51 protein-coding genes and 1 pseudogene are annotated in these 55,351 nt (G+C 75.3%); 34 read left to right on the forward strand and 18 right to left on the reverse strand.

The features are described 5' to 3' along the window. Positions 1–257 precede the first annotated feature (257 nt). The 3 genes from ACIF6F_RS07145 to ACIF6F_RS07155 are packed head-to-tail and all read left to right on the forward strand — an operon-like array spanning position 258 to position 3,390. Positions 258–1,415, forward strand: a complete 1,158-nt coding sequence (locus ACIF6F_RS07145; protein WP_399942460.1) for a PLP-dependent cysteine synthase family protein — start codon at positions 258–260, stop codon at positions 1,413–1,415. Continuing rightward, entirely contained in the window at positions 1,412–2,737 is a 1,326-nt protein-coding gene (locus tag ACIF6F_RS07150) for an MFS transporter (RefSeq protein WP_399942463.1), read from the forward strand. The genes ACIF6F_RS07145 and ACIF6F_RS07150 overlap by 4 nt, the downstream gene beginning before the upstream one ends. Next, positions 2,734–3,390 carry an RBBP9/YdeN family alpha/beta hydrolase gene (locus ACIF6F_RS07155; RefSeq protein WP_399942466.1) on the forward strand — a complete coding sequence of 219 codons (657 nt, stop codon included), beginning with the start codon at positions 2,734–2,736 and terminating at the stop codon, positions 3,388–3,390. Before ACIF6F_RS07150 ends, ACIF6F_RS07155 begins: the two co-directional genes overlap by 4 nt. A gap of 48 nt (positions 3,391–3,438) precedes the next feature. Here the strand turns inward: ACIF6F_RS07155 and ACIF6F_RS07160 are convergent, their stop codons facing one another. Beyond that, complete coding sequence (locus tag ACIF6F_RS07160) at positions 3,439–4,659, reverse strand: PucR family transcriptional regulator (protein WP_399942468.1); 1,221 nt, start codon at positions 4,657–4,659, stop codon at positions 3,439–3,441. Positions 4,660–4,815: 156 nt separating this feature from the next. Between ACIF6F_RS07160 and ACIF6F_RS07165 the strand changes: the two genes are divergently transcribed. Together ACIF6F_RS07165 and ACIF6F_RS07170 are read left to right on the forward strand one after the other, a co-directional pair. Then, positions 4,816–5,370, forward strand: a complete 555-nt coding sequence (locus ACIF6F_RS07165) for a TetR/AcrR family transcriptional regulator (protein ID WP_399942471.1) — start codon at positions 4,816–4,818, stop codon at positions 5,368–5,370. A gap of 405 nt (positions 5,371–5,775) precedes the next feature. Then, positions 5,776–6,027, forward strand: a complete 252-nt coding sequence (locus ACIF6F_RS07170) for a helix-turn-helix domain-containing protein (RefSeq protein ID WP_399942474.1) — start codon at positions 5,776–5,778, stop codon at positions 6,025–6,027. A 140-nt stretch (positions 6,028–6,167) separates the two neighbouring features. On the opposite strand, the gene ACIF6F_RS07175 is transcribed toward ACIF6F_RS07170, so the two are convergent. Beyond that, positions 6,168–8,915: a Helicase associated domain protein gene (locus ACIF6F_RS07175; RefSeq protein ID WP_399942476.1), complete on the reverse strand. Its 2,748-nt coding sequence runs from the start codon at positions 8,913–8,915 to the stop codon at positions 6,168–6,170. A gap of 101 nt (positions 8,916–9,016) precedes the next feature. Between ACIF6F_RS07175 and ACIF6F_RS07180 the strand changes: the two genes are divergently transcribed. The 15 genes from ACIF6F_RS07180 (at position 9,017) to ACIF6F_RS07250 (ending at position 21,038) form a co-directional block, all read left to right on the forward strand. Next, the gene (locus ACIF6F_RS07180) at positions 9,017–9,577 is read left to right on the forward strand and encodes a dihydrofolate reductase family protein (RefSeq protein ID WP_399942479.1); all 561 of its coding nucleotides are present in this window, start codon (positions 9,017–9,019) and stop codon (positions 9,575–9,577) included. 118 nt (positions 9,578–9,695) lie between these two features. Next, a complete protein-coding gene (locus ACIF6F_RS07185) occupies positions 9,696–10,190 on the forward strand; it encodes a DUF1772 domain-containing protein (RefSeq protein WP_399942481.1) in 495 nt (164 codons plus the stop codon). Positions 10,191–10,274: 84 nt separating this feature from the next. Continuing rightward, positions 10,275–11,171 (forward strand): DMT family transporter, encoded by an 897-nt coding sequence (locus tag ACIF6F_RS07190; protein ID WP_399942484.1) that lies wholly within the window; start codon positions 10,275–10,277, stop codon positions 11,169–11,171. Positions 11,172–11,215: 44 nt separating this feature from the next. Then, positions 11,216–11,563 carry a hypothetical protein gene (locus ACIF6F_RS07195; protein ID WP_399942487.1) on the forward strand — a complete coding sequence of 116 codons (348 nt, stop codon included), beginning with the start codon at positions 11,216–11,218 and terminating at the stop codon, positions 11,561–11,563. Positions 11,564–11,666: 103 nt separating this feature from the next. Beyond that, a complete protein-coding gene (locus tag ACIF6F_RS07200; RefSeq protein WP_399942490.1) occupies positions 11,667–12,167 on the forward strand; it encodes a GNAT family N-acetyltransferase in 501 nt (166 codons plus the stop codon). 681 nt (positions 12,168–12,848) lie between these two features. Next, positions 12,849–13,694, forward strand: a complete 846-nt coding sequence (locus ACIF6F_RS07205) for a DUF6153 family protein (protein ID WP_399942493.1) — start codon at positions 12,849–12,851, stop codon at positions 13,692–13,694. 127 nt (positions 13,695–13,821) lie between these two features. Next, positions 13,822–14,463 carry a DUF305 domain-containing protein gene (locus ACIF6F_RS07210; protein WP_399942494.1) on the forward strand — a complete coding sequence of 214 codons (642 nt, stop codon included), beginning with the start codon at positions 13,822–13,824 and terminating at the stop codon, positions 14,461–14,463. Between the two features lie 327 nt (positions 14,464–14,790). Beyond that, complete coding sequence (locus ACIF6F_RS07215) at positions 14,791–15,357, forward strand: DJ-1/PfpI family protein (RefSeq protein ID WP_399942497.1); 567 nt, start codon at positions 14,791–14,793, stop codon at positions 15,355–15,357. A 69-nt stretch (positions 15,358–15,426) separates the two neighbouring features. Beyond that, a complete protein-coding gene (locus ACIF6F_RS07220; protein ID WP_399942500.1) occupies positions 15,427–15,933 on the forward strand; it encodes a GNAT family N-acetyltransferase in 507 nt (168 codons plus the stop codon). A 163-nt stretch (positions 15,934–16,096) separates the two neighbouring features. Next, a complete protein-coding gene (locus ACIF6F_RS07225; RefSeq protein ID WP_399942503.1) occupies positions 16,097–16,483 on the forward strand; it encodes a VOC family protein in 387 nt (128 codons plus the stop codon). A 67-nt stretch (positions 16,484–16,550) separates the two neighbouring features. Further along, on the forward strand, positions 16,551–16,955 hold the full coding sequence (locus ACIF6F_RS07230) for a hypothetical protein (protein WP_399942505.1): 405 nt from the start codon (positions 16,551–16,553) through the stop codon (positions 16,953–16,955). A 187-nt stretch (positions 16,956–17,142) separates the two neighbouring features. Next, complete coding sequence (locus tag ACIF6F_RS07235; RefSeq protein WP_399942507.1) at positions 17,143–18,576, forward strand: serine hydrolase domain-containing protein; 1,434 nt, start codon at positions 17,143–17,145, stop codon at positions 18,574–18,576. Positions 18,577–18,682: 106 nt separating this feature from the next. After that, positions 18,683–19,627 carry an RNA polymerase sigma-70 factor gene (locus ACIF6F_RS07240; protein WP_399942509.1) on the forward strand — a complete coding sequence of 315 codons (945 nt, stop codon included), beginning with the start codon at positions 18,683–18,685 and terminating at the stop codon, positions 19,625–19,627. Between the two features lie 76 nt (positions 19,628–19,703). Beyond that, positions 19,704–20,366, forward strand: a complete 663-nt coding sequence (locus ACIF6F_RS07245; protein WP_399942512.1) for a dienelactone hydrolase family protein — start codon at positions 19,704–19,706, stop codon at positions 20,364–20,366. Between the two features lie 12 nt (positions 20,367–20,378). Then, complete coding sequence (locus ACIF6F_RS07250) at positions 20,379–21,038, forward strand: phosphoribosyltransferase (protein WP_399942514.1); 660 nt, start codon at positions 20,379–20,381, stop codon at positions 21,036–21,038. Positions 21,039–21,057: 19 nt separating this feature from the next. Here the strand turns inward: ACIF6F_RS07250 and ACIF6F_RS07255 are convergent, their stop codons facing one another. Beyond that, the gene (locus ACIF6F_RS07255; protein ID WP_399942517.1) at positions 21,058–22,635 is read right to left on the reverse strand and encodes an MFS transporter; all 1,578 of its coding nucleotides are present in this window, start codon (positions 22,633–22,635) and stop codon (positions 21,058–21,060) included. Positions 22,636–22,789: 154 nt separating this feature from the next. On the opposite strand from ACIF6F_RS07255, the gene ACIF6F_RS07260 reads away from it, so the two are divergent. Continuing rightward, the gene (locus ACIF6F_RS07260; protein ID WP_399942519.1) at positions 22,790–23,593 is read left to right on the forward strand and encodes a beta-glucanase; all 804 of its coding nucleotides are present in this window, start codon (positions 22,790–22,792) and stop codon (positions 23,591–23,593) included. Between the two features lie 94 nt (positions 23,594–23,687). Further along, positions 23,688–24,626 (forward strand): aldo/keto reductase, encoded by a 939-nt coding sequence (locus ACIF6F_RS07265; RefSeq protein WP_399942522.1) that lies wholly within the window; start codon positions 23,688–23,690, stop codon positions 24,624–24,626. A 117-nt stretch (positions 24,627–24,743) separates the two neighbouring features. Here ACIF6F_RS07265 and ACIF6F_RS07270 read toward each other — a convergent pair whose 3' ends face one another. Together ACIF6F_RS07270 and ACIF6F_RS07275 are read right to left on the reverse strand one after the other, a co-directional pair. Next, complete coding sequence (locus ACIF6F_RS07270; RefSeq protein ID WP_399942524.1) at positions 24,744–27,482, reverse strand: DNRLRE domain-containing protein; 2,739 nt, start codon at positions 27,480–27,482, stop codon at positions 24,744–24,746. Between the two features lie 63 nt (positions 27,483–27,545). Continuing rightward, positions 27,546–28,376, reverse strand: a complete 831-nt coding sequence (locus tag ACIF6F_RS07275) for an ABC transporter permease (RefSeq protein WP_399942527.1) — start codon at positions 28,374–28,376, stop codon at positions 27,546–27,548. 231 nt (positions 28,377–28,607) lie between these two features. Here ACIF6F_RS07275 and ACIF6F_RS07280 point away from each other — a divergent pair. Then, positions 28,608–29,135, forward strand: a pseudogene (locus ACIF6F_RS07280) (cache domain-containing protein); the annotation flags it as partial. A 500-nt stretch (positions 29,136–29,635) separates the two neighbouring features. After that, entirely contained in the window at positions 29,636–30,442 is an 807-nt protein-coding gene (locus tag ACIF6F_RS07285) for a glutamate ABC transporter substrate-binding protein (RefSeq protein WP_399942530.1), read from the forward strand. Between the two features lie 71 nt (positions 30,443–30,513). Here ACIF6F_RS07285 and ACIF6F_RS07290 read toward each other — a convergent pair whose 3' ends face one another. Beyond that, the gene (locus ACIF6F_RS07290; RefSeq protein ID WP_399942532.1) at positions 30,514–31,485 is read right to left on the reverse strand and encodes an SMP-30/gluconolactonase/LRE family protein; all 972 of its coding nucleotides are present in this window, start codon (positions 31,483–31,485) and stop codon (positions 30,514–30,516) included. 202 nt (positions 31,486–31,687) lie between these two features. Between ACIF6F_RS07290 and ACIF6F_RS07295 the strand changes: the two genes are divergently transcribed. After that, the gene (locus ACIF6F_RS07295; RefSeq protein WP_399942535.1) at positions 31,688–32,467 is read left to right on the forward strand and encodes an SDR family NAD(P)-dependent oxidoreductase; all 780 of its coding nucleotides are present in this window, start codon (positions 31,688–31,690) and stop codon (positions 32,465–32,467) included. A 102-nt stretch (positions 32,468–32,569) separates the two neighbouring features. Next, entirely contained in the window at positions 32,570–34,567 is a 1,998-nt protein-coding gene (locus tag ACIF6F_RS07300; protein WP_399942537.1) for an AMP-binding protein, read from the forward strand. Positions 34,568–34,711: 144 nt separating this feature from the next. On the opposite strand, the gene ACIF6F_RS07305 is transcribed toward ACIF6F_RS07300, so the two are convergent. The 5 genes from ACIF6F_RS07305 to ACIF6F_RS07325 all read right to left on the reverse strand — a co-directional run bounded on the left by ACIF6F_RS07305 (position 34,712) and on the right by ACIF6F_RS07325 (position 40,254). After that, positions 34,712–35,542 (reverse strand): class I SAM-dependent methyltransferase, encoded by an 831-nt coding sequence (locus ACIF6F_RS07305; RefSeq protein ID WP_399942540.1) that lies wholly within the window; start codon positions 35,540–35,542, stop codon positions 34,712–34,714. Between the two features lie 142 nt (positions 35,543–35,684). Beyond that, entirely contained in the window at positions 35,685–37,391 is a 1,707-nt protein-coding gene (locus ACIF6F_RS07310) for a GNAT family N-acetyltransferase (protein ID WP_399942542.1), read from the reverse strand. Then, the gene (locus ACIF6F_RS07315) at positions 37,391–38,443 is read right to left on the reverse strand and encodes an SPFH domain-containing protein (RefSeq protein WP_399943439.1); all 1,053 of its coding nucleotides are present in this window, start codon (positions 38,441–38,443) and stop codon (positions 37,391–37,393) included. The genes ACIF6F_RS07310 and ACIF6F_RS07315 overlap by 1 nt, the downstream gene beginning before the upstream one ends. A gap of 108 nt (positions 38,444–38,551) precedes the next feature. Then, positions 38,552–39,166, reverse strand: coding sequence for a dihydrofolate reductase family protein (locus ACIF6F_RS07320; RefSeq protein ID WP_399942545.1), 615 nt, complete (start codon positions 39,164–39,166; stop codon positions 38,552–38,554). Between the two features lie 224 nt (positions 39,167–39,390). Continuing rightward, positions 39,391–40,254, reverse strand: coding sequence for an alpha/beta fold hydrolase (locus ACIF6F_RS07325; RefSeq protein WP_399942548.1), 864 nt, complete (start codon positions 40,252–40,254; stop codon positions 39,391–39,393). A 105-nt stretch (positions 40,255–40,359) separates the two neighbouring features. Between ACIF6F_RS07325 and ACIF6F_RS07330 the strand changes: the two genes are divergently transcribed. Beyond that, positions 40,360–40,959 carry a putative glycolipid-binding domain-containing protein gene (locus ACIF6F_RS07330; protein WP_399942550.1) on the forward strand — a complete coding sequence of 200 codons (600 nt, stop codon included), beginning with the start codon at positions 40,360–40,362 and terminating at the stop codon, positions 40,957–40,959. Positions 40,960–40,988: 29 nt separating this feature from the next. Here ACIF6F_RS07330 and ACIF6F_RS07335 read toward each other — a convergent pair whose 3' ends face one another. Continuing rightward, entirely contained in the window at positions 40,989–41,711 is a 723-nt protein-coding gene (locus ACIF6F_RS07335; RefSeq protein ID WP_399942552.1) for an NUDIX domain-containing protein, read from the reverse strand. A gap of 151 nt (positions 41,712–41,862) precedes the next feature. Next, the gene (locus ACIF6F_RS07340) at positions 41,863–43,203 is read right to left on the reverse strand and encodes a tetratricopeptide repeat protein (RefSeq protein ID WP_399942555.1); all 1,341 of its coding nucleotides are present in this window, start codon (positions 43,201–43,203) and stop codon (positions 41,863–41,865) included. Positions 43,204–43,354: 151 nt separating this feature from the next. Here ACIF6F_RS07340 and ACIF6F_RS07345 point away from each other — a divergent pair, with 151 nt between their 5' ends. Next, complete coding sequence (locus ACIF6F_RS07345; protein ID WP_399942558.1) at positions 43,355–44,725, forward strand: M64 family metallopeptidase; 1,371 nt, start codon at positions 43,355–43,357, stop codon at positions 44,723–44,725. Between the two features lie 143 nt (positions 44,726–44,868). Here ACIF6F_RS07345 and ACIF6F_RS07350 read toward each other — a convergent pair whose 3' ends face one another. The 3 genes from ACIF6F_RS07350 to ACIF6F_RS07360 form a co-directional block, all read right to left on the reverse strand. Further along, positions 44,869–45,987: a hypothetical protein gene (locus ACIF6F_RS07350; protein WP_399942559.1), complete on the reverse strand. Its 1,119-nt coding sequence runs from the start codon at positions 45,985–45,987 to the stop codon at positions 44,869–44,871. A 388-nt stretch (positions 45,988–46,375) separates the two neighbouring features. Next, the gene (locus tag ACIF6F_RS07355; RefSeq protein ID WP_399943441.1) at positions 46,376–47,860 is read right to left on the reverse strand and encodes an SPFH domain-containing protein; all 1,485 of its coding nucleotides are present in this window, start codon (positions 47,858–47,860) and stop codon (positions 46,376–46,378) included. Between the two features lie 172 nt (positions 47,861–48,032). Beyond that, positions 48,033–48,248 carry a hypothetical protein gene (locus tag ACIF6F_RS07360; RefSeq protein ID WP_399942561.1) on the reverse strand — a complete coding sequence of 72 codons (216 nt, stop codon included), beginning with the start codon at positions 48,246–48,248 and terminating at the stop codon, positions 48,033–48,035. 220 nt (positions 48,249–48,468) lie between these two features. Here ACIF6F_RS07360 and ACIF6F_RS07365 point away from each other — a divergent pair, with 220 nt between their 5' ends. Continuing rightward, entirely contained in the window at positions 48,469–48,885 is a 417-nt protein-coding gene (locus ACIF6F_RS07365; RefSeq protein ID WP_399943444.1) for a hypothetical protein, read from the forward strand. Beyond that, on the forward strand, positions 48,783–49,154 hold the full coding sequence (locus tag ACIF6F_RS07370) for a PP2C family protein-serine/threonine phosphatase (protein WP_399943447.1): 372 nt from the start codon (positions 48,783–48,785) through the stop codon (positions 49,152–49,154). The genes ACIF6F_RS07365 and ACIF6F_RS07370 overlap by 103 nt, the downstream gene beginning before the upstream one ends. Positions 49,155–49,607: 453 nt before the next feature. Here ACIF6F_RS07370 and ACIF6F_RS07375 read toward each other — a convergent pair whose 3' ends face one another. Then, positions 49,608–50,564 (reverse strand): GlxA family transcriptional regulator, encoded by a 957-nt coding sequence (locus ACIF6F_RS07375; RefSeq protein WP_399942564.1) that lies wholly within the window; start codon positions 50,562–50,564, stop codon positions 49,608–49,610. 100 nt (positions 50,565–50,664) lie between these two features. Between ACIF6F_RS07375 and ACIF6F_RS07380 the strand changes: the two genes are divergently transcribed. Continuing rightward, complete coding sequence (locus ACIF6F_RS07380) at positions 50,665–51,258, forward strand: MBL fold metallo-hydrolase (protein WP_399942567.1); 594 nt, start codon at positions 50,665–50,667, stop codon at positions 51,256–51,258. Between the two features lie 137 nt (positions 51,259–51,395). Further along, a complete protein-coding gene (locus ACIF6F_RS07385; protein ID WP_399942568.1) occupies positions 51,396–52,049 on the forward strand; it encodes a hypothetical protein in 654 nt (217 codons plus the stop codon). Between the two features lie 117 nt (positions 52,050–52,166). Here the strand turns inward: ACIF6F_RS07385 and ACIF6F_RS07390 are convergent, their stop codons facing one another. Next, positions 52,167–54,569: a serine hydrolase gene (locus tag ACIF6F_RS07390; RefSeq protein ID WP_399942570.1), complete on the reverse strand. Its 2,403-nt coding sequence runs from the start codon at positions 54,567–54,569 to the stop codon at positions 52,167–52,169. 191 nt (positions 54,570–54,760) lie between these two features. Here ACIF6F_RS07390 and ACIF6F_RS07395 point away from each other — a divergent pair, with 191 nt between their 5' ends. Together ACIF6F_RS07395 and ACIF6F_RS07400 are read left to right on the forward strand one after the other, a co-directional pair. Beyond that, positions 54,761–54,919, forward strand: a complete 159-nt coding sequence (locus ACIF6F_RS07395) for a DUF6126 family protein (protein WP_399942572.1) — start codon at positions 54,761–54,763, stop codon at positions 54,917–54,919. 103 nt (positions 54,920–55,022) lie between these two features. Beyond that, entirely contained in the window at positions 55,023–55,229 is a 207-nt protein-coding gene (locus ACIF6F_RS07400) for a DUF4287 domain-containing protein (RefSeq protein ID WP_399942575.1), read from the forward strand. The last annotated feature ends 122 nt before the right edge of the window (positions 55,230–55,351 follow it).

Consider the following 55,351-nt stretch of genomic DNA (forward strand, 5'->3'; position numbering starts at 1 on the left):
CCCGGCAGGCCCGGCAGGCCCGGCAGGCCCGGCAGGCCCGGCAGGCCCGGCAGGCCCGGCAGGCCCGGCAGGCCCGGCAGGCCCGGCAGGCCCGGTTTGGCCGGCGACGGGACCGGCCGCGGGCGCGGCAGCACGCCGCACCCGTCCGGCCCCGCGCAGCCCGGCCCCCGGCCCCCGCCCCCGGCCCGCACCTGGGCCCGGCCCCTCCCTCAGAGCACAGCGCACGCGTATCCGCATACGAACCGAGAGCGAACACGATGCACTCTCTGACCCCGACCCACCTCAACGGCCACGGCCACACCCCCGTCACCGGCCTCGCGGGTCTCGTCGGCAACACGCCCGTCCTCCGCGTCTCCCGGCCCTTCAGCCCCGCCGACCGCGGCTTCTGGGCCAAACTCGAAGGCTTCAACCCCGGCGGCATCAAGGACCGCCCCGCCCTCCACATGGTCGAACGCGCCCGCGCCCGCGGCGACCTGCGCCCCGGTCGCACCGTCGTCGAGTCCACCAGCGGAACCCTCGGCCTCGGCCTGGCGCTCGCCGGACTCGTCCACGGCCACCCCGTCACCCTCGTCACCGACCCCGGCCTCGAACCCGCCATGGTCCGCCTGCTCACCGCACACGGCGCCACCATCGACACCGTCGCCGAACCCCACCCCGCCGGCGGCTGGCAGCAGGCCCGCCGCGACCGGGTCGCCGAACTCCTCGCGGCCACCCCCGGCTCCTGGTGCCCCGACCAGTACGGCAACCCCGACAACGCCGCCGCCTACGCCCCGCTCGCCCTCGAACTTGCCGCCCAGCTCGGCCACGTCGACGTCCTCGTGTGCAGCGTCGGCACCGGCGGCCACTCGGCCGGCATCTCCCGCGTACTCCGCCAGCTCCACCCGGGCCTCCGGCTGGTCGGCGTCGACACCATCGGCTCGACCATCTTCGGCCAGCCCGCCCGCCCCCGCCTGATGCGCGGCCTCGGCTCCAGCATCCACCCGCGCAACGTCGAGTACGGGCACTTCGACGAGGTCCACTGGGTCGCCCCGCCCGAAGCCGTCTGGGCCTGCCGGCGGCTGGCCTCCTCCCACTACGCCACCGGCGGCTGGAGCGTCGGCGCCGTCGCGCTGGTCGCCGGCTGGCTCGCCCGCACCCTGCCCCGTACCACCCGCATCGCGGCCGTCTTCCCCGACGGCCCGCAGCGCTACCTGGACACCGTGTACGACGACACGTACTGCGCCGCCCACGGGCTGCTCGGCACCACCCCCGCCGACGACCCCGACGAACTCGCCCGGCCCGACGAACGCGAGGCCACCCGCTGGACCCGGTGCGCCCGCGTCGTCGACCCCCTCACCCCCGGCACGGCCACCCCCGCCATGGCCACCCCGGCCCCGGCCACCGCCCCCGGCACGGCCACGGGAGCGGCCCGGTGAACAAGACACTCGCCCAGGTCCGCGCCTACCCGCCCAGTGTCCGCCTGCTCCTCGTCAACCAGCTCAGCATCAACCTCGGCTTCTACATGCTGATGCCGTACCTGGCCCAGCACCTCTCCACCGGCCTCGGCCTGGCCGGCTGGGTCGTCGGACTGGTCCTCGGCTTCCGCAACTTCACCCAGCAGGGCATGTACGTCGTCGGCGGCGCCCTCGCCGACCGCTTCGGCTACAAGCCCCTCATCGTCGCCGGCTGCCTGCTGCGCACCGCCGGCTTCGGGATGCTCGGCCTGGTCGACTCGGTGCCGGCGCTCATCGTCGCCACCGCCCTCACCGGCTTCGCCGGCGCGCTCTTCGCCCCCGCCGTGCGCGCCTACCTCGCCCTGGAGGCGGGGGAGGAGCGCCGGGTGGAGGCGTTCGCCCTGTTCAGCGTCTTCTACCAGGCGGGGATCCTGCTCGGCCCGCTCCTCGGCCTCGCCCTCACCGCCGTCAGCTTCCGCCTCACCTGCCTGACCGCGGCCGCCGTCTTCGCCCTGCTCAGCCTGGTGCAACTGCGGGCCCTGCCGCCCCGGTACGGCGACCGGCCCGGGCAGGAGCCGCGCCGCGGGACGCCGGCGGAGTGGCGGGCCATCCTGGCCAACTGGAAGTTCCTGCTCTTCGCCGCCGTGATGACCGGCTCGTACGTCATGACCTTCCAGGTCTACCTGGCCCTGCCGCTGGAGGCCCGCCGGGTGGGCGGCGACGGGCCCGCCGGCACGGTCGCCGTCAGCCTGCTGTTCGCCGTGTCCGGCCTCGCGACCGTCCTGTGCCAGCGCAAGGTCACCGCCTGGTGCAAGGCGCACCTCGACCCGGCCCGGGCCGTGGTGCGGGGCGTGCTGGTGATGAGCGGGGCGTTCCTGCCGATGCTCGCGGCCTCCGCGGTGCCCGTGCCGGAACCCGGTCCCTGGCGGTGGGTGCTGGCCGCGGTGCCCCCGACGCTCTCCGCGCTCCTGCTGGCGGCCGGTCAGATGATCGCGTTCCCCTTCGAGATGGACGCCGTCGTCCGGCTCTCCCGCGAACGGCTGGTGGCCACGCACTACGGCCTGTACAACACCATCTGCGGCATCGGGATCACGGCCGGCAACCTGCTCACGGGCGTCGCGCTGGACGCGGCCCGCGCGGCCGGCCTGGCCGCCCTGCCGTGGCTGGTGCTGGTCCTGACGGGGGTGTCCTGCGCACTGGCCCTGCGGCTGAAGGCCACTGGCGTGCTGGGGGGTGCGGAGGCGACAATCACCGGCGACGGCAGATCCCCGACGGCGCGGATCCTCCAGCGACGACGAGGATGAGGACGACGGACGTGGCCCACACCGCACACGGCACCCCCGAGGGCGGCCGTTCCCTCCTGCTGCTGCACGGCTGGCAGAACCGCCGGCCCGAAGGGCACTGGCAGCGCGTGCTGGCCGACGGGCTGACCGCCCGCGGCCACCAGGTCCGCCACCCCCAGCTGCCCGACCCCGACGAGCCGCGGCTGGACGCCTGGCTCGCCACCCTGGAAGGCGAACTTGCCGCCCTCGACGGCGCCGAGCGGACCGTGGTCTGCCACAGCCTGGGCGTGCTGCTGTGGCTGCACGCGGCGGCCCGGGGCGTGGTGTCCCGGCCGGTCGACCGGGTGCTGCTGGTGGCCCCGCCGTCCGCCTCGGTGCTGGCGGAGCACCCCGAGATCGCGGGCTTCGCCCCGCCGGAGCCGGTTCCGGGGCTGGCGGCCGCGGCGGCCCGGTCCACCCTGCTGGTCTGCGGAGACGTGGACCCGTACTGCCCGGAGGGCGCGGTGGCAGAGTACGCGGAGCCGCTCGGCATCCCGGCCGTCGTGCTGCCCGGAGCGGGGCACATCAGCATGACGGAGGGGTACGGGTCCTGGCCGGCGGTGCTGGCCTGGTGCCTGGACCCGTCCGCACCCCTCAGGGCCCGCCCGGGGGAGGCCGACGCGGGCGCGATGTGACAGGTGACGTGGGTGGGTGACGTGTGACATGTGACAGGGGGCCGGGCGTCAGGCCCGGTCCCCTCCCGTACCGCCCCCGCCTTCTGCCGCGCCCGGGCCGCCGCCCGCCCCGCGCAGGGTCACCGCCGCGTGGGCCAGGGCCAGTTCGACCACCTGCGCGGGGTCCGCCAGGGAACGGCCCGTCAGCGTCTCAAGCCTGCGCAGCCGGTTGGAGACCGTGTTGCGGTGGCAGAACAGCCGCCGCGCCGCCTCCGCGGCCGAGCCCCCGGCGGCCAGCCACGCGCCCAGCGTCGACAGCAGCACCCGCCCGTCCTCCGGCGCCAGTGCCAGCACCGGCCCCAGCACCACGGTCCGCAGCCGGTCGGCGAGTTCTCCCTGCGCGGCCACCAGCGCGGCGGGCAGCCGCTCGTCCAGCACCGCGGTCTCCGGCGCGCCCGTCCCCGCGGTGGTACGCAGTGCCAGCTCGGCCGGCCAGTGCGCCCGCGCGAGTTCCCCGGCCGAGCCGACCACGGGGCTCACCCCGGCCCGCACCCCGAGCGGCGCCAGCAACTCCTGCACGGCTGCCGGCCCGTACGCGCCCAGCACGACCAGTCCGACCTCCCGGTCGGCCCGCAGCCGCCACAGCACCCGCGGCCCGGCCGCCCCCGCCTCCGGCACCGGCCGCCCCGGGCCCGTGCCCTCCGTGGCCAGCACCACCACCGCGAACCGCCCGCGCTCCGGCAGCCCCAGTCCCGCCGCGGCCTCGGAGACAAGACCGGTGGCGGTGCCCGTGCCGTCGAGCAGGGCGTCCAGCAGCGCGTGGCGCCGCTCCTGGTCCCGCGCCGCCCGGTCGGCCTCGATCAGCCGGTACGAGGCGGTGACCGCGTCCGTCATCCGCTCCAGCACGTCCCACAGGATCGCCGCGGCCGGCAGCAGCCGCGGCAGCGCCGCCGGGTCGTGCGCGGCCACCGTCTCGGTGAGGGCACCCCACAGCATCCGGCCGCCCCGCCGGTAACTGTTCAGCAACGAGGCCAGCGGCAACCCCTGCCGGGCCCGGAGGGTGCCGGTGGCCGCCGCGTCGGACACCACCGGCGGCAGCCCGCGCGCCACCAGCTCCATGCCCTCCAGGGCCTGGCGGAGGTTGCGGTGGATCCGCTCGCACAGCTCCTCGTGGCCCAGCAGCGCGGCGTACGCGGGGTCCTCGGCGAGCAGCCGCGCGGCGAGCTCGTCGGCCGTCCTGGCCACCCGGCCCGCCAGTTCGCCGCGTATCTCCTCGATGATCCTTTCCATCCGCGCAGCGTGTCACGGCCGGCGGGGGAGCGGGAGGGGCGGGGCGGCGCCTCGGGACCGCATGGGCTACCGTGTCGGCTGATCACTGCACATGCAGTGCTACGGGCCGCCCGGCCCGGTACCGCCCCCGCTCTCCCGACCCCGCCGTGAGGAACCATGCGCCAGAACCCGGCCCGCCGCGCCGCGCTGCTCGACGGAGCGATCGAGGTCCTCGCCCGTGAGGGCTCCCGCGGCCTGACCCTGCGCGCCGTGGACGCCGAGGCGGGCGTACCGGTCGGCACCGCGTCGAACTACTTCGCCAACCGCGCCCAGCTGCTGGGCCAGGTGCTGGTCCGTACCCACGAACGGCTCCTTCCCGAGGAGGCCGACCTCCAGGGCCCGCTGGACACCGGGGTGCTGCTCCGTCAGCTCCTCGCCCGCATGCGGCGCGAGCGGAGCGTGCACATCGCGATGCTCGAACTGCGCCTGGAGGCCACCCGCCGCCCCGAACTCCGGACCGAGCTCACCCGGTTCCTCGGCGGCCAGCTCCAGGGCAACATCGGCTTCCACCTGGACGCCGGACTGCCCGGCGACCGGATCGGCGTCGTCCTGCTCTACCTGGCCATGCTCGGCCTGATCGTGGACGACCTCACCGCCCCGGACATCCTCGCCGAGTTCCCCTCGGAGCAGCTGATCGACACGATGGTGGCGCGGCTGCTCGCGGAGGACTGAGCCGGCGCCGCCCACGGCGCCCCGACCGCGCCGGCGGCCGGTCCCGCAGGCCGGGACCCGCCACGGGCACGGGGAGAGCGTGCCGAAAACATGTCCGATTCCGTGCAGGGCTTACGCGCCGGTCATGGTCAACACATCGTGAAGTTCTGGCCATGAATGGACACGGTGTGTATCGGTCGTGTATCAGACCGTCACTTTGGGCGACGGGGTTGGGGTTTCGGACGGTTCTGACGCGGCATGATCCCCGCCAAGACGGCTGGGCTTCCGGGGAATCGGGCGCCCGATGATCGTAGGGTCCTATCGACGGCGAGTCGGCCGCCATATGACCCGCCTCGACCGCACACAGACGCATGTGGCGCCCGGAGCACCCCGGGTCCGCTTCGCACACGAGCTGGGGGAGCACACATGGACACCGCCCACACGCCGAAGGAAGGCACCACCCTCATCGGTTCCGTCCAGCGCGCCCTGCGCCTCGTCGAGGCCATGCACGCGGAGGGGTCGGCCACCGCCAAACGCCTGTCCCGGATGACCGGCATCCCGCTCCCGACCACCTACCACCTGCTGCGCACCCTCACTCACGAGGGCTACGTGCACCGCGAGGACGGCGCCTTCCGCCTGGCGGACGACGTCCCCCTGCGGATGCGCATGGCTTCCTGATCCCCGCACGCATGGCCTCCCGACCGCCCACACGCACGGCCTCCTGACCTCCGGCACCCACGGGCTCCCGAGCCCTGGCGCGCACGGCCTCCAGGCCAACGGCGCGCACGGCATCCAGGGCCCCGGCCCCGCGGCCGGTGTCAGCCGCGGCGCACCGGCGTCCCGGCCGGCTCGCCGGCCCACCGCATGCCGAGCGCCTCCAGCTGGGCCACCCGCTCCGGCGTCAGCCGGGCCGCACGGCTCCGGGCGTTCGCCACCCACGCCCCCAGCCGGTACGGGACCCCCGCGACGGTCTCCACATGGCCCCGCGGGACGTTCAGGTGCCGCTCACGGTGGTGGAACTGCCGGGCGGCGGCGAGGTTCGCGGCCCACTTCAGGGCCTGCGGCGTCCGCTCGCGGGGCCGCTCCTCCGGGCGCAGGGGCCCGGTACCCAGTACGTGCTCCAGCATCCACCGCTGCGCCATCGACAGCCGCTCCCAGGCCAGCCGCTGCGACCACAGCCAGGCGCCCAGGTCCTCGCCCTGGACCACCAGCGCGCCCGGTTCCGCCGGGAGTCCACCGCCCGCCTCCACGTGCAGCCGGGCCAGCCGGAAGCACCGCTGCCACGCCACCGACCACGCCGGGCACCAGGCCGGGTCGATCTCCTCCAGCGCCTCGACGCGCTCCTCCGGCAGCGCCCCGGGAGACCCGGGCGCCCGGCGCGCCGCCGCCCGGTTGTTCTTCAGCCACACGCCGAGGGGGTGCCCCTGCCAGGTCGCATCGGCCGGCGCGAGGAGGTGTCCGTGCTCGGCCGCCCAGCCCCGCGCGGCCGACAGCCCCTCCTCGAAGGCCACGTCGAAGTGCGACCACACCATGCCCAGCGCGTCGAGGCGGGCGGCCCGTTCCGCCGACAGCGCCCCCTTCTTGCGGGCCCGCCGGGCGTCCGCGATCCACTGGCCCAGCGGGAACCCGGCCAGCGGGGCGGGCCACGCCGAAGCGTCGTACACCGAGGCCGCGTCGGCGCCCTCGGCCGCCGGGGACGCGCCGGCCGTCGAGGTCGCTCCGGCCACGCCGGCCGCGCCGCTTCCCTCCCCGGCCGCACCCGTGCTCGCCGCGCCGCCCGCCTCCGGTGCGACACCGGTCGCGCCCGTCGCCCCCGACCCTCCCAGAACCGCCAGCTCCCGAACTCCCCGCTCCCGAACCCGTCCCGGCACCCGGAAGCCGAACGGCACCCGCAGGTCGCCCGCCAGCCGCGCGTACCACCCGGCCGCCTCCATCCCGCGCGTCCAGTGCGAACCCTCCGGGCTCAGCACGCGCAGGCTGATGAACGCGGCCAGCGCCGCCGGATCCCGCGGGGTCGAGAACCTCAGCAGCTCCCGAGCCGGACCGCTCACCCCGCCGCGGCCACCCTGGCCGGCCCCGCGCCCGGTCGGCTGGTACGCCCCCGTCGCCTGGGGCTGCGCCAGGCCCTCCACCACCCGCGCGTCGTGGGCCCGCAGCGCCTCCAGCAGCCGCGCGAGGTCCCCGTACGCCTTCGAGGTCAGCATCGTGTCCGGGGTCTCGCCGGGGCCCAGCAGCACCGGCACCACCAGCGAGGCGACCTTGCCCTCGCCCGGCCGGATCCGCAGCGCGCGGCCCACCGCCTGGACCAGGTCCGGCATCGAACCGCGCAGGTCCGCCCAGAACACGGAGTCGCACGCCCGCGTGTCGACGCCCTCGCCGAGGACGCGCACGGAACTCAGGAAGGCGTGCTCCGCCCCCGAGAACTCGCGCAGCACCCGCTGCCGGTGCAGCGGCTTGTGCTCGCCGCACAGCCAGTCCGCCCACACCTCCCGCGGGTACGACGGCCCGGCGGCCGCCCCACGGCCGACCCCATCCCGCCCGCCGCGCCCCTTCCGGCCGCCGCGCCCCTTCCGGCCGGCGTGCGACGCCTCGCCGCCGCCCGCGGCGCGCAGCCGTCCCGCGACCCGGGGGAGCCCGGCCGCGAACGCCTCCGCCTCCTTGGTCAGGTGGTGGAAGACCAGCGTGCGGCTCAGTCCCTCCTCCGCAGCGGCCTTCACCGCCGCCGTCTGCAGCGCGGCGAGCCGCGCCCCGCGCACCGCGTCCGACCGCGCGTCCGCCCCCAGCAGCAACGCCGCCTGGAACGCCGGATCGGTGACGTCCACGCACACCACCTGGTACGGGGCCACGATCCCGCGGTCGATCGCCTCCGAGAGCGACAGCCGGTGGCACACCGCGCCGAACGGCCCCTCCGGGTCGTCGGCCATCGACGCGACCAACTCGCCCTGGCGCGCCGCCCCTTCTTGCGGGGCCTCCGCCCCGCCGCCCTCGTCCTCCCCGGCCTGCCACAGCCGCGGGGTCGCCGTCATGTACAGCCGCCGGGCGGCCGGGACGCGCGTGTTGTCGTGCACCACGGCCCAGGCCTTGCCGATCCGGCCCGACGTACGGTGCGCCTCGTCGACCACGACCAGGTCCCACGCCGGCAGCCCGGCCCGGTGGGCGCGCTCGATCGTGCCGAGCCCCAGCGACGCGTACGTGGCGAACACCGTGGCCTTCTCGTGCCTCACCGCCCAGGCGGCCAGCTCCTCGGCGGACGTGGTGTTCCCGAACCCCGCCTCCCGCTCGCGCAGCGACGACACGCCGAGCACCGGACCGCGCCGCCCCGCCTCGCGCCACGCCGCGGCCGTCTGCGTCAGCAGGTCGAGGGAGGGCACGAGCACCAGCGTGCGGCGCGCCCGGAGTTCCTCCGCGGCACGCGCGGCCACCAGGGTCTTGCCGGAACCGGTGGCCATCACCACCTGGGTGCGCAGCCCGCGCGCGGGCAGCCTGCCGCCCGGCTCGGGCTCCAGCGCCCGCAGCACCGCGTCGACGGCCTCCCGCTGGTGCGGCCGCAGGTCCTTCCTCGGCATCCGACCCCGCCTCCCTCGCCCGGACCTTCCCATTCTCACCCGGGCCCCACGGGTATCGTGTGCGGCCACGGCAGCGGCGGGGGGATTCCCGGGAGGCGCCCATGCGGAAGATCATCATGATGATGTCGGTCTCGCTCGACGGCTACTTCGAGGGCCCGAACCGGGAGATCGACTGGCACCGCGTCGACGAGGAGCTGCACGGCTACTTCAACCAACGGCTGCGCGGCATGGGCGGATTCCTCAGCGGACGCGTCACGTACGAGCTGATGGCCGACTTCTGGCCGGACGCAGACGCCGATCCGGACGCACCCGCATCGGTCGCGGAATTCGCCGGCATCTGGCGGGACATGCCCAAGACGGTGTACTCACGGACGCTGGAGCGGGCCGACTGGAACACCACGGTGAGGCGGGAGGTCGTGCCCGCCGAGGTCGAGGAGCTCAAGGCCCGGGCGGGCGGCGACCTGGTCCTCGGCGGAGCGGACGTGGCCGCCACCTTCTCCCGGCTCGGGCTGATCGACGCGTACGACATCTACGTCCACCCCGTGCTGATCGGCCGCGGCCGGTCGCCGTTCCCCGACACGGACACGCTCACCGCGCTGCGGCTGGCGGACACCCAGACCTTCGGCAACGGCGTGGTGCGCCTGTCGTACACCCGGGCCTGAGAGGTCGCGAGCAGCGCACGGGGTTCCCGGAGGGCCTTTCCCGGGGCGAGTGCCTCGCGTACGGATCCGAGCGTCTGAACCATTTCTTCCGCGCGCCCCGCCCGATGTCATGGACCCCATGGACAACAGGTTCTCGTTCTCGCTGGTACTCGCCTCGGCCCTGGCGTCGGGCGTCGTCGCCGGAGTCTTCTACGCCTTCTCCACCGGCGTGATGCGCGCCCTCGGCGCCCTGCCGCCGAACCAGGGGATCGCCGCGATGCAGTCGGTCAACGTCGCGGTCATCAACCCCTGGTTCCTCGGCGCCTTCATGGGCGCCGCCGGGCTCTCGGTCGCCTCCGGGATCTACGCCGTCACGCACTGGAAGGCCGCCGGCTCCGGCTGGCTCCTCGCGGGCGCGCTCGTCTACCTGATCGGCTCGTTCGTCTGGACCGTCGCCTTCCACATCCCGCGGAACGACGCCCTCGCCCTGCTCGACCCCGACGCCCCCGCCAGCGCGGCGGCCTGGCGGGACTACCTGAGCGTGTGGACCGCGGGCAACCACGTCCGCACCCTGGCCTCGCTGGCCTCCTCCGCGTTCTTCATCGTCGCGCTCACCTCCGGCCGCCGCGGATAGGCGGGGCGCCCGCGTGGTGCACGGTCACATGTCACCGCGGAGTGTCACATGTGACCGTCCCGGCCTTCCGTCTACCGTGACCGGGTGCTGCGTGGCGGAGACCGGGTGGCGCTCGCCGCGTTCGCCGGGTGCTGCCTGCTCGGCGGCGGGAACGCGGTCGGCGTGCGCTTCAGCAATCGTGAGCTCGACCCCCTCTGGGGCGCGGCGCTCCGTTTCGGTGCCGCCGCCCTGGTCCTCGTCGCCGCGATGGCGGTGATGCGGCTGGGGTTCCCGCGCGGGCGGGCCCTCGCGGGGGCGGCGCTGTTCGGCGCGCTGAACTTCGGGGTCACCTTCGCCCTCGCGTACTACGCCCTCGTCCACATCCACGCCGGCCTGGGCCAGACCATCCTCGCCCTGGTGCCGCTCGTGACGCTGCTGCTCGCCGTGGTGCAGCGGCAGGAGCGCTTCCGGGTGGCGGCGGGCGTCGGCACCGTCCTGGCCGCCGTCGGGGTGGCGGTGATCTCCCGGGCGCCGCTCCAGGCGTCCGTACCGCTGCTCTCCCTGCTCGCCGTCTTCGGGGCAGTGCTGTCGTTCGCCGAGGCGGCGGTGCTCGTCAACCGGGTGCCCCGGCTGCACCCGGTGACCATGAACGCCGTGGGCATGTCCGCGGGTGCGCTGCTGCTGTTCGCCGGCTCGCTGGCCGCGGACGAGAACTGGGTGCTGCCCGACCGGGCCGCGACCTGGTGGGCCATCGCCTACATGGTGCTGGCGGGCTCCGTGCTGACGTTCGTCTGCTACCTGGTCGTGATCGACCACTGGGGCCCGTCCCGGGCCGCGTACGTGTTCGTCGTCATCCCGCCCGTCACGATCCTGGCCTCCGCCTGGCTGGACGACGAGCCGCTCAGCGCGTCCCTCCTCCTCGGCACCCCGCTGATCCTCCTGGGCGTCTACCTGGGCGCCCTGCGCGGCCGGGAACGGGGGGACCGGACCGAGGAGGGTTGACCCGCCGACCGTTCCCCGGGCGGGCGTCGGTCGTTGACCCCGGTATGGACGTGCTGGCGGGACGGACCGGTGCCGGGACCGGGGAATGGGCCGGGGTGCTGGCCGAGGCGGCGTGCCACCTGCACGACGCGGTGGGTGCGACGGCGTGGGGAGGCGAAGCGGCCGAGGACGCGATCGAGGACGCGATCGAGGCCGTCGAGACCACCGCCCTCGCCCTGGGCTCCGCGCACCCCGACGCCGAGGCGGTGCTGGCCCCGCTCCACGCGGCGCTCGGCGAACTCCGCCGCCGCCTGGGCCTGCGTACGCCGGAACTCCTCTCCGGCACCGAAGCCCTCCCGGCCCCCCGCCGCAGCGTCGGCAACCCGCGCCGCTCCCGCCTCGGCGCCCGCTGAGCTCCCGGGCGGCGCGGGCGGGCGGTGCGGGCGGGTGCGCCCGTGCTGCCTCGCCCCCGGGTCGGCGTCGTGCCTGCCCGAAGGGTCGTGCGATGCTCACGCCATGACGGATCCGCGCGAGGTCTCCATCGTCCGCTGGCCGGACCAGGCCCGCTCCGGTCAGGACGGGCCGGCGCAGCTGCTGGCGGCCTACCACCTGCAGACGCAGGCGGAGAAGGGCGAGGCAGTCGCCGGCGTGGACGGCCTGCCGGACCGCTACCGGGCAGAGATCGCGGATCCGCAGACCGTGTTCGCCGACGACGTGGTGCTGCTGGCGCTGAGCGGCGACGCCACCGTGGGCTGCCTGGTCGTCACCGCCTCCGTCGACGGACGGGCCGAGGTCAAGAGGCTCTGGACGGACCCGGCCTTCCGGGGACGGGGCGTGGCGGCAGGCCTGGTCGGCGCCGCCCTGAGGCACGCAGCGGACAGCGGTGTCAGCGCGCTGCGGCTGTCGGTCTGGCAGTGGCGGACGGGCGCGATCGCCCTGTACGAACGGCTCGGCTTCGCCGTCACCGAGTCATGGGACGAGCGGGACCGGCTCCTCTGCATGGAACGCGCGGTCTGAGGCGCGCCAGCCATGCCTTGACGGCTGCACCGAGCTCGGCCGTCTCCTTCCCGGTCCGGCCCGGCCCGGCCCGACCTGGGTCTGACTGGCCTGGCCCGGCCCGGCCTCAGCCCCTGCCCTGCCTCGGCCCCTGCCCTGCCTCGGCCCCTGCCCTGCCTCGGCCCCTGCCCTGCCTCGGCCCCGGCCCCGGCCCCGGCCTCGGCCTCGGCCTCGGCCTCGGCCTCGGCCCCGGCCACGGCCCCGGCCACGGCCACGGCCACGGCCTCGGCCCAGTCCGGCCCGGGTCCGGCGAGTCAGGCCAGGTCTGGCCCGTCTCCTGCCCGGTCCGGCCCGCCCCCGGTTTGACTGGCCCTGCCCTGCCCTGCCCTGCCCTGCCATGCCCTGCCCGGCCTCGGCTACGGCCTCGGCCCGCTATGGCCCGGGTCCGGCCCAGTCCGGTCCCGGTCTCGGCGCCGCGCCACTGGGTCCGGTGGCACCCCATTGCGGTCGCCCGTGTGCCGTCCAGCCGCCGCCGGGTGCGGCCGCAGGGCCGGAGCGGGTGCGCTGTCCGGCATGACCCGCACGTCCTGCGGCGCGAGGTCCGCACGCCTGCGTCCGGACTCGGCGGCTGCCGGCCGGCGGAGGTGACGTACGGCGGTGCCGGTCGCGCGGGGCTTCGGGGGGCCGCCTACGATGGCCGACGTGATCATCGCGCCGAGCCGCCCGACCAGGACCCCCGTGGGGTTCGACGTCGTGCTGCTCGTGCTGGCGGTGCTCGCCGGGGTCTTCGCGATGCACGCCCTGCCGCAGGTGCCGGTCCGGGCGCACGCCCACCCCGCCACCGCCGCGGCCACCGCTCAGGCCCCCGTCGCCACCGGCGGCCACGGGACGGGCCGGACGTTCGGGGCGGTGGTCGCCTGCGGACACGGCGCCGACGGCATGCCCCCGGCGCCGGGCGGAGCTGCGGCCCGCGCCTCCGGTGGCGCTCCCGCGGGAGGGCACGCGGGCGCCGGCGATCACGCCGACGCAGTTGCGGCGGCGCCCCACGGGGAAGCCGACGACGCCGCCGCGGGTGTTCCGGGTTCCGCGGTCCGGGCCTCTGACCCGCCCGTCGTGCCCGCGGCCACCGACGCGGGTGCGGCAGGGCGTGCGGGGCCGGCCGTCGGCGCCGTATCCGCTGCCGCCGCGCACGGGGATTCCACGGACAGCGGCGGGGCCGTCCGGACTTCGGGGCCCGCAGGGCCTGCGACGCCGGGTGACCGGGCCGCGCAGGCCGCCGCCGTGCCGGACGGGCAGCGGGCCGACACGACGCAGAAGGGCGAGGCCTGTGCCCGGGCCGGGCACGGGCACGGCGGGGGCCACCTGACGCACGCCGACGCCACCTGCGCGGCCGCCGGGACCAGCCACGGCCCCGCGCTGCCGGCACTCGTGCCCGTACGCCTCGCGCCCACCGGCGCCGGACCCGGCGGGCCCCTCGACGGGGCGTGCGCCGACCGCGGCGGACGGGCCCCGCCCTCACTCAGCGAACTACAGCTCCTGCGCATATAGGCGTCCCCACGGCGCGCCCGGCACCCCGACCCTGCCGCCGGCGCCCGCTCCGACGTCCGTCACCCATGCGCGAGGCCGGCCCCGGCACGCCCGGGCCCCCGCGCAAACGCACAGGAGCCGTACCACCATGACCAGCAACCGTTCCGCCGTCCGCCGCACCGCCCTGGCCGCCGCCACCGCCGCGGCCGCCCTGCTCCTCTCCGCCTGCGGCGGCGACGGCTCCACCGCCGGGGGCCACACGGGCCACGGCAGCACCACCCCTGCCGCCTCGGCCCCGGCTGCTTCGGCGGCCGCCGGGCAGCACAACGACGCCGACGCCGTCTTCGCCGCCGGCATGATCCCGCACCACCGCCAGGCCGTCGTGATGGCGGAACTCGCCGAGACGCGCGCCGCCTCCCCGGAGGTCAAGACCCTCGCCGGCGAGATCAAGAAGGCCCAGGACCCGGAGATCGCCACCATGACCGGCTGGCTGCAGGCCTGGGGCGAGCCGGTGCCGCAGGAGGGCGCTGCCATGGAGCACGCCGGCCACGGCATGGCCGGGATGATGACTCCTGAGGAGATGGCGAACCTGGAGAAGTCCTCCGGCGCCGCCTTCGACAAGGCCTTCCTGGAGCTGATGGTCAAGCACCACGAGGGCGCGGTCGAGATGGCCGAGACGGAGAAGGCCGAGGGCACGTACCCCGAGGCGAAGAAGCTCGCCGACGCCGTCATCACGACCCAGTCCGCCGAGATCGCCCGCATGAAGAAGCTGCTCGCCCCCTCCTCCTGACCCACCCCGCCCGGCACGCCCCCAGTGCGTGCCGGGCCTGACAGGCGGAAGCCCCGCCCGGAAGGCGCGCTGCCACGGCACGGTCGGCGATCCTGTCCGCGAGCGCCCGCGGGCTCACCCCGGGCGATCCCGGTCCGTCATGCCGACCGTCGTCCCACGGCTCGCCCGACGAGCGGGGGGAGGGGGAGGGCCACGGCGCGCTCGGCCGCCGGGTGCGCTCCCGTCCGCATCCGTGCGCCGGGTCCGGGCGGAGGCCCTCTTGGCAAAGGTTGCGGGTGGGGGCACCGTGGGGGCGGTCCATCGTCGCCCCAGCAGCGGGAGCAGCCCATGGCAGCGAAGATCCTCATCGTGACCGGCGACGCGGCGGAGTCGCTCGAGGTCCTCTACCCCTACCAGCGGCTGCTGGAGGAGGGGTACGAGGTCCACATCGCGGCGCCGTCGCGCAAGAAGCTCCGCTTCGTCGTGCACGACTTCGAGGACGGCTTCGACACCTACACCGAGAAGCCCGGCTACACCTGGCCCGCCGACCTGGCCTTCGCCGAGGTCGACCCGGCGCAGTACGTGGCGCTCGTGCTGCCCGGCGGCCGAGCCCCCGAGTACCTGCGCAACGACGCCGAGGTCCGGCGGATCGTGTCCGCGTTCGCGACGGCCGACAAGCCCGTGGCCCAGATCTGCCACGGCCCGCTGATCAGCGCCGCGAGCGGCGCCCTCGACGGGCGTCGGGTCACCTCGTACCCCGCGCTGGAGCTGGACATGAGCGCGGCGGGCGCCGTCTTCGAGGACGGGGCGGCGATCGTCGACGGCACCCTCGTCTCCTCCCGCGCCTGGCCCGACCATCCCGTCTGGATGCGCGAGTTCCTCACCGTGCTGCGCAGCAAGGCGCCCCTCGCCTGACTCCCCGGCGGGCGGTCGCGGGGGCGGAAATCCTTCGCGGCCGCCCCGTCGGCCCGGGACAATCGGGCCATGAGCATCCGAGAGGCCCGGACCGGCGAACTGCCCCTGCTCCAGGACATCGAGAGGGCGGCGGGACGGTGCTTCCGCGACGTCGGCATGCCCGAGATCGCGGACGACGAGCCGCTGCCGCTCACTGAACTCGCCCGGTACCGGCGGGCCGGACTGGCCTGGGTGGCCGTCGACGGGGCCGGCGTTCCCGTGGCGTACCTGATCGCCGACCGCCTCGACGGCAACCTGCACGTCGAGCAGGTGTCGGTGCACCCCGACAGCGCACGCCGCGGCATCGGGAGGTCTCTGCTGGACCACCTGGCCGGCCGGGCGGCCGCGGACGGCGTGCCCGCCCTGACCCTCACGACCTTCGCCGACGTGCCGTGGAACGCCCCCTACTACGCCCGCTGCGGCTTCCGGCCGGTGGACGACGCCGCGCTCGGCCCCGGGCAGCGGGACGTCCTGGCCCGGGAGGCGGAGCACGGGCTGGACAGGTGGCCGCGCGTCTTCATGCAGCGCGACGTGTGACACGGCACGGGCGCCGAGCCGGCCGGTGCCTCCGCAGGGGGCGCAAAAGCGCTCGACCCCGCCCGGGCGAGCGCCTAGGGTCGAGGGACGGCATCGCGTGTCGGTCACCGGCCGGGTGAGGCATGGAGGTGCCCGTGAGAATGCCCTACGGAGCACTCCACACATGTCAGTCGAGCTGAACCACACCATCGTCCACGCGCTGGACAACCGCCTGTCCGCCGAGTTCCTCGCCCACGTCCTCGGACTCGAAGTCGGCACCGCCTGGGGCCCGTTCGTACCCGTCGACACGGCGAACGGCGTCACCCTGGAATTCGCCTCCGTCCCCGCCGAGTCGATCGTCCCGCAGCACTACGCCTTCCTCGTCTCCGACGGCGAGTTCGACGCGGCCTTCGCCCGCATCCGCGAGCGGGAGATCACGTACTACGCCGACCCCTTCCTGAAGCAGCCCGGCGAGATCAACCACCACCACGGCGGCCGCGGCCTGTACTTCAGGGACCCCGCCGGCCACGGGATGGAGATCATCACCCGCCCGTACGGCTTCGAGGGGTAGCGGGCAGGCGGGGAGGGCGGCGCCCGCCGTACCGGCGGACGCCGCCGTCCCCGCTTACGCTGGAGACATGGGCAGGACCGCGCGTACGCGCTTCCACCTGGACCGGGACGGGCACTCGGTCAGCGTCGTGCTGGAGCGCGCGGGAGGGGACGTCGAGGTGCTGGTCGACGGGAAGGTCGTACGGCAGGGACGGGCGCCCGCGCAGGGGGTGACCGTGCTGCGGGCCGAGCTGCCCGGGCAGCCGCCCAGGCCGATCGCCGTGACCCTCGGCAACCTGGGCGGTGACTTCCTGTGCGAGCTGGACGTCGGGGGCGAGCGCCTCCCGATGCCGCGCGTGCCCCTCGTGGCCCCGGGTGGTGCCCGGCCGACGGGCCGCCCGCACCCGCTGCGCCTGCTGCGGCGCTCCTACCGCAGGGTCCTGCGCCGCGTGGTCGCCCACCGGAGCCACCACCGTCCCCGCCCGGCGGCCTAGGCTGCCGGCCGGACGGCCGGACGGTCGGCAGGGCCGGCTCCTTCGGATCGGGCCGGGTCTGCCGGATCGTGCTCCGCCGGCCACCGCCGGGAGGTGCCGCCGGACGCCCCCTTCCCATCTGCCCGTCCGCTCCGTACATTGCGCGCGCCGCCGTGCACGGGGCGCGGGGGTGACCACAGGGGGACGCGTGAGGACCACGGGGACGGTACGGGGGAGCGGCCCGCGGCGGCTGCTGGCGGGTGGAACCGCCGCGCTGGTGCTGGCACTGGGGCTGCCCGGCACGGCGGCGGTGGCACAGACGGAGGCCGGAACGGGCACGGTGACCGATACGGCCACCGGCACAGCGGCCGCCCACGAGGCGCTGCTTGCGGCCATGCGGGCGGAGGCCGGCACGGCCGCAGGCGGGGACGGCATCCCGGGGATCATCGCCCGCGTGCACCGCGACGGCACGGACTGGACCGGCACGGCCCGCAGCGACGCCGGGGCGCCGGACCGGGATCCGGACCGGCCCTACCGGGCCGGGTCCATCACCAAGCTCTTCGTCGCCACCACCACGCTCCAGCTGGTCGGCGAGGGCCGGCTGCGGCTGACCGACGACGTGTTCGGGCTGCTCGGGCCGGTGCTGAAGACCAACGCCACGCAGGGGTGCAACCCCGCCACCTGGACCTGCTTCGACCCGCCCGGCCCCGGGAAGCCGCCCATCACCGTCAAGGATCTGCTGTCCCACTCCAGCGGCGTCTTCAACTACCTGGGCGACCTGTCCTTCCTGGCCACTGCCGGCGCGAGCTTCCCCGCCCTGCCCGACTACTCGGCGCAGCGGCTCCTCGACGAAGGCGCCAACCATGGGCCGCAGTTCGCGCCGGGCACGAGCATGGCGTACGGCAACACCAACTTCGTCCTGCTCGGGATGATCATCGAGAAGGTGACCGGACGGCCCTGGGCCGAGGAGGTCGACCGGCGCGTCATCCGGCCCCTCGGCCTCGCCCACACCGTGCTCCCCGGCTCGGACCCGGTGCTGCCCGGACCGCACGACGCGTTCTACACCAACTACCTGCGGCCCCGCGGCGTGTTCGGGCACCTCTCGCGGCCGGCCGCCGACTGGAACCCCTCGATCGGCGGGGCCGCCGGCGCCATCGTCTCCACCACCGGGGACCTGATCATCTTCATCAGGGCCCTCCTCGGCGGCCGCCTGCTGCCCGCCGAGCAGCTCACCGCCATGCGCACGCAGCTCAACCCGAACCGCGTCGGCACCCCGGGTCCCGGTCTGCCCGGCATCCCGTGCGACCCCGCACTCGCGTGGCCGGAGTGCATCGTCAACCCGGCCATCAGCACGGTCAGTTCCGGCGACGCGGCCACGCCCGGTCACTGGTACGCCGCCCGGCCCTGGAAGTCCGCACAGGCCGACGTGGGCCTCGGTCTCACGCGCCGCACCCTCACCTGCGCCGACGACAGCACCGTGGTGCTGTACGGGCACAACGGCGCGGCGTTCGGCTCCTTCAGCTACCTGTACGCCACCCAGGACGGCTCGCACGCCATCGCGCTGAACTACAACGGCGACTGGCCCCTGTGGGAGCTGTACAGCCTCAACGGCATCCTGGCGGCCGAGTTCTGCCCCCGCTAGTCCCGCCCCGGCGCCGGCCGCCTCCCGGCTCCGGACCACCGGCCCCACACCCCGGGCCCCGCCCTGGGCCCTTGCGGGCGGGGGGTGGGGCTGAGAGGGTGCTGTGGTGATCGACTCTCCTGCCGAAGCCGATGTCCTGGGTCCGTTCTCGGAGCACCGGCGGCTGCTCTTCGCCACCGCCTACCGGATGCTCGGCAGTGTCGCCGACGCCGAGGACGTCCTCCAGGACGCCTGGCTGAAGTGGGCCCAGGACGACCGGAGTTCCGTCGAGAACCCGAAGGCCTACCTGGTCCGCACGGTCACCAACCTCTCCCTCAACCGGCTCACCTCCGCCCGCGCCAAGCGGGAGGCCTACGTCGGCCCCTGGCTGCCGGAGCCGATGCTCACGCAGCCCGACGTGGCGGAGGAGGCGGAGCGGGCCGACTCGGTGTCCACCGCGATGCTGGTGGTGCTGGAGAGCCTGAGCCCGCTCGAGCGTGCCGTGTTCGTCCTCAGGGAGGTCTTCGGGTACGCGTACGCGGAGATCGCCACGGTGCTCGACCGCACCGAGGCCACCGTCCGCCAGACCGCCCACCGCGCCCGGTCACATGTCCAGGCCCGCCTCCACCGCTTCGACACGGACACCCAGCGCCGCCACGAGATCACCGAGCGCTTCCTGGCCGCCTGCGCGGGCGGCGACCTGAAGGCCGTGATGGAGCTGATGGCCCCCGACGTGACCGCCTGGTCCGACGGCGGCGGCATCGTCCGGGCGGCCCTGCGGCCCCTGCACGGACCGGACAAGGTGGCGCGCTGGATCCTCGGCGTGCTGGCCAAGCCGGAGAACGCGGGCGTCGTCGCCCGGCACGAGCTGGTCAACGGCGAGGAGGGGCTGGTCTTCTCGTCCGGCGACCACGTCCTGGGGGTGCTCACCTACGACGTGCTCGACGGCGTGATGCTGAACGTGCGCCTGCAGGCCAACCCCGAGAAGCTGCGCCACTTCAACCCTGCGGCCGAGGCGGCCGGGCCGGACACGGACCCGGCCGCCGGGCCGGCAGGCGGTGACGCCCCGTAACAGGGCGAGTCGTCGCCACCCGCCCGTTTCGGGCGACTCGGGCCGGGTAGGCGCGGGGCGTTCCGAGGAGAGCGTGGTGGCCGCGCATCGCATCGAACAGATCGAGGTCCCCGTGGACGGCTCCGCCGTCGACGGCGACCTCGCTCTGCCGTCCGGGGCCCGGCAGGTGGTCGTGTTCGCGCACGGCAGCGGCAGCTCCCGCCACAGCGTCCGCAACCAGGCCGTGGCCCGGGACCTGCGCGAGGGCCCCCTGGGCACCCTGCTGCTCGACCTGCTCACCCCGCGTGAGGAGGCCGTGGACACGCTGACGGGTGAGCACCGCTTCGACATCCCGCTGCTCGGCTCCCGCCTGGTCGCGGCCGTGGACTGGCTGGGGGGCCGCGCGGACACTGCCGGGCTGCCGGTCGGCCTGTTCGGCGCCAGTACGGGCGCCGCAGCGGCCCTGGTCGCCGCGGCGGACCGGCCGGACCGGGTGCGCTGCGTGGTGTCACGGGGCGGACGCCCGGACCTCGCCAGGGCCGCACTGGGCCGCGTACGGGCGCCCGTCCTGCTGATCGTCGGAGGGCGGGACACCGAGGTGCTGCGGCTCAACCGGGAGGCCGCCGAGCGGCTCACCGCCCCGTGCGAGCTGACCGTCGTACCCGGCGCCACGCACCTCTTCCCGGAACCGGGGGCACTGGAACAGGTCGCCGAGGCCGCCCGCGCGTGGTTCCTGCGCGCGCTGGGCGGCCCGCCGTGAGGAGGAACGACGATGGCCACGCGCTTCACCAACCGACAGCAGGCCGGCCGGCAGCTGGCCGAGAGGGTCGCGGCCGTCGCGGCGGAGCAGCGCTGGAAGCGGCCCCTGGTCCTCGCCCTGCCGCGCGGCGGGGTCCCCGTGGGAGCCGAGGTGGCGGAGGCCCTGCACGCGCCCCTCGACGTCCTGGTGGCCCGCAAGATCGGCGCCCCCGGCCACTCCGAACTCGGTATCGGGGCGATCGTCGACGACGACCCGCCCCTCTTCGACCCGCGCTCCCTGGAGTACCTCGGCCTCACCGAGGACGAGCTGGCCTTCGACGTCGCCCGCGAGCGCATCGAGCTGCGCCGGCGCGAGGCCCTGTACCGCGGCATCCGCGTCCCGCCGGAGGTGCGCGGCCGTACGGTGGTGCTGGTCGACGACGGGCTGGCCACCGGGGTCACCGCCCGGGCCGCGCTGCGGCACCTCCGGGGCCGCGACCCCGCACGGCTCGTGCTCGCCGTACCGGTCGCCGCGCCCGAGGCCCTGGTGGCCCTCTCCGCGGAGACGGACGAGGTGATCTGCCTGAGCCGGCCGCAGCCCTTCCACGCCGTCGGCCTCTGGTACGAGGACTTCGAGCAGACCACCGACCGCGAGGTGACCGCCCTGCTGGGCCGCCAGCCGGTGACCCACTGAAACCCGGAGGCGGGGGCGTCTACCGGCCCTCCGCCGGAGGCTCAAGGGGCGGCGCGGACACCGCGCAGTGGGTGTGGCACTGCGGGTGGCAGCCGGCCGGCGCCTGGGACCGCACCGTCGTCCAGGCCAGCACCGCCCCCGCCACCAGCAGCCCGGCACACCAGGTCATGGCCGGGCCGAAGGCCGCGTCGAACTCGTCCGGGGACCGGTACGCCTCCGGGCCCATCCCGGCGAGCAGGGGCAGCGCCGCCACCGCCAGCAGACCGGCCACCCGCGCGGCGGCGTTGTTGACGCCACTGGCCAGCCCCGCCCGGCCGGGATCCACCGACGCGAGCACCGCCGAGGTCAGCGGCGCCACCAGGGCGGCCATGCCGAGCCCGAGCACCAGCATCGCGGGAAGCACGTCACCCCAGTACGACGCGTCGGGCCCGACCCGCAGCATCAGCAGCATGCCCGCCGCGCACAGCAGCGGCCCCACGGTGAGCGGGATCCGGGGGCCGATCCGCTCGCCCAGCTCCCCGGAGCGCGCCGACAGCAGCAGCATCACCAGCGTGGTCGGCAGCATCGCCGTGCCCGCGCCCAGCGCGGAGTAGCCGGAGACGACCTGGAGCTGCAGCACGGCCAGGAAGAAGAACCCGCCGAACGCGGCGTAGACGAACAGCGTCACCACGTTCAGGGCGGTGAACTGCCGCGAGGCGAACACCTCGGGCGGCACCATCGGGTCGGCGCGCCGCCGCTCCACCACGACGAACGCCACCCCCGCCAGCACGCCCGCGACCCCGGCCGCCACCACCGCGGGGCCCGCCCTCCCGGCCTCGATCAGCGCGTACGTCACCAGGGCCAGCGCCGTCGCCCCGAGCACCGCGCCCAGCACGTCGAACCGGCCGTGCGCCGCAGGGTCCCGCGACTCCGGTACGTGGCGCAGCGCGACCGGCACGCAGAGCGCGGCGAGCGGCACGTTCAGCAGGAACACCCAGCGCCACCCCGGCCCGTCCACCAGCCAGCCGCCGAGGAACGGACCGACGGCCGCACCGATGCCGCCGAAGCCCGACCACAGGCCCACCGCCCGCGCCCGGTCGTCCGGGTGCAGGGAGGCCTGGATCAGGGCCAGCGAGCCGGGGGTCAGCAGGGCGCCGCCGATGCCCTGGAGGGCCCGGGCCGCGATCAGCACCGGGGCGTTGGGCGCCAGACCGCACAACAGGGAGCCCGCGGCGAACCAGACCACCCCGAGGACGAACACGCGGCGCCGGCCGAACCGGTCGCCGAGCGCCCCGCCGACCAGGATCAGTCCGGCGAGCGTGAGCAGGTAGGCGTTGACCGTCCACTGGAGCGCGGCCATGTCGGTGCCGAGGTCGGCGCCGATGCGGGGCAGCGCCACGTTGACCACGGTCGAGTCGAGCAGCGCCATCGTCGAGCCGAGGACGGTGACGAGCAGGACCCGGCGGCCTCGGGGGCCGGCGAGCCGTACGTCGCCGTCCCCTTCGCCGGGGGTGCCGCGGCCGGGGCCCCCGCCCCGGCCGGCACCGTCCGCCGGGCCGGCGCCGGGGATGCCGCCCCGGGAGTCGCCGGGGCCCGTGTGCCGCTCCGCGTCCGCCATGCCTCCAGAGTGGTGACCGTTCCGCCGTGGGGCCAGTGGGCATCGCCACAGGTAACGAACTGATCACTCTCAGCGATGAACCGGCATATGCCGCATGCAGGTTGGGCACGGTCAGGGCGACCCCTGCCCGACCGCACCCGAGGAGTGGTCACCCATGCCCCCCACCGCCGGACTCCCCGCCGACCTCCCCGACTGGCTGGACCGCCTGCTGCGCCGCCGCAGGGGCCCCCGCCCCGAACCCCCGGCTCCCGGCCCCGGGCCGCAGGTCCCCGGCCCGACGCCCGCCCCGCCACCCGGCCCTGGGCCCTCCACCACCCCCGTCTTCACCGCCGACTTCAGCTCCACCTCCCAATGGGTCGCCGGCCGCTCCTGGGCCTATCCGGACGGCGGACCCACCAACCACCGCGACAACAAGCTCGACCACCTCACCGCCGACCCCGCCTACAGCCGCACCGGGCTGTTCCGCGCCACGCGCCGCCCGGACGGCGACTGGGACGCGGGCCTGCTCACCACCGAGGGCAGCGACGAGGGGTTCATGCTGCGCACCGGGGACGTGCTGGAGACCCGGGTGCGGCTGCCGCGCGAACTCGGCGCCTGGCCCGCGATCTGGACCTGGCGCGACGGCGGGCAGGAGATCGACGTCTTCGAGTACCACCCCGACAACCCCGACCTGCTGGAGCTGACCAACCACGTGAAGGGCGCCCAGTCCTACCACCGGGACCCGGCCATCGCCCCGGGCGCGTGGGTGGACCTGGCGGTGGAGTTCGGCTCCCGGTCGGTGGCCTGGTGGGTCAACGGCCGCCGGGTGTTCGCCGACCGGGCCGGCGTGGGCCGCCGCTGGCACGCGTACCTGATCGTGAACCTCTCGGTCTGCGCGGGCCGTTACCACCCGGCGCCGGAGCCGGGCGTCGACGAGATGTCGTACGAGGTGGCGCACCTGCGCGTCCACCGCGGGTGACCCGGGCAGCGCCCCAGGGATCCGGAGGGGCCGCGTAGGATCGACCGGTCGCGGCCCCTCCGGCCCGTACACCCGAGCGAACGGAGTCCCGTCCATGCGCTACGTCCCCCTCGGCAGCAGCGGTCTGCGGGTCTCCGCCGTGGGCCTCGGCTGCAACAACTTCGGGGGCCGGCTCGACGCCGGGCAGACCCGGGCGGTCGTCGACGCGGCCCTCGACGCCGGCATCACCCTGTTCGACACGGCCGACATCTACGGCAACCGCGGCGGTTCCGAGGAGTTCCTGGGCAAGGCCCTCAAGGGCCGCCGCGACCAGGTGGTCCTCGCCACCAAGTTCGGCTTCGACGGCGTCGACATGGGCTACGGGCCCGCCGCCGGCGGCCGCGGCGGGCGGGGCTACATCCGCCGTGCCGTCGAGGCCTCGCTGCGCCGCCTGGACACCGACCACATCGACCTGTACCAGCTGCACAGCCCGGACCCCACCACCCCGGTGGCCGAGACCCTCGCCGCCCTGACCGAGCTGGTCGCCGAGGGCAAGGTCCGCTACATCGGGCACTCCAACCTCAGCGGCTGGCAGCTCGCCGAGGCCGAGCACACGGCCCGCGAACTGGGCACCGCCCACTTCGTCTCGGCCCAGAACCACTGGTCGCTGCTGGCCCGCCACGCCGAGTACGAACTGGTGCCGGCCGCCGTGCACTACGGCGTCGGCGTGCTGCCGTACTTCCCGCTGGCCAACGGGCTGCTGACGGGCAAGGTGCGGCGCGGCGCCGACGCGCCGGCGGGCTCGCGGCTGGCGGGCCGGGACGCGTACGTCGCGGAGCGGATCGACCGCGTGGAGGCCCTGGCCGCGGTGGCCGAGAAGCACGGCCGGAGCCTGCTGGAGCTGGCCATGGGCTGGCTCGGCGCCCAGCCGGGCTGTGCCTCGGTCATCGCCGGGGCGACCAGCCCCGAGCAGGTGCGGGCCAACGCGGCCACGGCGGACTGGATCCCGGACGCCGGGGTGCTGGCGGAGGCCGACGCCGCAGCACCGCGCTGACCGCGCCCGGGCGGAGGCGGCTCCGTCCCCGGGTACGGGAAGGGGGCGCGGATCAGGTCCGCGCCCCCTTCCTCAGGTCCCTCCGGGCCGCCGGCCGTCAGGCCGTCCCCCAGGCCCTCAGGCCGGTCCGAAGGTCAGCGAGAGCTGCGGCGTGCCCTCGTTGGCCGTCGCCTCGGAGGACCAGAGCCACAGGGCGTCCGTACCCGGCCCGGTGAGCGCCAGGCTGTAGCCGCCGCCCAGCGCCGCCGCCACCGCGGCCCGGTCGAGCTGCACCGAGGCCACCGCGGAGCCGTCCGCGACGCCCGGCAGCGTGCCCAGGACCGTCCCGCCCAGTGCCGGACGGGTGTTGTACGTGGTGCCCGCCTCGGTCCACGCCCCGGTGACCGGCACCACCGAGACCGTGTCGGCCGTGCCCGCTCCGCTCATCGTGCTGGTCTTGACGCTGAGGGTGGCGGACTTCAGCACCGTGCCCGCGGGGGCCGCCGGCAGGTTGAAGCGCAGGTAGCTCTGGTAGAGGCTGCTGCCGCGCACGGCCAGGGAGCTGGACGCGCCGTAGTTGGTGTCCGGGGCGCCCTGGTTGACGTACGTGTCCTCGCTCGCGGTGACCAGCGCCACCGAGTCCGAGGGCGCCTTGGCCAGGGTGAAGTGGTTCTGCACCTGGGCCGCCGTCAGCACCGACGGGTAGACGGCCGTCTCGTCGAGCTGCCCGGCGAAGTAGTTGCTGGTGGGGCGGTTGGGCCAGTTGTTGAGGTTGTCGCCGCCCACGTGCCAGTAGCCGCCGTAGGCCTGGTTCGTGGTGTGCGGCAGCGTGCCGCGGTTCTGGCCGTCCACCCAGAGCACCATGCCGCCCGGGCCCTGCGTCGCGACCACGTGGTGCCACTGGTTGTCGTTGAACGAGGCCGCCGTGGTGATGGTGCGGGTGGCGCCGTTGTAGATGCCGAAGACGATCCGGCCGTCGTTCGTCATGTAGAGGTGCTTGTCGAACGCCGAGCTGTTCCGGGTGGTGTTGTTGCCGAAGCCCAGCAGTTTGCCGCCGCGGGTGGTGGAGGTCCGGAACCAGGTCTCCAGGCTGTAGCTGGGGGTCACCGTCTGGCGCCGGTCGCTGTGCACCTTCTGCACCGCGCCGTCGAAGCCGATCGCCGTGCTCGGGCCGCTGATCGCACCCGGACCCTGCCGCAGCGCCGGGCCGTTGACGTGCAGACCGGAGGTGTTCCCGGAGACCGAGGAGTCCGCCACGAAGGGGAGGACCGGGTCGTCGTACCGCCAGTACAGCGTCGCGCCGTCCGAGCGGACCCGGTCCGGGTACGACTGCACCGCGGTCGGCACGGTCACGCTCGCCGTCGCCGACAGGGCGCTGGTGTTGCCGGCCGCGTCCGTGGCCGTCACCCGGTACGTGTACGTCTGGCCGGCCGTCACCGCGGTGTCGGTCCAGGAGGCCTGCGGGCGGAGGAAGAACAGCGAGTCCGCGGTGGCCGTGTGCACCGGGGAGCCCCCGCCGTTGCGGTAGATCCGGTACGTCAGCCGGCTGTCGTCCAGGTCCAGGCTGGTGCGCCAGCGCACCTGCACCTCGCCCGGCCTGACGGAGCCCGCGCTGGCCACCGGGGTGGTGGGCGCACCGGTGTCACCGGTGGACGCGAAGCGGGTCAGGCCCTGCTGGGCGTGTCCGTTGACGGTGGTCTGCTCGCCGCCGACCCACAGGTACTCGACGCCGTTCTTGGCCCCCACGGCCAGCACGCGCGGGCCGATGCCCTCGCCGATGCCGTCGTTGGTGTCGGGAGCCCAGCCCAGCTTGCCGGTGCCGGTGACCGGCTGCGCCAGCAGGTGGTGGCGCTGGCCGTCGGGGAACTCGCCCACGCTGGAGCAGTCGTGGGCGTGCGAGGCGCTGTACAGCACGCCCTGGTGGTGCAGGACGGCCTGGGTGGCGCCGAGGCAGCTGTCCCGCCACTTCTGGTTGAAGTCGGAGAGGTTCAGCGCGATCCGGCCGTCGAACCCGCCGGTGCCCTCGTTCGCCGTGTAGAAGCCGGTGGCGTCGGAGGTGAGGTCCTTGACCACCGACTGGTTCTGGATGAACCCGGCCGGATACGCCTTGGTGAGCGCGCCGGTCGTCGCGTCGACCACCGCGAGGGCGTGCGTGGCGGTGCCGTTGACGGTGAAGAAGTCACCGCCCAGGATCACGTTCCTGCCGTCCGGGGTGACCTCCAGGGCCCGGCCCGGCTCGTCGGCGTTGGCCGTGAACGGCTTCAGCGCGCCGGTGCCGGCGTCGATCGCGGCGAACCGCTGCCGGGTCTGGCCCGCCACGGTCCCGAAGTCGCCGCCGACGTAGACGGTGTCGCCGGTGACGGCGAGCGCGCGGACCGTCGCGGGGAAGCTCGGGCGGAAGGTGTTCTTCGGCGTGCAGGTCGCCACGTCGATCGCAGCCAGGCTGCTCACCGCGAGCCCGTTGACCGCACCGAAGTAACCGCCCGCGTACAGCGTGGACTTGTCCGCGGACAGCGCCAGTGCCCGCACGGTGGCGGTGCCGGAGCCCACGGTGAAGGAGAGCTTGCACGAGGTGGGGGCGCCGGTCGCGGCGTCGAGGGCGACGAAGTTCACCGCCTGCTGCTCGGTGCCCGCGCCGCCGGCGGGCGGCCGCACCGCCGAGAACGTACCGCCGGCGAACACCGTGCTCCCGGCCGCCGCCAGGGACCACACCACGCCGTTGGTCTGCCAGGTCGGCAGGTCGTCGGCGGTGAACGCGACCGGCGGGGTGATCGCCGACGCCTGCGGGACCAGCGCCCCGGCCAGCCCTGCGCCGGTCAGTCCCAGCACCAGTGCACCGGCCAGCGCCCGGTATCTCCTCCGTGTCGACCTGTCCATGAACCCCCCAGAGAACCCGGCTCCGCGCCGGAGGACCCGGCGCGCTACGGGCGCACAATAGGGTCATTTCCCTTCGGCCACACCCCGATTGACCGAAACGGTGCCGGACGACAGCCGTTGGGCGAGGAACACCGGGACCACCGAGAGAACCACCAGCACCGCGGCGACCACGCTGACCACCGGCGCCTGCTGCGGCCGCGCCATGTTCGAGAAGATCCACACCGGCAGGGTCTGTACACCCGGGCCCGCGGTGAAGGTGGTCACCACGATCTCGTCGAAGGACAGCGCGAAGGCCAGCAGCCCGCCCGCCGCCAGCGCCGACCGGACCAGCGGGAAGGAGACGTCCCGGAAGGCCCGGAAGCCGTCCGCGCCCAGGTCCATCGCCGCCTCCTCGTACGAACCCGGCAGCCGACGCAGCCGGGCCAGCACGTTGTTGAACACCACGACGACGCAGAACGTGGCGTGCCCGACCACCACCGTGAACAGCCCCAGCCCCACGCCCAGCGGCTCCAGGACCGTACGGAACGCGGAGTTGAGCGCCACGCCCGTGACGATGCCCGGCAGCGCGATCGGCAGCACGACCACGAACGACACCGTCTCCCGGCCGAAGAACCGGTGCCGGTGCACGGCGAAGGCGGTGAGCGTGCCCAGAACGAGCGCGACGGCGGTGGCGCCGAGCCCCGCCTTCACCGAAGTCCACAGCGCCGCCCGGGCCCCGTCGCTGCCCCAGGCGTCGGCCCACCAGCGCAGCGTGAGGCCGCTGGGCGGCCAGCCCGCACTGCGGTCCGGGTTCACCGAGTTGACCAGCACCAGCAGCAGCGGCACGTAGATCACCGCGAAGCCGAGCACCGCGGCCAGCCGCAGCGCGATCCGCGCCGGACGTGAGAGGTTCATGGCGTGTCAGCACCAGCCAGGTGAGCGGGGCGGAGAGCAGCAGGGCGAGGCGGAGCCGGGGGCGCCGGTGCAGGCCCCCGGCCAGCCGCCGGAGGGGTCCGGCGGCCGGTGCGGTGGCCCGCGCCGCCGGTGCGGCGGCGGGCGCGGGCGGGGCGGAGGTCATCGGCAGGTCAGCCCTTGATCTCGGTCCAGGCCCGCACCCACTCCGCGTACGGCACGCAGGTGGTGTCCGCCGCTCCCGGCCTGCTGGCCGACGTACCGGCGTGGCTGGAATGGTGGCAGTCCGCCCCTGAGGGGGCCGTCCGCCCGCTCCTGCTCGACCTGGACCCCGGCACCTCCGCCTACTCCGACTACACGCACTGGGACTGGTACGCCCTGCCCCGCGACACCGGGGCCCGCACGGTCGCGGGCCCGTACGTCGACTACCTCTGCTCGGAGGAGTACAGCCTGACCCTGGCGGCCCCGGTGCGGGTGGCCGGGCGCTTCGCGGGGGTCGCCGCCGCCGACGTGTACCTGCGGCACTTCGAGGCCGAGGTCATGCCGCTGCTCCAGGGGCTGCCGTACCGGGCGAGCCTGGTGAACGCGCGCGGGCGGGTCGCCGCCTCCACCGACCCCCGCCACCTCGCGGGCTCGCTGCTGAAGGGGCCTGACTTCGCCGGGGCGCTCGCCTCCCCGCACCCCGTCGCCCACGGCGGGCTGACGCTGACGCCCTGCGAGGGCATTCCGCTGGTCCTGGTCACGCCGGTGGCCGCTGGCTGAGCTTGCGGGGGTCGCATGAGGCTCTTGAGCTGTTTGAGGTTCTTGAGGTTCTTGAGGTTGGCCGGGCCCAGGGGAGGCAGGGGGGCAGGCCGGGCTGAACGTTCAGATCCCCACAAAGGGGGGAGCCGTGCCCGGTGCGTGTCCGGATTCCGGTGCGTGCGCGATTGGGAATTACGTATTCCGGTTAGTGGCGGCACTCCGGGCTCCGCCCGGCCCTGCGCCGCCGTCCCGGGCTTGCGGGTGTGAAGACCGAGGTCGCGCGGCCGTGATCGACGATCTCCGGTCCTCGCCGGGTCCCATCGGAGGATCTGCGGCAGAGCCGGATCGTTATCCTCAAATTTTCCTCAGATCTAGTGACTCCCCGCTCATGGCGTCTCTAGCTTCCTGACCGGGCAGCCCGTGTGACGGCCCGAGCAGCGGCCGTGCCGAGGACCTCCTGTCGAAGCTCCCGTACCACCGACGCCTGCGTCTAGATCATTGATTCGAAGGATGTTCAGAGCATGAAGGTTTCCAAGGCCGGTGCCGTCGTCGCGGTCCTCGCACTCTCCCTGACCGCCACCTCGTGCGGCGGCTCCGAGGAGAAGTCCACGATCTCGATCGGCATCAAGTTCGACCAGCCCGGCCTGGGCCTTCGTGAGGGCGGCGTGTTCTCCGGCTTCGACGTGGACGTCGCGAAGTACGTCGCCAAGGAGCTGGGCTACGGCGAGGACCAGATCGAGTTCAAGCAGGTCTACAGCTCCGACCGCGAGCTGCTGCTCCAGTACAAGGAAGTCAAGTTCGTCGTCGCCAGCTACTCGATCAGCGAGAAGCGCAAGGCGAAGGTCGACTTCGCGGGCCCGTACTTCCTGGCCCACCAGGACCTGATGATCCGCTCCGACGAGACCGAGATCAAGAAGGCCCAGGACCTCAACAGCAAGCGGCTCTGCTCCGTGACCGGCTCCACCTCCGCCCAGAACGTCAAGGACAAGCTGGCGAAGAAGGCCGACCTGCTGGAGCTCGGCGGCTACTCCGAGTGCGTCGTCGCCCTCCAGGACGACGTCCTCGACGCCATGACCACGGACAACGCCATCCTGGCCGGGTACGCCGCCCAGAAGTCGAACCAGGGCAAGTTCAAGCTGGCCGGCCTCAGCATGAGCGACGAGTACTACGGCATCGGCGTCCGCAAGGGCGAGACGGAGCTCCAGACCCGGATCAACGCCGCCCTGCGCAAGATGGTCAAGGACGGCTCCTGGTCCCGCTTCGTGAAGGCCAACTTCGGCGACGAGTACCGCAGCGAGCCGGCGCCGGCCATCACCGAAGGCAAGTGACGCGAGCCGTACCGCCGCCGGTGCAGGCCGGCGGCGGTACGGACGCGTCGGCGCGCGACCGCGGGCACGGGTCAGCCGAGCGGCACGGAGACGATCGAGGACGCCGTCGCGGGGTCGCTCCAGTCCGCGTCGAACGCCGCGTTCACCACGTAGAGCCGCCCGCCCCACGCCGCCGCCGTGGTCGGCTCGTCGAAGCGGGCGTCGGTGATCCGCCGCACGAAGCGGCCGCGCGTACCGTCGGCGCTGAGCGTGAACACGTCGACCGCGTAGGCCCAGTTGCGTACGACGTACAGCGTGCGGCCACGGACCGCGAGACCGTCGCCGTACCCCACCGAACCCTCGCCCTCCAGCACGGTGCGCGTCGCCGCGCCGGTGCGCGGGTCGACCCGGAACAGCGCGGAGACGTTGTCGTTCACGACGAGCAGGGCCCGCCCGTCCGGGGTCCGCTCGATGCCGTTGGAGCCCCAGTACGCGCCGCCCGGCGGCGTCGGTGTCCACTCGCCGCCGAGCGGCAGGGCGCGGACGGCCGTCCCGGGCACCCCGGCCGTGCCCAGCGGCAGGTGGTACAGGGCGTCATTGAACGAGTCGGTGAACCAGGCACCGCCGCAGGCGACCACCACGTCGTTGACGAACGCCGTGCCCGTCACGGCCTGGTGGGTGGCCAGCACCCGCCCGCTGCCGGCGTGCACCACGCGGATCCGGCCGCTGTCGCCGCCCGCGACGAGCAGGCGCCCGTACGGGTCCAGCTTGAGGCCCACCGACATGGGCCCGGTGCCCCGGGTGAGGATCCGCCCCGTGCCGGTCACGAGGTCGACCCGGTAGACGGAGCCGTCGATGAGGGACCCGGTGTAGGCCACGCCCCCGCGGGAGACCGCGATGCCCTCGGGCTGGAAGCCGGGCGGGGTGGCGAGTGTGGTGGGCCGGTCCGCGGTGGTCCCGGTGCCGGCCGCCGACGCGGCCGGGGCGAGCGGGCCCGCCAGGGCGGAACCGGCGAGGGCCGCGGCGGCACCGAGGAAGCCGCGCCGTGGGAGGGAGCCTGCCACTGTCTGGTCCTTCCGAATCGACGGTGGGTCAAGGGTGTTCGACGCGTCCACCTCAGCACACCACTCCCGTGACGGGGGTGGTCTGCGGAGACGCTTCACAAGGGAATGGGGACGTTCCCCTTCACCCCGCGCGCCGTGCCCGGCCTCGGGGCGTGCCGCCCCGCCCGGTACCGTGAGCGCGAGCGGCAGGAAGGGCGGGGCCATGACGGGGAGGACGGAGCGCGGCGCGGCGGGGCCGGGCGGCGCGGCCGCCCGCAGCGTCACCGTGGTGACCGGCGGCAGCCGGGGCATCGGCGCCGCGGTCTGCCGGCGGCTGGCGGCCGAGGGCCACGACCTCGCCCTCGCGTACGTGAGCCACACCGAGGCGGCCGAGCAGGTGGCCGCGGACGTCCGCGCCGCCGGCGCCCGCTGCGTCACCGTACGCGCCGACACCTCCGTGGAGGCCGACGTGGACCGCCTCTTCGACACCGCCCGCGACGCCCTCGGGCCGGTCACCGGGCTGGTCAACAACGCCGGCGTCACCGGCCCCCTCGGCCGGCTCGCCGACGCCCGCACCGAGGACCTCAGGCGCGTGGTCGAGGTGAACCTCCTCGGCTGCCTGCTGTGCTGCCGGCGCGCCGCCCGCGACCTGCCCGACGGCGGCGCGATCGTCAACATCTCCTCCGCCGCCGCGACCCTGGGCAGCCCCGGCGACTACGTGCACTACGCGGCCACCAAGGCGGCCACCGACACCCTCACCCTCGGCCTGGCCAAGGAACTCGGCCCCGAGGGCATCCGCGTCAACGCCGTGGCCCCCGGCATCATCACCACCGGCATGCACGCGGCGATGGGCGACCCCGACCGCCCCGCCAAGGCCGCCGCCGGCATCCCGCTGCGCCGGCCCGGGCACCCCGACGAGGTCGCGGCCGCGGTCGCCTGGCTGCTCTCCCCGGATGCCTCGTACACCACCGGCACCGTGCTGCGCGTCTCGGGCGGCCGCTGACGGGACCGGCGGCCGCCGAGCCGAACTCCCCTGGCCACGCCAAAGGTTGATGTTCTGTCACAGACCGGACCGGGTGTCCGTGCCCGGTGCCATCATGCGGGAATGACGCAGGCATCAGAGTCCGCAGCCACCGGTCCCCGCACCGCGGGCACCGTCACCCGCCTCTTCGCCGCCAGGGTCGGGGAGACCCCCGACGCCCCCGCCCTGATCGCCGTCTCGGGCACCCTCTCGTACGCCGAGCTGGACAGCCGCGCCAACCGGCTCGCCGGCCGGCTCCTCGCCTCCCGGCTCCCGCAGGGCGCCACCGTCGCCGTCGCCCTGGCCGAGGAGGCGGACACGGTCGTGGCGCTGCTGGCCGTGCTGAAGGCCGGCGGCGCGTACGCGCTCCTCGCCTCCGGAGCGCCGGGGACCGCCGAGAGGCAGCTCGCAGCCGCCGCCCCGTACGCCCTGCTCACCGACGCGCGCACGCGGTACACACTGGGCACGGGCGCGGTCGACCACCGCGTGATCCTCCTGGAGGACGGGCGGGAGGACGGGCGGGAGGCCGTCCCGGGGCAGCCGGCCGATGACCCGGGCGCGGACCCGGCCGATGACCCGGGCGCGGACCCGGGCGCAGAGCCGGGCGGGACCGCCGCGGTCCTCTTCACCGGCGCCGACGGCTCCCGCGCCGTCCCCCTCGGCCACGAACGCCTCCTCGCGGCCCACGCGGCCTGGGCCGAGGTGGCCGGCACGACCCCCGGCGACCGGCATCTGATCACCGCCCGGCTCGACGTCACCGCGTTCGCGGCCGGCTGGACCCGGGCCCTGTGCGGCGGCGGGGCACTGGTGCTGCCCGGACCGGCCCGCGAGCGCGGCGGCGACCTGCGCCGCGTCCTCGCCGAGGAGCGCGTGACCGTCCTGCACACCGACCCCGGCTGGGCCGTCCACCTCTTCGGCCCGCGGCGCGCCCCGGCCCCCGACTCCCTGCGGCTGGTCACGGTCACCGGGGACCGCCTCTACGTCGACCAGCAAGCCACCCTCCAGCGGCGGCTCAGCCCCGGCGTGCGCCTGCTCAACGTGTACGGCGTCACGGAGACCGCGGGCGTCGGCACCTGGTTCGAACTGGCCCGCCTGTCCCGCCCGGTGGCCCGCTCCGAGTCCGTCTCCCTCCTCGGCGAGCCCTTCCCGGGCTGCCGGGTCGAGGTCCAGGACGGGGAGATCCACCTCGGCCCGCCCGAGGGCGGGGACGCCGTGCCCACCGGCGACCGCGGCCGGCTCCGCGAGGACGGCCTGCTGGAGTTCCGCGGGCGGACCCGGGACGTCGTCGTCTCCGACGGCCACACCGTGGACGCGTACCGGGTGGAGTCCGAACTCCGTTCCCACGAGGGCGTGGGCGGCGCCATCGTCGCCCGGATGGACGAGGGGGTGCTGCTGCGCACCCTGGCGGTGTACGTCGAACCGAGCCCCGACGAGGGCGACCGGGCGCCGGGCCGGCCGGCTCCGGGCTCGATCGAGCTCCGGCGCCACCTGGAGGGCCGGGTCCCCCCGGAGGACATGCCCAAGGTGGTCGTACGGTTGCGCGCCCTGCCGCGCAACCGGGCCGGCCAGGAGGACCGCGCTGCCCTCCCGCACCCCCCGGCGGGCCACGCCACGGGTACCAAGTACGGTGCGGCGCAACCCGGTCCGGCTCAGCCCACCGGGTGCGCCGCCGGCTGCGCCACGCTCGTGGTGGCCCTCCTCGCCATGGCCCTGACGGACTTCTTCTGGACCGGCTCCACCGACCTGTCCGGCGTCCCCGGCCCCTGGGCGGGTTTCTTCTTCGGCCTGTACGTAGCGGAGTGCCTGGCCTTCGGCGCGGGCCTGGCGTTCCTCTTCACCGGCCTCCCGCGGATGCTGCGCGCGGGCCGCTCCCGGGGCCTCACCCGGGCCGCCCACCTCGCGGTGGTGTACCTGCTGGTCTCGTGGTGGCCGCAGGACAACGCGTACCGGCTGGCGGCCAAGACCGACTGGCCCCAACAGGCCCTGCTGGTCTACACGTTCAACATCCCCCTGATGGTGGCCGCCGCGATCGTCGCCGTCTACGTCACCCGCCGCCCGAAGGACACGTACGACGCCGGCTGACCGGCGTCACGGGGCCCGCCGGGACCGCCACCGGCCCCCGGCCGGGGCCCGTCGAAGGACCCCGGCCGGCGAGCGCGGACGAGGCCGCCGCCGCAAGCGCCCGGGCAGGCCCGGCGGCCGTCCGCCGGCAATCGACGCAGGGCCTCAGACGCGGCGGGCGATGACCTCCATGCAGGCGCGGTAGCGCTCGCTGACCGAGTACTGGAGGGGCTCGAAGCCGTACTCCTCCATCAGCGCGTAGAGGCGCCTGCGGCTGAAGTTGTGGAAGTGCTCCAGCTCCCCCCAGTAGGGGTTGGCCCCGCCGGCGTCGAGCAGGCGCCAGACGGGGCAGTCGTAGTGGGGCATCGACGCGAAGATTACGCCGCCGTCGCGCAGCAGGCGGTGCGCGGCGGCAAGCCCCTCACCGGGGTACGGCATGTGCTCCAGCACGTCGGCGAGGCTGATCACCGAGTACCGGCCGGGCGCGTCGAGTGCTGTGAGATCGGCGCAGTGGGCCTCGATTCCGAGCCGGATCAGTCCCTCCGCCGTCGACGGCCGCAGATCGAGGCCCTGAGGCTCGAAGCCCCATTCCTCGGCGGTGAACAGCAGCGATCCATTGCCGAAGCCGACGTCGAGCCAACGGCCATCCGCGACGTGGCGCGCGACGCGCTCGACGATCCGCGCCGAGACGTAGCGGTTCTGCTCGAAGCCTGCGCCGGGCTGCTGGTTCGGGTTGGTCGCGGAGAAGATCTCGGCCGAGACCTCGTCCGAGAAGTAGCCGTCGGTGAAGACGTGTCCGCAGGCGGCGCAGCGCATCCAGGTCATGACGGGTGCGACCACGGGCTTGTAGAGGGGGTGCTGCGAGCAGTCCCCGGTCCGCAGGACGGAGATGGCGCCGTCCGAGCAGAGCGGGCAGGCGTCATACAGCAGGCGTGGCTGGGGGGAGGCGAGCGGGACGGTGGCGGGAGGGGCCGCGAGGGCCTGACCGGCGAGCATGTCAGGAAAATAGCGACCATTCCCGTCGATGCGCTGCTGACGCGCGGGCCCCGGCGCGGGCCCGGGCCTTCGCGCTGCGGCCTCCGGCCCGGCGGCACCCTCGACGTGCCCCCGGGGCGGGGCCCCGCCGCGGCTCCGCCGGTCAGCCGGTGAACATCGTCGCGAGGGCCGACGAGGCGCGGCGGACCAGGGCGTCCGCCGCGTCCAGGGACGGGCGGCTGTGGGAGGCGAGGAGTACACCGAGGTACGGCGCGGGGGCGAAGGCGGCCGTGGGGACGGCCGGGAGCAGCAGTACGCCCAGCTCCGCGCACCCGGCGGTGAGCGCTGCGACGTGCTCCGCCAGGCCGGCGTCCGGCAGTCTGGCCCCCAGCGGCACCCGGTCCACGATCCGCACCAGGTGCCCGGCGCCGCGCAGTTCGTCCAGCCGGGCCCCCACCATGAACGCGACGGACGGCCCGGTCAGCCGCAGGTTGGTCTCCGTCGGAGCCAGGCGGCCCGCCCGGTCCGCGACGAAGTCCACGTCGAACCAGCCCCGGTAGCCGTCCGCCGCCAGTTCCCGGCCCACCGCGTGCCCGAAGGCCAGCGCCGCCGCCTCCAGCGCGGCGGGGACCACCCCGGGGCCCACCGTCGCTCCCCGGTACGCGGTGCCCGCCACCTCCATGACCGCCGCGCCCACGTCGTGCACCCGCCCGGTGGCGTCCACCAGCCCGTCGTACGTCAGGTCGCCGCCCTCCGGCAGGCCCTCGACGTACTCCTCCACCAGCAGCGGACCGCGCGGCAGCCGCCGCAGCACCGCACGGGCCGCGCCCGGCGGCACCACGGCGGTGCCGGAGCCGCCGACGCCGTGCTCGGTCTTCAGCACCACGGTCTCGCCCGCCCGCCCGCGGGCCCGCAGCAGCCGCGCCGCCCGCCACCGGGTGGCGGCGTACGCCTGCTCCGGCACCCGGATCCCCGGATGGCCCCCGGTCTCCGCCAGCCGCCGGAACAGGGCGTTGGCGGCGGACTTGGACTCGTACCGCAGGGCGGCCGCCCCGGTCTGCCCCCACGACACCATCGGCAGGCCCGTCTCCCGCAGCCGCGCGGCCAGCGCGGGCCGGGCCGCGAGCCCGGACCGTACCCCGCCGCGAGCGGACGTGCCCTCCGCCAGCCCGTCGTACAGTTCGACCTCCCCCCAGCCCAGTTGCCGCGACACCGTGGCCAGCCAGCCCTCCGGCACGGTCAGCGGCAGCACCAGGGCGGCCGGATGGGGGCTGTAGAAGGCGGCGAGGCAGGAGTAGTGGTGCGCGGGCTCCTGCGCCTCGTCCAGGGTCGGGTCCGCGAACTGCCGGTTGTACTCGGCCACGTTGCCGAGGTGTACGGCGCGCCGCCCCCCGGTCCAGGCCCGCACCCAGTCCGGCGTGCCGGCCAGCTCCACCTCGAAGCACGGCAGCCCGCGCGGTGCCCCGGGGACCGGCCGCGCGCCCACCGACGTGTAGAAGGGCACCGCGTGCGGGTCGGCCTCCACCAGCAGCCGCCCGGCCCCCAGCCGCCGCGCCCGGGCCAGCACGTCCCGGTACAGGGCGCCGCCGACCCCCTGGCGGACCGCACGGGGCTCCACGAACAGAAGCCCCAGCCGGACCACGGGTGCCTCGCCCTCCAGCGAGGCCAGCCCCAGCACCTCGCCGCGCCGCTCGGCGACGACGATCCGACGTCGCGTCACCTCGCCTGCCAGAAGGGTGAGTTCGGGGACACAGGACTTGAGGAACGCGTCGTCGTACCCCCAGTGCGCCTTGGAGCGCAGCATCAGCCCGCTCAGGGCCGGGGCCTCCTCGGGGCGGGCGGCCCGCAGGAGGACGTCCGTGCCGGGCATCAGGCCCCCGGCGCGAGGACGGTGGCGGCCTGGTGGCGGGCCACCAGCGTGCGTACGGCCCCGGGCAGCCAGTCCCCGGGGGCCCTCTCCCCGGAGCGGGAGAGCCGTTGCAGGATCTCGGCCGGCGCCGGCCGCCCGGCCGGATCCTGCCGCAGGCAGTCGCCGACCACGGCGGACAGGTCGGCGGGCAGGGTCCGCAGCACCTCGTGCAGGGACGGCCCCGGGATGTACTCGGTCACCAGCCAGGGCCGGGCGTCGTCGGTGCCGGCGTCGACCACGGGCGCGGTGTGGAAGCCGCCGACCCGCCGTACGGCGTCCACCTCGCGGGCGAAGCGGCGGCGGAAGGAGGGGTCCTGGGCGAGCTCCTCCCGCACCACCTTGACGGCGACCCGGCGGGCACCGGGCGACACGCCGAGGTAGACGGTGCCCATGCCGCCCTCGCCGAGCCGGGCGGTGAGCCGGTACCGGCCCACGCGGTCCGGGTCGTCCCGGCGCAGGGGCGGGTGCCGGACGAGCATCTGCTTCTCCATCGAGTCCTGGATGGAGGTGGGCGGTTCGATGGCCTTGAGTTCGACGCGGGTGACGTGGATGCCCCACTTGCCGGTGGTCTCGTCGAGGGCCCGGAACAGGGCCGCGCTGATCTCCTGGCGGGCGGTGAGGGCCCGTTCCAGGTCCATGCTGCCGAAGACGTCGCGGAGGGTGGTGACGGTGAGCTGCTCGATGGCCTGGATGCAGCCGGCGACCTCGTAGGTCGCGCGGCGAGGGTCGGTCACCTGGTAGGAGACGACGGTGTCGACGTTGGCGACCAGGTCGTCCCGGGTGATGACCGGCTGCGGCGGGAACGGGACCACCTGTTCCCGCAGGTCGATCCGGATGCGGATCGTGTCGGCGAACGGGACGACCAGGTGGAGGCCGGCGTGCAGCACGCGCGTGAACCGCCCGTAGCGCTCGACGACGGCCGCGCTCGCCTGCGGGATGACCTGCACCGTGCGTGTGACGAGCCACAGCAGGACCAGCCCCGCCACGGCCGCCACGGACCAGCCGACCAGCACCCCGACGTCCACCGCACCCCCCGCGTGCCCGCTCCCCGGAAGCGCAGTTTCGCAGAACCCCCTTGATCCGCACAGGGTTTGAAGGATTCGCGGCGGAGATCTCCCCGCTCAGTAGGAGCCGAACGCGGCCGGCCCGGCCGGCCGGTAGGTGTGCAGGACGACGTCCTTGGAGGTGGTCTCGGTACCGACGAGCTGGAACCCGGTCGGCACCGTCTCCTCGCCGAAGAGGCGGCGGCCGTCGCCGAGAACCACGGGGAAGACGTAGAGCCGGTACTCGTCGATCAGGCCCTCCGCCATCAGGCTCTGCGCGAGCCGGCCGCTGCCGTGGATCTGGATCTCCCCCGCGACGTCCGCCTTGAGGCCGGCGACGGCGTCCGGCACGTCGGAGGAGATCACGGTGGTCCCCGGCCAGCCGGCCCGTTCCGGGGTGAGGGTGGTCGACACGACCCACTTCGGGCAGCCGTTGAGCCGGGCGGCGACGACGTTGTCGGGGTCCTTCTGGTGCGGCCAGTAGCCGGCGAAGATCTCGTACGTCCGGCGGCCGAGGAGGAAGCCGGTCACCGGCCGGAAGCGCTCGTCGACCAGCCGGCCGAAGTCGGCGTCCCAGTACGGCACGGTCCAGCCGCCGTGGCGGAACCCGCCCGTCGTGTCCTCCTTGGGCCCGCCGGGCGCCTGCATGACTCCGTCGAGGGTGACGAACGTGGTGAGGGTCAGCTCGGCCATGGCTCTCTCCAGTCCTCCGGGGATCCCCCACCCCTCCAGCAGACGCCATCGGCCGGGCGCTCGCACATCGCGGGCCGGTGGGCGGGCGCGCGTACGCCGCGGCAGGGGCGCGGTCCGTCGCGACGCGGTGCCGGTACGTGGCGACGTGGTGCCGGTACGTGGCGACGTGGTGCCGGTACGTGGCGGCACCGGCGTCGCGACGCACCGGATCCCCCTGCCGGACGTCAGGGCGCGGGCGCCGGCTCCGCGCGGTGGGCGGCCAGGAAATCCACCAGCAGGGCCGAGGTGTCCGCCGGCCGTTCGACGGCCGGGAGGTGGCCCGCCCAGTCCAGCTCGACGTGCCGGGCCCGGGGGAGCAGCGCCGCGACCTCCGCCGCGATGCCCCGGAAGTCGGCGAAGTCGTGGGCGCCGCCCACGACCAGGGCGGGCGCGTCGACCCGCGCCAGCCCGTCCGCGAGGCCCGGAGCGCCCGCCTCGGCGCCCGCCGGGGCTCCCTCGCCGGCGTCCGTGTCGCCCTCGGTGACCGTGCCCTCCGCGTCGCTCCCGGGCTGCTCCCCGTCCTGCCCGAGCGCCGCGAGCTGGAGCTCGAAGGCCCGGCGCTGCATCGCGGCCACCAGCGCCCGCGCCTCGGCGGTGGCCTCCGGGCCCACCCAGTGCTCCACGTTCAGGGCCACGGCCGCCTCGACGTCGCCCGCCTCCAGCAGGGCGTCCTCACGCTCCCAGAGCGCGGTCAGCTCCGGCCCCGGCTCGAACCCCGCACGGGCCGGGCAGAGCAGGGCCAGGGCCCGTACGCGCTCGGGTGCCCCGGCGGCCAGCTCCAGCGCGACGCGCCCGCCGAAGGAGGCCCCCACGAAGGCCGCCGCCCCGATGCCGAGGGAGTCCAGCAGCGCCAGCACGTCGCCGGCGTCGCTGTACGGGCGTGATGCCGCCGGCGTCTGCCCGTACCCGCGGAGGTCCGGCCGCAGCACCCGGTGCCCGGCCGCCACGAGGGCCGCTGCCTGCGGCTCCCACATGCGGCGGTCGCACACGCCGGAGTGCAGGAGCACGACCGCGGGCCCGGCACCTTCAAGATCATGAGAAAGAGTCATGCGGCGGATCGTAGGCCCGGCCCCACGCCTGTGAACAGCCGTTATCCGCCCCGGTCCGGTGCGCGGAGCGCGCCCGGCCGGACACCGGCGGGTAGGGTGCCGGGTATGAGCAGTGAGTCCTCTGTCGCCCCCTTCGTCCGCACGTGGGAGGTCGTGCCCAGCCGTGGGTACGAGACCTCCTGGATCGACCTCGGGGAGACGGCCCTCTCGGCGCGCGGACGGGCGGTCGGGCTCGCACCGGAGCCGTACTGGGTGGCGTACGAGCTGGCGACGGGGGAGCGCTTCGTGACCCGGCGCCTGCACGTGACCGTGGAGACCGCGGCCGGCACCCGGACGCTCGACCTGCGCCGCGAGGACGACGGCGAGGGCGACGGCCGGTGGACCGTGGACGGCGCGCACCGGCCCGACCTCGACGGCGCGCTCGACTGCGACCTCGGCCTGTGTCCGCTGACCAACACGATGCCGGTGCTCCGGCACGGCCTGCACCGGCACCCGGGCGACGGCCCGCACGAGTTCGTGATGGCCTGGGTCTCCGTACCGGACCTGGCGGTGAGCCCGGTCCGGCAGACGTACACGCACCTGGCCCGCGCCGAGCACGGCGCCCGCGTCCGCTACGCCTCCGGTGACTTCACGGCCGACCTGGACCTCGACGACCACGGCCTGGTCCTCGACTACGCGGGCCTGGCCATCGCCCTCACCCGCTGAGCCGCGGCCTCACCCGCTGAGCCGCGGCCTCACCAGGCGCAGGGCGGCCGCAGGTCGCCGATGGAGTCGGCCAGTTCGATCGGGTGGGCGGGGAAGCCGGCGGCGTGCCAGTGCGCGATCCGCCAGGACAGCCGGCGGGGCCAGAGCGGGGTGGCCGGCAGGTCGGCCACCGGCACCCAGGCGGGCGTGCCGCCGTAGTTGTCCAGTTCCCCGGCGGGCAGGACCCGGCCCTCGGCCCGCACCGCGAAGTAGTGCTCCCGGCGGCCGTCCTTCCAGACGCGCGCGGCTTCCGAGACCACCGTGCCGCGCAGCCCCGTCTCCTCCCGCAGCTCGCGGACCGCGGCCTGCTCCGGCGTCTCGCCGTCCTCGACGCCCCCGCCCGGGATCTCGTAGTGCCGGCCCTCGGCCCGCTCGAAGCCGATCAGCAGGGCGTGCCCGCCCCGGATGACGATGGCCCCGGCCCGCACCCGGACGGGCTCGCGCACCGTCGGGTCGTCCGCCGGCAGCGGCCCGGCCGGGGGCGCGCCGCGCACCCAGTCGCGCAAGACCGCCTCCGCCGTGCCGACGGGACGGATGGAGGCGTGCAACGCCTCCTCCAGGGACAGCCGTCCGTCGCCCGCGTGCCCCGCCTCGCCGGGCAGCGCCCAGCACGGATCGGCACCGTCCCGCACGCGCGCCAGCACGAGCCGCCCGTCATCGAACCGCACGTGCACGAAAGGCGCTTCACCGACCACCGACCCGGCCTCAGGCATCCACCGAGCGTAGCCCGCCGGCCCCGCGACGGTCGAGGCGCCGGACCCGCCGCCGAGGCGCTCGTGGTCCCGGACCGCCCCTCGGGCGCCGGCACCGGCGCCACGGGGTCTGGAGCGGCCCGCGCCCCTGGCGACTCCCCGGCGCGGCCGGTCAGGGTCTCGGGAGGGGTGGGGTGGAGGGGGCCGGGCCCAGGGTGGTGGTGCCCGGGGCCGCGCGGTGGGAGAGGCCCGTGCGGTACGCGTCCAGGGCCGCCTCGATGCGGCCGGTGCGGCGCAGCAGGTCGCCCAGCAGGCGGCACAGGTCCGCGAGGTCGCCGCTGGCGCCGCTCCGCTCCAGCAGGGCCAGCGCCCGTACGTAGTGCTCCTCGGCCGCGTCGGTGTCCCCGCGCTCCTCCGCGATCAGGCCCAGCAGCCGGTGCGCGCCGCCCGCGTGCACCGCGCCGTGCCGGGCGTCCAGGTCCAGCAGCGCCGACAGCAGCCCGGCGGCCTCCTCGTGCCGGCCCAGCCGGCGCAGCACGTCGGCCAGCTCGACCTCCACCTGTGCGGCGAACAGCGCGGCCCGCTTGGCCGTGAGCATGTCCCGCGCCGTGCGCAGCTCGCCCTCCGCCGCGGCGAGTTCGCCGTTCTGCGCCTGCACGTAGCCGCGCATCCAGTGGCAGTGCGCCAGATCGGTTCGCAGCCGCAGCTGCCCGTAGATGGCCTGGGCCTTGGCCAGCGAGGCGTCCGCGTCCGCGGTCCGCCCCTCGGCCAGGAAGGTCCGGGCCACCTGCCGGTGCATGCCCGCCACCAGCGCCGGATCGGTGGCCGAAGGGGCCAGTGCCAGCGCGAGTTCCGCGGCGTGCGCGGCTCGGGCGTGGGCGCCCATGTCCATGTACGGGCTGATCACCGCGGCGTACAGGAGCAGCAGCGCGTCGGGGTCGGCCAGGCCGCCCGCCCCCAGCGCGTCGATGGCGGACTCCAGGAGGTAGCACGCGTAGCGGAGTTCGCCCGCCAGCAGGTGCGCGATGGCCCGTCCCCGCACCGCCCGGGCCCGGCGCGGCAGCGGCTCGTCCGCCAGCAGCTTCTCCGCCTCCTCGAAGTGCCGTCGCGCGTCGTGGAGTTCACCGCACTCCAGGGCGCACTCCCCGAGCCCCAGCAGTGCCTCGGCCCGCTCCGGTACGAGCTCCAGGTGCTCGGCGTCCGTCAACGCCCGGCGGAACAGCACCGCCGCCTCGTCCGCGGCCCCGGTGGCCAGTTCGCGCTGGGCGTCGGTCAGCGCCAGCCGCAGTTCGGTGCCGAGCCGGGGCGGGCGACCGGTCGCCAGCTCCTCGTACGAGGTGCCGAGCCGCTCCGCGAGGAAGCGCAGCGCCGTCTCCGAGGGGCGCACCTTGCCGGACTCCAGCGTCGAGACGTACGCGGGCGTGTAGGCGGGCTCTGCCAACTGCCGCTGCGTCAGGCCGCGTTCGCCCCTCAGCCGCTGCACCCGGCGCCCGATCGCGGCCGGTTCGTCCATCGGATCCCTCCCGTGTCGTCAACTCCCCGCTGTGTGAAGGAAGTAGACCATTGCGCGCGCCCCGCGCCGCCGCATAGCTTAAGCCAGCAGTTCATCAGATTTACTGCACTGCTTAATCGCGGTCCACCATCCACCCCCCAGGAGCACTCCCATGCGCACAACCCTGCGCACCGCCGTGGCGACGGCCGGCGTCGCGGCCACCCTCGCCGCGGTGCTGGCCACCGCCCCCGGCATCGCGGCGGCCCAGCCCGAACCCGCGCCGGCCCCGACCGACGCGAGCGGCGCCGTCGTCGAGGTCGAGATACCCGGCCCGGAGCACGGCGGCCTCGCCGGCTCCGGACACCGCCGCGTCCCGGCCGCCTCGCCGCACAAGTCGACCGCCCTCGACTCCCCGGCCGCGCGGGCCGCCGACGGCGAGGTCACCCGGCTCGTCGACAACGGGCGGACCGCCGACCGGCTGGACGTCGTGGTCGTCGGCGACGGCTACACGGCCGGCGAACTCGCCAAGTTCCACACGGACGCCCGGGCCAAGTGGGCGGAGATCACCGCCGTCGAGCCGTACACGACGTACCGCAACCTCTTCAACGTCTGGGCCGTGGACGCCGTTTCGAAGCAGTCCGGCGTCTCCGGGGACCCCGACGCCACCACCCGCCGGGACACCGCGCTCGGCTCGTACTTCTGGTGCGACGACATCGAGCGCCTGCTCTGCGTGGACCAGAAGAAGGTCGACTCGTACGTCGCCAAGGCGCCCGAGGCCGACCTCGTCCTGGTCCTCGCCAACAGCACCAAGTACGGCGGCGCCGGCTACAACGAGCCCAGCGCCACCCTCGGCTACGAGGGCATCGCCACCGCCTCCGCGGGCAACGACAAGTCCGGCCAGGTCGCCATCCACGAGACCGGCCACTCGCTGGGCAAGCTCGCCGACGAGTACTTCTACCCCGACTACCCGGGCTACGAGAAGTACACCGGCCCCGAGCCCGCCGACTCCAACATCAGCACGCTGAGCGCGGCCGAGCTGGCCAGGAAGCGGGCCAAGTGGTACCGCTGGCTCGGTGAGACCTCGCCCGACGGCGGCAAGGTCGGCGCGTACGAGGGCGGCGGCTACTACGTGAAGGGCCTCAACCGGCCCACCGACAACTCGCTGATGCGGGTGCTGGACAAGCCGTTCAACCTGCCGGGCGTCGAGCAGATGATCGCCGGCTTCTTCCGGCACGCGCGCATCGCCACCGCGCTGACCCCGACCGACCGCACGCTGCGCACGGGGAAGGAGGCGCGCATCTCCGTGCCGAAGCTGGTCACTGCGGACGGCCGGAAGCTCTTCATCCGCTGGTCGCTGGACGGCAAGCAGCTGCCGCAGTTCAACGGCCGCACCAACGTGAAGGTCTCCGAACTCGGCCTCTCCGCGGCCGACCTGCGCACCCACAAGCTGACCGTCACGGTCACCGACCGCACGCGAGCGGTCCGCGACCCGAAGATCGCCGACACGCTGAAGCGGACCGTCGCGTGGAAGGTCCGCCGCTGAGGCCCTCGCGGGCGTGAGGCGGGCGGGACGCCGGTGGTGACGCGGTGACCTCGGCGGGATGCCGGTGTCATGCCGGTGCGAGCCCGCGCGGTGCGGGCGGGGCGGCGGAGCGACTGCCGTCCCGCCCGCGGCCGTTCCGGGCCCTACACTCCGAGGCCGGAGGTCAGCTCCCCGGCCACGGCCGCGGCGACCGAGAGCCGCGCGGCGTCGGCCCCGGGAGAGCCGGCGGGGCCGACGGGTCCGGCGGGGCTGCCAGGGCCAGGTGGGTCGGGGCTCTCGCCGCGGAGCAGGGCGCCGATCAGCCGCAGCTCCGCGGAGCCGGGACCCCCGGGCCGGACCGGCAGCTCCCCGAGCCGGGGCAGGACGACCTCGGCGGTGGCCGGGGGAACGAAGGTGGCCAGGGCGGCCAGCGCGTACCGCGCCGGCAGCGGCTGGGCGTCCCAGGTGCGTACGAGCCCGGGCACCCGCGTGACCACGGCGGCCCGCAGCTCCGCCGCGTAGCCGACCCGGTCGAAGCCTCCCGGTACCGGGCCCGCCGGGGCGGCCGGCACCGTACCGGCGTGCAGATCGGCGGCAGCGGCCAGCAGTTCGCGCAGCGCCACGGTCCGGCCGCCGGGTGAGACCGCGGGCGAGGCGGCGACCTCGGCATGGAAGGCGACGGCCCGGATCCCTCCGCCACCGAGCGCCGGCAGGTGCTGGACGCACACCGTCAGCTCCTCCCAGAACGAACGGGTGTCCGGGTACGGGTCCTCCTCCGCCAGCCCGGGATCCAGCAGGTGCGCGAGGCCGGCCGGCGCCGCCTCCGGGGTCCCGTACAGCCGCCGCGCCACCTCCACCACGGCCCGTACCTCGGCCGGCGCGGCGGCGCCGAAGGGATCCCCCTTCCACCGCCGCCGGGGGCGTGCCTCCGCCTCCGGCAGCGGGTCCGGCAGCGCCATCAGCGCCTCCGGCGCCACGTGGAGCAGCCGGTCGGCCCCCTCGTCCGGTACCGCCGCCGGCCCGTGCGCCCACGCGGCCAGCGTGCCTCCGTACTCCCGGGCCAGGGCGGCCACGCGCCCGCGCTCCGCGGCGAGATGGGCGTCCAGCACCTCCGGCGGGCGGCCCTCCGGTACCGGGTACGCGGCCAGCGCCGACAGCCGGGGGAAGCCCGGCCCCGCCTCCAGCCGTACGGAACGGAAGCCCCGGCGCCCCGATTCGGCCGCCGCACCCCGTGCCGCGCTCTCGCCCGGCATCACCAACAGGTACGCCACTCCGATCACCATGCAACCGATCATGCCGCCGGTCCGCCCCCACCGGGCCGGAATGCCGCCGTCCCCTTGCCGGGGGCACCCGGCACGGGCCGCCGCACCCGTGCCGCGGCCCCGTATCCCCTGTGCCCCGGCCCGGCGTCCCCGGCCCCGTGTCCCCCGGCTCCGCACCGCGTGATCCGGGCCCAGTACGCCGACCGGGCCCGACTCCCGTGCCCGGAGCGGGCCGGACCCGACTCCCGTGTCCGGAGCGGGCCGGACCCGACTCCCGTGTCCGGACCCGACCCCGTGCCCGGACCGGACCGGACCCCGTCTCCGAGCCGGGCGGGGCGCCGCTGCCAGGCCCCCGACCCGTACCGGCCGGCCTCGCGGTACCCGGCTCGGGCCCCGCTGTCCGGAGCCCTCAGCCCTCCCGGGTCACCTTCGCCTCCTTCGCCGGCTGCGAAGCCTCCGGCTCCGCCGTCACCGGGATGCGCACCGGGCGCTCCGCGTCCGGGGCGGCGGCCGGCGACGGGACCGGCGGCGCGCCGGCCGGCTGCTCGTTCATCGAGGCCAGCAGCCGCCGCGCCAGGCCCAGCCCGGTGCCGCCCATCGTCAGCGCCTTCGCGAACATGTCGCCCATCCCGTCCGCGCCGTTCAGCAGCACCATGTGCTCCACGTTGCCGAAGGCACCCGCGCCCGCCGCCACGATCTCCGGCCAGTTCTCGGCCAGTTGCTGTGCCACGACCGCCTCCTGGTTCTCGGCAAGCGCTGCGGCCCGCGCCTTGATGGCCTCCGCCTCCGCCAGGCCCTTGGCCCGCGCGGACTCGGCGACCGCCAGCCCCTTCGCCTGCGTGGCGGCGGCCTCGGCCTCACCGGTGGCCCGGGTCGCCGTGGCCGTCGCCCGGCCGCGCGCCTCCGTGGCCTGCGCCTCGGCGGCCGCGGCCGCCTTCACTCGTGTGGCCTCGGCCGCCGCGGCCAGCTCGGTCTCCCGCGCCTTCGCCTGGGCCGCCGAGATCCGCGCGTCGCGCTCGGCCTCCGCCAGCGTCCGCTTCTCGTACGCCTTCGCGTCCGCCGGCTTGCGCACGTCGGCCTGGAGCTGCTGCTCGCGCCGGTGCGCCTCCAGTTCGGCGACCCGCGTCTCCTGGACCACGACCTCCTGGCGGGCGGCCGCGTCGGCCAGTGGCCCGGCCTGCCTGGCGGCGGCGGCCGCCTTGTCGCGCTCGGCCTGGTACCCGGCCTGGAGGATCTCGCTGTCCCGGGTGGCCTCCGCCATCCGCGCGAAAGCGGTCTGCTCGGCCTCCGTCGCCAGCCGGTTGGCCTCGGCCTGGGCGATCCGCGCGTCCCGCTGCACCGCGGCGGCGTGCGGCATCGCCAGGTTCTTGATGTACCCGGTCGGGTCCTCGATCTCGTGGATCTGGAGGGAGTCCACGATCAGGCCGAGCTTCTCCATCTCCGTCCCGCACGCGGCCCGGGTCTGCCCGGTCAGCTTCTCGCGGTCGCGGATCATGTCCTCGACCGTCAACCCGCCCACGATCGAACGCAGATGACCGGCGAACACGATGTGCACCCGCTCGGGCATCATCTTCTGCTGGTCCAGGAAGCGGCGCGCCGCGTTGGCGATCGAGACGAAGTCGTCGCCCACCTTGAAGATGACCACGCCCTTCACCCGCAGCGGGATGCCCTGCTGGGTGACGCAGTCCACCGACAGCTGGGTCTCGTTGAGGTCCAGCGACAGCTTGCGGACGGCCTGCACGCCGGGGATGACGAGGGTCCCGCGCCCGGTGACGATCCGGAACCCCATCCCCTCGCCGAGCCCCTCGGTCTTGTGCGCGGAGCCGGAGATGACGAGCGCCTCGTTGGGCTCAGCCACCCGCCACATGAGCTTGAACACGCCGACCAGAACCATGACGGCGAGGAGCACGGCCCCCGCCACGACGCCGACAGCCACCGGCGTTCACCCCCTTGGCGCGGTGCCGCTCGGCACCGCTGGACCGGCAGTGTGCTCCTGCCCGCGCCCCCGGGAGAAGGCGTGTGCCGCTTCTTGTCGCCGTCTTGATACGCGGAGGCCGGACGCTGCGTCAGTTGTCGTACGCCGCCATCACGTACACCGTGCGCGGCGGCAGGTATTCGACCACCGTCACCAGCGTGCCCGTCTCGATCCGGCCCTCTCCCGGGGCCGGGTACGCGAGGAAGTGCTCGGCACCGCCCCGGACGCGGACGATCACCTCGCCGACCAGGCCCGGTCCCACCGTCCCGGTCACCCGGCCGGTCCGCCCCACCATGTCCTCGTCCATGTCCGGAGCGTACCCAGGGCCCCGGGTCTGACAAGATCTCCCGCAGATGAGCGCTACGGAGAAGTGCGCGGCCTGCGGCGGTACGGTCGCACCCGACGGCCACTGCTGGGACTGCGGCACCCGGCGCCCCGCCCACCGCGCCCGCCTGGAGGCCGGGTCCCGGCACGGCGCGGCCGGCGTCTCCGACCGGGGACGCGTCAAGGGCGTCAACGCGGACGCGATGGCCCTGGTCGCCGCGGGGGAGTGGACGGTCGGCACGGTGTGCGACGGGGTCTCGATGGCGCCGCGCGCGGAGCGCGGCGCCACACTCGCCGCCGAGGTCGGAGCCCGCGTGCTGGCGGCGCTCCTGACGGAGGGCCGGCTCCCGGAGGAAGCCCTGGAGACCTCGGCACGCCGGGCCGGCCCCGCGGTCGCGGCCCTGGCCGGACAGGAGCCCGGCCCCGCCCGACGGCCGGACAGGAGCCCGGCCCCGGCCCGGCGGCCGGCCCCGCCCCGGCCTGCACCTACCTGGCCGCCGCCGTCGGGCCGCAGGGCATCTGGTGCGGCTGGCTCGGCGACAGCCGGGCGTACTGGCTGCCGGACCGGGGCACCGCGTTCCGGCTCACGGAGGACGACCAGGGTCCGGACGGCGCGCTGACGGCATGGCTGGGCGCGGACGCGGAGGACACCCCGGCGCGCGTACGCTCGTACCGCCCCCGCGAGCCGGGCACGCTCCTGCTCTGCACGGACGGCCTCACCCGCTACCTCCCCGACCCGGCCGCCCTGGCCGCCCTCCCGCCCGCCGGAGGCGATCCCCTGCCCCGTGCCCGGGCCCTGGTGGACCACGCCCTGCGGGCCGGAGGCGCGGACAACGTCACGGCCCTCCTCCTCCCGGCACCGGGGCCCTGGGAGGCGGGCGCGGCCTGAATGCGGTCAGGGACCCGACCGCCCCGCCGGTCACCCGGTCGCTCGGGCACGGACGGGTGTCAACGCCGCCGGCCGTCGGATGTCGTGGCACGCATCTCCGGTACTTCTTCGTCGCCGCGCGGGCGAGGTCGCGGAGCGGACCGGCGGAACGTCCGAGCGCCCAGCTCAACGGGTCAGCGGGTGGTCCGGGCCCAGCACCCGCATCATGCGGGGCAGTACGCGCTCCAGGTCGGCCACCCCGGCCTTCAGCCGGGACTGCCTGCACGCGGTCCCCCCACGTACGGCATGCACCTCGGTCGGCTGCGCACCGGCAGTATCAGTCACCGCGGCCGGGGCCGGAAGGGGCTCCTGACCGTACGAACCCGCTCGCGACCCCCGACGGTCCGCCGGCCCGCCCGATGCCGTCCGGGACCGGCGGTCCCCGCCGTACGGCGGGGGCTGGGCGGGCCCTTCCTAAGGGGTGCGGGTGAAGGAGCGGCGGTAGGCGCGGGGCGGGACTCCGCGGCGGCGGACGAACTGGGCGCGGAGGACCGCCGCGCTGCCGAAGCCGGTGAGGCGGGCGACCTCCTCGACCGGCAGGTCGGTGGTCTCCAGGAGTTCCTCGGCGCGGTTCAGGCGCAGGCCCAGCAGCCAGGCGTGCGGGGTGGTGCCGGTCGCGGCGGTGAAGCGGCGGGCGAAGGAGCGGCGGCTCATCAGGGCCCGCCGGGCCAGCTCGGCGACGGGGAGCGGTGCCTGGAGGTTCTCGCGGGCCCAGGCGAGCACGTCGGCCAGCCGCTCGTCCTGGCAGTCCTCGGGAGCGGGGGTGGCCAGGTACTGCGCCTGTCCGCCGTCGCGGTGGGAGGGCAGGACCAGGTCGCGGGCGATGGCGTTGGCCGTCGTGGCACCGTGCTCCCGCCGCAGCAGGTGCAGGCAGAGGTCGAAGCCGGCCGCGGCGCCCGCGCCGGTGATGACCGGGCCCTGGTCGACGTACAGCGCGTCGGGCTCCACCGTCACGGCCGGGTGACGGTCCGCCAGCAGGGCGGCGAAGCGCCAGTGGGTGGTGGCGCGGCGCCCGTCGAGCAGCCCGGCGGCGGCGAGGGCGAAGGCACCGACGCAGTGTCCCGCGACCAGCGCCCCGCGCGCGTGCGCCGTGGTCAGCGCGCCGAGCACGGCGGGCCGCGGCGGCGTACGGAAGTCCGCCCAGGGCAGGGCGATCACCAGGTCGGCGGCGGCCAGCCGGTCCAGGCCGTGCTCGGCCACCAGCGGGAGTCCCACGTCGGTGCGCACCCGCCCGGGCCGGTCGGTGCACAGGGCGAAGTCGAAGGCCGGCAGCCCCTGCCCCCGCGGGGCGAACACCTCGGAGACGATGCCGGCCGCCAGCATGCCGACGCCCTGCGGGGCGTACGCGGCGACGGTCACGAAGGGCGGCATGCGGGGAGTCTGACACGGCTCCACCCGATGGCACGAATCCTGCGATCGGTGGCAGAAGGGCCACTCGTGGCGAACCCCGGCCCCCGGAAGACTTCGGGGCATGACAGACGCCCCCACCGGCCGCAGCGCCGAGTACACGATCCTGACCACCGGCTACACCCTCTCCACCGGCCCCGGAGTCGCCGCCACCGTCTCGTACGTACGGGACGGGGACCGCCACGTGATCGTCGACCCCGGCATGGTCGCCGGCCGCGACCGGATCCTCGGCCCGCTGGCCGCACTCGGGCTCGGCCCCGACGACATCACCGACGTCGTGCTCAGCCACCACCACCCCGACAACACGATGAACGTCGGCCTCTTCGGCCGCGCCCGCGTCCACGACCACAAGGCGATCTACGAGAACGACCAGTGGACCGACCGCGACGCGGAGGGCTGGGAACTCGCCCCGTCCCTGCGCCTGATCCGTACCCCGGGCCACAGCCGCGAGGACATCACGCTGCTGGCCGGGACGGCGACGGAGGTCGTCGCCTTCGTGGGCGACCTGTGGTGGCGGCCCAACGGCCCGGTGGACGACCCGGTCGCCCCCGACCACACGGTTCTGAAGGCCTCCCGGCTCCGTGTGCTGGATGCCGCGGACGTCATCGTCCCCGGCCACGGCCCGGCCTTCCCGGCGGACGACACCGCGCCCCACTAGACAGGCGGCACCCCGGCCGTGCCCTCGGCGGCACCGGAACCGTGCAGGCGCCGCCCACGTCCCACTCGGGCCCGGGCGGCGAGACGCCCGGGCGCCGGCGCCGTGCGGCGCCGGGTACGCCACTCACGGGGGACACCATGACGAGGAACGCCGTACCGGTCACCGCCGCCTTACTGCTCGCCGCCCTGCTCTGCGGCTGTACGACGTATGCGGTCCCGGACCAGCGCGTGCGGCAGGAGGCAGGCGGTGCGGCCGCCGGCGCGGAGCCCTGCCCGGGGCTCGCCGAGACCGGGTCCGGACCGAGCGCCGTGCCGACGGCCGTCGGCGGCACACCGGCGAACACCCCCGAGGCGCAGCGCCTCAGCCAGGCGATCGGCGACCAGGGGTACGGCGCCTTCGCCGACGTGTACGCCGGCCACATCACCGACCAGCCCGCCGGCCGGGTGGCGCTGTGCGTGACGGACCTCGCACGCGGCCGGCGGCTGCTGGCCGCCGCGCAGCAGGCCGACCCCGCGGCGGACCCGCGCCGCGCCGACCTCTACCTCGCCCGCTTCACGGCACGAGCCCTGGCCGCGGCCGTGGAGAAGGTCATGCGCGGCTCCGAGGGCTTCGGACACCCGGTCTACGACGGGTCGGCGTCCTCCGACGCCTCCGCCATCGTCATCGGGACCACGGCGGAGGGCGCCGCGTCGGCGCGCTTCAAGGAGCGGCTGGAGCGCCTGGCCGCACCGGTGCCGGTGGAGGTGCGGAAGGGAGAGCCGGTGAACGAACTGACGGAGGGGGAGGGCTAGCCGACCCTCGGCCGACGGGCCGACGGGCCGACGGGCCGACGGGCCGCCCCGGCCCCCCCGGGACGACGGTTCCGGCCGGACTCCCACGGGGGAGGGCCCGGCCGGGAGGCGTGCCGGCTAGCCGAGCCGGGTCAGCCTCGCACCGAAGGACGGCGCCTCAAGATCGTGCTGCACGGCCACCGGAACCGTGGGCGCCCCGGGGCCCGTACCGACGGTCAGCGTGGCGACCACGGTGCCCGCCGGAGCCTCGGCCGGCAGCTTCCCGCTCCCGTCGAGGGCGAGGGCGAGGGACAGCTTCTGCCCCGGCACGGCCACCGCCGTGACGTCCTGGGTGGCAACCAGCGGCGTCCGCGTCCCCAGGTGGTCGTCGACGTACCCGACGACCTGGCCCTTCTTCACGACCGTCGCGGCGGTCAGCGCGTTCCGCACCGCCTCGATGATCTTCTTGCTGTTGTCCTTCACCAGGCCGAGGGACCGGATGGCGTCCGGGTCGGGCCCGTCCACGTGCTGGTCCATCAACGTGCCGATGATCAGTGGGGTCTTGTCGCCCACCGTCTTGTACGCCGCCCACATCAGCGCACCGCCGGCCGCCGAACTGGAGCCGGTCTTGATGCCCTTGATGCTCAGGCCGGACAGCAGCAGGTTGTCGTTGTTGTTGTTGATCGGCGCAGGCAGGCCCTCGATCCTCGCGTTCGGCAGCGCGACGATCGCCCGGAACGCGTCGAACTTCATCACCGCCTCCGCCAGCTTCAACTGGTCGGTCGCGGTGCTCACGGTCTTGGGATCGAGGCCGCTGGGATCGGTGTACCGGGTGCTGGTCATGCCCAGTTCCTTCGCCGCCGCGTTCATCTTGGCCACGAAGGCGCCCTGGTCGCCGCCCCCGTCCCAACGCGCCAGCAGCCGGGCGACGTTGTTGCCCGAGGGGATCATCAGCATCTTCAGCATGTCCTGCTGCGAGAACGTGCTGCCCGCCGTGAGGCCCTCGATGCGCGACTCGTGCTCGGCCGTGCCGTCCTGGACGGCCTGGGCGTCGACCTCGATGCGCGGACCGTCCTCGTTCTTCTTCAGCGGGTGGTCGCGGAGGATCACGTACGCCGTCATGACCTTGGCGACGCTGGCCGTCGGTACGGGCTTCTGCATCCCGAACGTGCCGACGTCCCCGGCCCCCTGGACGCGGACGGCGCCCTGCCCGGCCGCCGGCCAGGGCAGGTCCAGCCGCCCGTCGACGGTGGCGGAGGCGGCCGCGCCCTCGGTGGTGAGCGTGGCGGTGGGCACCGGGCGCAGCGCCTGTACGCCGGCGAAGACGCTGGCCAGCAGCAGCACGACGGGCGTCCACACCTTGACGCGGCGCACCAGCGTGCGGGTGGTGGTCTCCGGCGGGGGAGGGGTGTTGGTGAGCTGCGCCAGCAGGTCGAGGGGCGGCAGGGGCTGCTCAGTGGTGGGCGCGGGCTCGGCGGGGGCCGCCTGGGCCCCCTCGGGCTGCGGCGCCTGCGGCTGCGCCGGTCCCTTCTCCGGCTTCGGGGCCTGGCCCTCCGGCCGTTCGGGGGCGCGCAGGTGGACGGTGCGCTGGTCGTCCCCGTCCCGGCCGGGCTCCCGGCCCTCCGGCGCCTTCCCGGCCCGCGGTGCGCCGGCCTCCCGCGGCTCCAGCGGCTTGAGGGGTACGAACGTACTGGTCCGCTCGTTGTCGCTCTCGTCATCCCCCCGCGCCCACGCGGGCACCCGAGCCGCACCGGCCTCGGTATCCGGGGCGTCGTCTGCCGAGGCCTCCGGCGGGGCTTCGTCCGCGTCGTCCTTACCGGGGCCGGAGGCCTGGTCGGTTGCCGTGGCGTCGCCGGTCGCAGCGGTGTCGGGCTCGGCCTCGTCCTTGTCGGACCGCCGGTCCGTGGTCGGGGCGGAGTCCGGCTCGGCGCCGTCCGCTCCGGCGGCCTCGGGGGCCGCCGCCTCGCCTCCGGCAGGGTGTTCGATCGCGGTTCCGGCGCCCTCCGCGCCCTCCGCGCCCTCGTCCTCCGCGGTCGCCCGCGGTTCCGCTTCGGTGTCCGCACGGCTTCCGGCCGCCCGGTCGTCGTCCGCGCCGGACCCGGGCAGCGCGGCACCGCCGGAGTCGCCCCCGGCCTCCGCTTCGGCGGATTCCGCGGCCTCGTCCTCCGCCCCCTCGCCGGCCGGCACCCCGGCTTCCACCTGGGCTTCCGGGTCGGCGGCGGCCTCCTCGCCCCGGGTGCCCTCCTCGGCCTCCGGTGCCGCATCCCGGGCCGCGACGGCGCTGCCGGCGGAGTACGCCGCGGCCTCCCGCTCCGTGCCGCCGGCGGCCTCCGGGGCAGGTTCCGTTTCCGCAGCCTCCCCGGCGGCCGCGACCCCGTCCGCCCCGTCCGCCGGCTCCTGCCGTACCTCCGTCCCGTCCGGCACCCCGGCACCCTCACCGGTGCCCGCGCCGTCCGGCTCCCCTTCGCGTTCCCGCTCCCGCCCCCGCAGCATGTCCTCGCCCCGCCCCGCCGGGTCCTTCGCTCCCGGTACCGCTGTCATCCGTCGCGCCGCCTCGCTCGCCGTCCTGCACGTACGTCGTACTAGATGGCCGAAAGGGGCGGAAAGGTTCCCGAACGGCTCCATCCGGTCCGGAAAACCCGCCGGTCAGGGCCTTGATCCCGGTCGGCTGGCCCGGCCGCCCTGCTCGTTCGCCCAGACGTGCGCGGCGCTACGGCGGAGGGGCGGCAGACGTGGACGGCGACCCCGTGGAGACGGTGCGGGAGAAGGACGAAGAGTGCTGGACGGGGCGCGGCGTGGCCCTTCGGGTCGGCTTCTACGTCTTCGGCCCCCATCTGTTCGCCGGCTTCGTCCACCTGCTCTTCCACCTCGGGCAGCACGCCCGGAAGTGACGCACGTCACACCGTACTCCCGATGAGTTCCGGGCCCCGTGCCGGTCTGCCCCGACGAGAAGACCCGGCCGCACCGAGCGGCCGCAGGAGACAGGAGACCGCCGTGACCGCACCCGCCGCCAAGGGCCCTGCGAGCTACTTCCCCTCCATCGAGAAGAAGTACGGCCGCCCGATCGCCGAGTGGCAGGAGCTGATCGCCGCCTCGCCGCTGACCAGGCACATGGAGCTGGTCGCCTGGCTCAAGGCGGAGCACGGCCTCGGCCACGGCCACGCCAACGCCCTCGTCGCACACACCCTCGCCCAGCGCTGACGGACACCCCCGCCGGGGCGGCGGCCCACCCCGCCCCGGTGCCCCCCGCCCCGACGCGCCCCGGCATGCCCGGCACCGTTACGGCGCGCCCGGCGCCCGGCCCCGCACCGGCTCCGTGCGCC

Source organism: Streptomyces sp. NPDC086023, assembly GCF_044540325.1.
GTDB lineage: Bacteria > Actinomycetota > Actinomycetes > Streptomycetales > Streptomycetaceae > Streptomyces.

Excerpts from the sequence above, each read along its gene's own strand:
- ACIF6F_RS07145 (WP_399942460.1), top strand. The coding sequence starts at position 258 with ATGCACTCTCTGACCCCGACCCACCTCAACGGCCACGGCCACACCCCC.
- ACIF6F_RS07155 (WP_399942466.1), top strand. The coding sequence starts at position 2,734 with ATGAGGACGACGGACGTGGCCCACACCGCACACGGCACCCCCGAGGGC.
- ACIF6F_RS07160 (WP_399942468.1), bottom strand. The coding sequence starts at position 4,659 with ATGGAAAGGATCATCGAGGAGATACGCGGCGAACTGGCGGGCCGGGTG.
- ACIF6F_RS07165 (WP_399942471.1), top strand. The coding sequence starts at position 4,816 with ATGCGCCAGAACCCGGCCCGCCGCGCCGCGCTGCTCGACGGAGCGATC.
- ACIF6F_RS07170 (WP_399942474.1), top strand. The coding sequence starts at position 5,776 with ATGGACACCGCCCACACGCCGAAGGAAGGCACCACCCTCATCGGTTCC.
- ACIF6F_RS07175 (WP_399942476.1), bottom strand. The coding sequence starts at position 8,915 with ATGCCGAGGAAGGACCTGCGGCCGCACCAGCGGGAGGCCGTCGACGCG.
- ACIF6F_RS07180 (WP_399942479.1), top strand. The coding sequence starts at position 9,017 with ATGCGGAAGATCATCATGATGATGTCGGTCTCGCTCGACGGCTACTTC.
- ACIF6F_RS07185 (WP_399942481.1), top strand. The coding sequence starts at position 9,696 with ATGGACAACAGGTTCTCGTTCTCGCTGGTACTCGCCTCGGCCCTGGCG.
- ACIF6F_RS07195 (WP_399942487.1), top strand. The coding sequence starts at position 11,216 with ATGGACGTGCTGGCGGGACGGACCGGTGCCGGGACCGGGGAATGGGCC.
- ACIF6F_RS07200 (WP_399942490.1), top strand. The coding sequence starts at position 11,667 with ATGACGGATCCGCGCGAGGTCTCCATCGTCCGCTGGCCGGACCAGGCC.
- ACIF6F_RS07210 (WP_399942494.1), top strand. The coding sequence starts at position 13,822 with ATGACCAGCAACCGTTCCGCCGTCCGCCGCACCGCCCTGGCCGCCGCC.
- ACIF6F_RS07215 (WP_399942497.1), top strand. The coding sequence starts at position 14,791 with ATGGCAGCGAAGATCCTCATCGTGACCGGCGACGCGGCGGAGTCGCTC.
- ACIF6F_RS07220 (WP_399942500.1), top strand. The coding sequence starts at position 15,427 with ATGAGCATCCGAGAGGCCCGGACCGGCGAACTGCCCCTGCTCCAGGAC.
- ACIF6F_RS07225 (WP_399942503.1), top strand. The coding sequence starts at position 16,097 with ATGTCAGTCGAGCTGAACCACACCATCGTCCACGCGCTGGACAACCGC.
- ACIF6F_RS07230 (WP_399942505.1), top strand. The coding sequence starts at position 16,551 with ATGGGCAGGACCGCGCGTACGCGCTTCCACCTGGACCGGGACGGGCAC.
- ACIF6F_RS07250 (WP_399942514.1), top strand. The coding sequence starts at position 20,379 with ATGGCCACGCGCTTCACCAACCGACAGCAGGCCGGCCGGCAGCTGGCC.
- ACIF6F_RS07255 (WP_399942517.1), bottom strand. The coding sequence starts at position 22,635 with ATGGCGGACGCGGAGCGGCACACGGGCCCCGGCGACTCCCGGGGCGGC.
- ACIF6F_RS07260 (WP_399942519.1), top strand. The coding sequence starts at position 22,790 with ATGCCCCCCACCGCCGGACTCCCCGCCGACCTCCCCGACTGGCTGGAC.
- ACIF6F_RS07265 (WP_399942522.1), top strand. The coding sequence starts at position 23,688 with ATGCGCTACGTCCCCCTCGGCAGCAGCGGTCTGCGGGTCTCCGCCGTG.
- ACIF6F_RS07270 (WP_399942524.1), bottom strand. The coding sequence starts at position 27,482 with ATGGACAGGTCGACACGGAGGAGATACCGGGCGCTGGCCGGTGCACTG.
- ACIF6F_RS07275 (WP_399942527.1), bottom strand. The coding sequence starts at position 28,376 with ATGAACCTCTCACGTCCGGCGCGGATCGCGCTGCGGCTGGCCGCGGTG.
- ACIF6F_RS07285 (WP_399942530.1), top strand. The coding sequence starts at position 29,636 with ATGAAGGTTTCCAAGGCCGGTGCCGTCGTCGCGGTCCTCGCACTCTCC.
- ACIF6F_RS07295 (WP_399942535.1), top strand. The coding sequence starts at position 31,688 with ATGACGGGGAGGACGGAGCGCGGCGCGGCGGGGCCGGGCGGCGCGGCC.
- ACIF6F_RS07300 (WP_399942537.1), top strand. The coding sequence starts at position 32,570 with ATGACGCAGGCATCAGAGTCCGCAGCCACCGGTCCCCGCACCGCGGGC.
- ACIF6F_RS07305 (WP_399942540.1), bottom strand. The coding sequence starts at position 35,542 with ATGCTCGCCGGTCAGGCCCTCGCGGCCCCTCCCGCCACCGTCCCGCTC.
- ACIF6F_RS07310 (WP_399942542.1), bottom strand. The coding sequence starts at position 37,391 with ATGCCCGGCACGGACGTCCTCCTGCGGGCCGCCCGCCCCGAGGAGGCC.
- ACIF6F_RS07320 (WP_399942545.1), bottom strand. The coding sequence starts at position 39,166 with ATGGCCGAGCTGACCCTCACCACGTTCGTCACCCTCGACGGAGTCATG.
- ACIF6F_RS07325 (WP_399942548.1), bottom strand. The coding sequence starts at position 40,254 with ATGACTCTTTCTCATGATCTTGAAGGTGCCGGGCCCGCGGTCGTGCTC.
- ACIF6F_RS07330 (WP_399942550.1), top strand. The coding sequence starts at position 40,360 with ATGAGCAGTGAGTCCTCTGTCGCCCCCTTCGTCCGCACGTGGGAGGTC.
- ACIF6F_RS07335 (WP_399942552.1), bottom strand. The coding sequence starts at position 41,711 with ATGCCTGAGGCCGGGTCGGTGGTCGGTGAAGCGCCTTTCGTGCACGTG.
- ACIF6F_RS07340 (WP_399942555.1), bottom strand. The coding sequence starts at position 43,203 with ATGGACGAACCGGCCGCGATCGGGCGCCGGGTGCAGCGGCTGAGGGGC.
- ACIF6F_RS07345 (WP_399942558.1), top strand. The coding sequence starts at position 43,355 with ATGCGCACAACCCTGCGCACCGCCGTGGCGACGGCCGGCGTCGCGGCC.
- ACIF6F_RS07350 (WP_399942559.1), bottom strand. The coding sequence starts at position 45,987 with ATGGTGATCGGAGTGGCGTACCTGTTGGTGATGCCGGGCGAGAGCGCG.
- ACIF6F_RS07355 (WP_399943441.1), bottom strand. The coding sequence starts at position 47,860 with ATGGTTCTGGTCGGCGTGTTCAAGCTCATGTGGCGGGTGGCTGAGCCC.
- ACIF6F_RS07360 (WP_399942561.1), bottom strand. The coding sequence starts at position 48,248 with ATGGACGAGGACATGGTGGGGCGGACCGGCCGGGTGACCGGGACGGTG.
- ACIF6F_RS07365 (WP_399943444.1), top strand. The coding sequence starts at position 48,469 with ATGGCCCTGGTCGCCGCGGGGGAGTGGACGGTCGGCACGGTGTGCGAC.
- ACIF6F_RS07375 (WP_399942564.1), bottom strand. The coding sequence starts at position 50,564 with ATGCCGCCCTTCGTGACCGTCGCCGCGTACGCCCCGCAGGGCGTCGGC.
- ACIF6F_RS07380 (WP_399942567.1), top strand. The coding sequence starts at position 50,665 with ATGACAGACGCCCCCACCGGCCGCAGCGCCGAGTACACGATCCTGACC.
- ACIF6F_RS07385 (WP_399942568.1), top strand. The coding sequence starts at position 51,396 with ATGACGAGGAACGCCGTACCGGTCACCGCCGCCTTACTGCTCGCCGCC.
- ACIF6F_RS07390 (WP_399942570.1), bottom strand. The coding sequence starts at position 54,569 with ATGACAGCGGTACCGGGAGCGAAGGACCCGGCGGGGCGGGGCGAGGAC.